Annotated in this window: 60 protein-coding genes (1 of these 60 running past the window's edge); 22 read left to right on the forward strand and 38 right to left on the reverse strand. The window is 67.4% G+C overall.

Features of this window, described 5'->3' with window-relative positions; translation table 11 throughout:
- The 7 genes from ASE66_RS08995 to rimP all read right to left on the reverse strand — a co-directional run.
- Positions 1-1,113 (reverse strand): methyl-accepting chemotaxis protein (locus ASE66_RS08995; protein ID WP_156412083.1); only part of this gene is annotated, 1,113 nt, incomplete at its 3' end.
- A 172-nt stretch (positions 1,114-1,285) separates the two neighbouring features.
- Positions 1,286-2,230, reverse strand: coding sequence for a tRNA pseudouridine(55) synthase TruB (gene truB, locus ASE66_RS09000; protein WP_057189295.1), 945 nt, complete (start codon positions 2,228-2,230; stop codon positions 1,286-1,288).
- Positions 2,217-2,681, reverse strand: a complete 465-nt coding sequence (gene rbfA / locus ASE66_RS09005) for a 30S ribosome-binding factor RbfA (RefSeq protein ID WP_057189296.1) — start codon at positions 2,679-2,681, stop codon at positions 2,217-2,219. The genes truB and rbfA overlap by 14 nt, the downstream gene beginning before the upstream one ends.
- A 101-nt stretch (positions 2,682-2,782) precedes the next feature.
- Positions 2,783-5,611 (reverse strand): translation initiation factor IF-2, encoded by a 2,829-nt coding sequence (gene infB, locus ASE66_RS09010; protein ID WP_057189297.1) that lies wholly within the window; start codon positions 5,609-5,611, stop codon positions 2,783-2,785.
- Entirely contained in the window at positions 5,608-6,297 is a 690-nt protein-coding gene (locus ASE66_RS09015) for an RNA-binding protein (protein ID WP_057189298.1), read from the reverse strand. Before ASE66_RS09015 ends, infB begins: the two co-directional genes overlap by 4 nt.
- Positions 6,298-6,313: 16 nt before the next feature.
- Positions 6,314-7,915 carry a transcription termination factor NusA gene (nusA, locus tag ASE66_RS09020; protein WP_057189299.1) on the reverse strand — a complete coding sequence of 534 codons (1,602 nt, stop codon included), beginning with the start codon at positions 7,913-7,915 and terminating at the stop codon, positions 6,314-6,316.
- Between the two features lie 5 nt (positions 7,916-7,920).
- The gene (rimP, locus tag ASE66_RS09025; protein ID WP_057189300.1) at positions 7,921-8,619 is read right to left on the reverse strand and encodes a ribosome maturation factor RimP; all 699 of its coding nucleotides are present in this window, start codon (positions 8,617-8,619) and stop codon (positions 7,921-7,923) included.
- A gap of 239 nt (positions 8,620-8,858) precedes the next feature.
- Between rimP and ASE66_RS09030 the strand changes: the two genes are divergently transcribed.
- Complete coding sequence (locus tag ASE66_RS09030) at positions 8,859-9,974, forward strand: DUF2336 domain-containing protein (protein WP_057189301.1); 1,116 nt, start codon at positions 8,859-8,861, stop codon at positions 9,972-9,974.
- Here ASE66_RS09030 and trmB read toward each other — a convergent pair.
- The 3 genes from trmB to ASE66_RS09045 form a co-directional block, all read right to left on the reverse strand.
- Positions 9,922-10,614 carry a tRNA (guanine(46)-N(7))-methyltransferase TrmB gene (gene trmB, locus ASE66_RS09035; protein ID WP_057189435.1) on the reverse strand — a complete coding sequence of 231 codons (693 nt, stop codon included), beginning with the start codon at positions 10,612-10,614 and terminating at the stop codon, positions 9,922-9,924. The genes ASE66_RS09030 and trmB overlap by 53 nt on opposite strands.
- Before the next feature lie 83 nt (positions 10,615-10,697).
- Positions 10,698-11,903, reverse strand: coding sequence for a methionine adenosyltransferase (gene metK / locus ASE66_RS09040; protein WP_057189302.1), 1,206 nt, complete (start codon positions 11,901-11,903; stop codon positions 10,698-10,700).
- A 155-nt stretch (positions 11,904-12,058) separates the two neighbouring features.
- Positions 12,059-12,472: a helix-turn-helix domain-containing protein gene (locus ASE66_RS09045; RefSeq protein WP_057189303.1), complete on the reverse strand. Its 414-nt coding sequence runs from the start codon at positions 12,470-12,472 to the stop codon at positions 12,059-12,061.
- A gap of 145 nt (positions 12,473-12,617) precedes the next feature.
- On the opposite strand from ASE66_RS09045, the gene ASE66_RS09050 reads away from it, so the two are divergent.
- From ASE66_RS09050 to ASE66_RS09060, 3 genes are all read left to right on the forward strand, one after another.
- Positions 12,618-13,349 carry a LuxR family transcriptional regulator gene (locus ASE66_RS09050; protein WP_057189304.1) on the forward strand — a complete coding sequence of 244 codons (732 nt, stop codon included), beginning with the start codon at positions 12,618-12,620 and terminating at the stop codon, positions 13,347-13,349.
- A 93-nt stretch (positions 13,350-13,442) separates the two neighbouring features.
- A complete protein-coding gene (locus ASE66_RS09055) occupies positions 13,443-14,087 on the forward strand; it encodes an acyl-homoserine-lactone synthase (RefSeq protein ID WP_057189305.1) in 645 nt (214 codons plus the stop codon).
- Positions 14,080-14,367 carry a hypothetical protein gene (locus ASE66_RS09060; RefSeq protein ID WP_057189306.1) on the forward strand — a complete coding sequence of 96 codons (288 nt, stop codon included), beginning with the start codon at positions 14,080-14,082 and terminating at the stop codon, positions 14,365-14,367. The genes ASE66_RS09055 and ASE66_RS09060 overlap by 8 nt, the downstream gene beginning before the upstream one ends.
- Before the next feature lie 96 nt (positions 14,368-14,463).
- Here ASE66_RS09060 and ASE66_RS09065 read toward each other — a convergent pair whose 3' ends face one another.
- The 18 genes from ASE66_RS09065 to hslV form a co-directional block, all read right to left on the reverse strand.
- On the reverse strand, positions 14,464-14,880 hold the full coding sequence (locus tag ASE66_RS09065) for a helix-turn-helix domain-containing protein (RefSeq protein WP_082613327.1): 417 nt from the start codon (positions 14,878-14,880) through the stop codon (positions 14,464-14,466).
- A gap of 114 nt (positions 14,881-14,994) precedes the next feature.
- Positions 14,995-16,593, reverse strand: coding sequence for an apolipoprotein N-acyltransferase (lnt, locus tag ASE66_RS09070; RefSeq protein WP_057189308.1), 1,599 nt, complete (start codon positions 16,591-16,593; stop codon positions 14,995-14,997).
- Positions 16,590-17,585, reverse strand: coding sequence for a hemolysin family protein (locus ASE66_RS09075; protein WP_057189309.1), 996 nt, complete (start codon positions 17,583-17,585; stop codon positions 16,590-16,592). The genes lnt and ASE66_RS09075 overlap by 4 nt, the downstream gene beginning before the upstream one ends.
- A complete protein-coding gene (gene ybeY / locus ASE66_RS09080) occupies positions 17,582-18,094 on the reverse strand; it encodes an rRNA maturation RNase YbeY (protein ID WP_057189310.1) in 513 nt (170 codons plus the stop codon). The genes ASE66_RS09075 and ybeY overlap by 4 nt, the downstream gene beginning before the upstream one ends.
- An 83-nt stretch (positions 18,095-18,177) precedes the next feature.
- The gene (locus ASE66_RS09085; RefSeq protein WP_057189311.1) at positions 18,178-19,335 is read right to left on the reverse strand and encodes a PhoH family protein; all 1,158 of its coding nucleotides are present in this window, start codon (positions 19,333-19,335) and stop codon (positions 18,178-18,180) included.
- 90 nt (positions 19,336-19,425) lie between these two features.
- The gene (gene miaB, locus ASE66_RS09090; protein WP_057189312.1) at positions 19,426-20,781 is read right to left on the reverse strand and encodes a tRNA (N6-isopentenyl adenosine(37)-C2)-methylthiotransferase MiaB; all 1,356 of its coding nucleotides are present in this window, start codon (positions 20,779-20,781) and stop codon (positions 19,426-19,428) included.
- Positions 20,782-20,905: 124 nt separating this feature from the next.
- Positions 20,906-21,703: a lysophospholipid acyltransferase family protein gene (locus ASE66_RS09095; protein ID WP_057189313.1), complete on the reverse strand. Its 798-nt coding sequence runs from the start codon at positions 21,701-21,703 to the stop codon at positions 20,906-20,908.
- A gap of 94 nt (positions 21,704-21,797) precedes the next feature.
- Positions 21,798-22,295 carry a GNAT family N-acetyltransferase gene (locus tag ASE66_RS09100; protein ID WP_244494845.1) on the reverse strand — a complete coding sequence of 166 codons (498 nt, stop codon included), beginning with the start codon at positions 22,293-22,295 and terminating at the stop codon, positions 21,798-21,800.
- A 117-nt stretch (positions 22,296-22,412) separates the two neighbouring features.
- Entirely contained in the window at positions 22,413-23,096 is a 684-nt protein-coding gene (gene tsaB, locus ASE66_RS09105) for a tRNA (adenosine(37)-N6)-threonylcarbamoyltransferase complex dimerization subunit type 1 TsaB (protein ID WP_057189314.1), read from the reverse strand.
- A 38-nt stretch (positions 23,097-23,134) separates the two neighbouring features.
- Positions 23,135-23,701 carry a NifU family protein gene (locus tag ASE66_RS09110; RefSeq protein WP_057189315.1) on the reverse strand — a complete coding sequence of 189 codons (567 nt, stop codon included), beginning with the start codon at positions 23,699-23,701 and terminating at the stop codon, positions 23,135-23,137.
- 93 nt (positions 23,702-23,794) lie between these two features.
- Positions 23,795-24,289 carry a universal stress protein gene (locus ASE66_RS09115; RefSeq protein WP_057189316.1) on the reverse strand — a complete coding sequence of 165 codons (495 nt, stop codon included), beginning with the start codon at positions 24,287-24,289 and terminating at the stop codon, positions 23,795-23,797.
- 86 nt (positions 24,290-24,375) lie between these two features.
- A complete protein-coding gene (trpS, locus tag ASE66_RS09120; protein WP_057189317.1) occupies positions 24,376-25,437 on the reverse strand; it encodes a tryptophan--tRNA ligase in 1,062 nt (353 codons plus the stop codon).
- A 51-nt stretch (positions 25,438-25,488) separates the two neighbouring features.
- Positions 25,489-27,105, reverse strand: a complete 1,617-nt coding sequence (murJ, locus tag ASE66_RS09125; protein WP_057189318.1) for a murein biosynthesis integral membrane protein MurJ — start codon at positions 27,103-27,105, stop codon at positions 25,489-25,491.
- Positions 27,102-27,416, reverse strand: a complete 315-nt coding sequence (locus ASE66_RS09130) for a type II toxin-antitoxin system RelE/ParE family toxin (protein ID WP_057189319.1) — start codon at positions 27,414-27,416, stop codon at positions 27,102-27,104. Before ASE66_RS09130 ends, murJ begins: the two co-directional genes overlap by 4 nt.
- Before the next feature lie 6 nt (positions 27,417-27,422).
- Entirely contained in the window at positions 27,423-27,677 is a 255-nt protein-coding gene (locus ASE66_RS09135; RefSeq protein WP_057189320.1) for a type II toxin-antitoxin system ParD family antitoxin, read from the reverse strand.
- A gap of 66 nt (positions 27,678-27,743) precedes the next feature.
- A complete protein-coding gene (gene hslU / locus ASE66_RS09140; RefSeq protein WP_057189321.1) occupies positions 27,744-29,051 on the reverse strand; it encodes an ATP-dependent protease ATPase subunit HslU in 1,308 nt (435 codons plus the stop codon).
- The gene (locus ASE66_RS09145) at positions 29,051-29,551 is read right to left on the reverse strand and encodes a GNAT family N-acetyltransferase (RefSeq protein WP_057189322.1); all 501 of its coding nucleotides are present in this window, start codon (positions 29,549-29,551) and stop codon (positions 29,051-29,053) included. The genes hslU and ASE66_RS09145 overlap by 1 nt, the downstream gene beginning before the upstream one ends.
- A complete protein-coding gene (gene hslV, locus ASE66_RS09150) occupies positions 29,548-30,117 on the reverse strand; it encodes an ATP-dependent protease subunit HslV (RefSeq protein WP_200964569.1) in 570 nt (189 codons plus the stop codon). Before hslV ends, ASE66_RS09145 begins: the two co-directional genes overlap by 4 nt.
- 41 nt (positions 30,118-30,158) lie before the next feature.
- On the opposite strand from hslV, the gene ASE66_RS09155 reads away from it, so the two are divergent.
- From ASE66_RS09155 to hisA, 5 genes are all read left to right on the forward strand, one after another.
- Positions 30,159-30,647 carry a hypothetical protein gene (locus ASE66_RS09155; protein ID WP_057189323.1) on the forward strand — a complete coding sequence of 163 codons (489 nt, stop codon included), beginning with the start codon at positions 30,159-30,161 and terminating at the stop codon, positions 30,645-30,647.
- A 193-nt stretch (positions 30,648-30,840) separates the two neighbouring features.
- Positions 30,841-31,428 (forward strand): imidazoleglycerol-phosphate dehydratase HisB, encoded by a 588-nt coding sequence (hisB, locus tag ASE66_RS09160; protein WP_057189324.1) that lies wholly within the window; start codon positions 30,841-30,843, stop codon positions 31,426-31,428.
- 123 nt (positions 31,429-31,551) lie between these two features.
- Complete coding sequence (locus ASE66_RS09165) at positions 31,552-32,037, forward strand: DUF2628 domain-containing protein (RefSeq protein ID WP_057189325.1); 486 nt, start codon at positions 31,552-31,554, stop codon at positions 32,035-32,037.
- On the forward strand, positions 32,034-32,690 hold the full coding sequence (gene hisH / locus ASE66_RS09170; RefSeq protein ID WP_057189326.1) for an imidazole glycerol phosphate synthase subunit HisH: 657 nt from the start codon (positions 32,034-32,036) through the stop codon (positions 32,688-32,690). Before ASE66_RS09165 ends, hisH begins: the two co-directional genes overlap by 4 nt.
- Positions 32,687-33,415: a 1-(5-phosphoribosyl)-5-[(5-phosphoribosylamino)methylideneamino]imidazole-4-carboxamide isomerase gene (gene hisA, locus ASE66_RS09175; RefSeq protein WP_057189438.1), complete on the forward strand. Its 729-nt coding sequence runs from the start codon at positions 32,687-32,689 to the stop codon at positions 33,413-33,415. Before hisH ends, hisA begins: the two co-directional genes overlap by 4 nt.
- A 31-nt stretch (positions 33,416-33,446) precedes the next feature.
- Here the strand turns inward: hisA and ASE66_RS09180 are convergent, their stop codons facing one another.
- The gene (locus tag ASE66_RS09180; protein WP_057189327.1) at positions 33,447-34,157 is read right to left on the reverse strand and encodes a carbonic anhydrase; all 711 of its coding nucleotides are present in this window, start codon (positions 34,155-34,157) and stop codon (positions 33,447-33,449) included.
- Between the two features lie 225 nt (positions 34,158-34,382).
- Positions 34,383-35,165: a transporter substrate-binding domain-containing protein gene (locus ASE66_RS09185; RefSeq protein WP_200964570.1), complete on the reverse strand. Its 783-nt coding sequence runs from the start codon at positions 35,163-35,165 to the stop codon at positions 34,383-34,385.
- A gap of 194 nt (positions 35,166-35,359) precedes the next feature.
- On the opposite strand from ASE66_RS09185, the gene hisF reads away from it, so the two are divergent.
- From hisF to ASE66_RS09220, 7 genes are all read left to right on the forward strand, one after another.
- Positions 35,360-36,124, forward strand: a complete 765-nt coding sequence (gene hisF / locus ASE66_RS09190; RefSeq protein WP_057189329.1) for an imidazole glycerol phosphate synthase subunit HisF — start codon at positions 35,360-35,362, stop codon at positions 36,122-36,124.
- 5 nt (positions 36,125-36,129) lie between these two features.
- Entirely contained in the window at positions 36,130-36,450 is a 321-nt protein-coding gene (locus ASE66_RS09195; protein WP_057189330.1) for a phosphoribosyl-ATP diphosphatase, read from the forward strand.
- Between the two features lie 53 nt (positions 36,451-36,503).
- Positions 36,504-37,478, forward strand: a complete 975-nt coding sequence (coaA, locus tag ASE66_RS09200) for a type I pantothenate kinase (protein WP_057189439.1) — start codon at positions 36,504-36,506, stop codon at positions 37,476-37,478.
- Positions 37,479-37,511: 33 nt separating this feature from the next.
- Positions 37,512-38,039: a DUF1697 domain-containing protein gene (locus tag ASE66_RS09205; protein ID WP_057189331.1), complete on the forward strand. Its 528-nt coding sequence runs from the start codon at positions 37,512-37,514 to the stop codon at positions 38,037-38,039.
- Positions 38,039-38,488, forward strand: a complete 450-nt coding sequence (locus tag ASE66_RS09210) for a YqaA family protein (protein ID WP_057189332.1) — start codon at positions 38,039-38,041, stop codon at positions 38,486-38,488. The genes ASE66_RS09205 and ASE66_RS09210 overlap by 1 nt, the downstream gene beginning before the upstream one ends.
- Before the next feature lie 61 nt (positions 38,489-38,549).
- On the forward strand, positions 38,550-38,900 hold the full coding sequence (locus ASE66_RS09215; RefSeq protein WP_057189333.1) for a RidA family protein: 351 nt from the start codon (positions 38,550-38,552) through the stop codon (positions 38,898-38,900).
- A 143-nt stretch (positions 38,901-39,043) separates the two neighbouring features.
- Positions 39,044-40,432 (forward strand): hypothetical protein, encoded by a 1,389-nt coding sequence (locus ASE66_RS09220; protein WP_057189334.1) that lies wholly within the window; start codon positions 39,044-39,046, stop codon positions 40,430-40,432.
- Here the strand turns inward: ASE66_RS09220 and ASE66_RS09225 are convergent, their stop codons facing one another.
- A complete protein-coding gene (locus tag ASE66_RS09225) occupies positions 40,433-41,584 on the reverse strand; it encodes an aminotransferase (protein ID WP_057189335.1) in 1,152 nt (383 codons plus the stop codon). It lies immediately after the preceding gene.
- Positions 41,585-41,871: 287 nt separating this feature from the next.
- On the opposite strand from ASE66_RS09225, the gene ASE66_RS09230 reads away from it, so the two are divergent.
- The 3 genes from ASE66_RS09230 to ASE66_RS09240 all read left to right on the forward strand — a co-directional run bounded on the left by ASE66_RS09230 (position 41,872) and on the right by ASE66_RS09240 (position 46,127).
- Positions 41,872-43,350, forward strand: coding sequence for a cobyric acid synthase (locus tag ASE66_RS09230; protein WP_057189336.1), 1,479 nt, complete (start codon positions 41,872-41,874; stop codon positions 43,348-43,350).
- A 155-nt stretch (positions 43,351-43,505) separates the two neighbouring features.
- Complete coding sequence (locus ASE66_RS09235) at positions 43,506-44,102, forward strand: TetR/AcrR family transcriptional regulator (protein WP_057189337.1); 597 nt, start codon at positions 43,506-43,508, stop codon at positions 44,100-44,102.
- Between the two features lie 57 nt (positions 44,103-44,159).
- A complete protein-coding gene (locus tag ASE66_RS09240) occupies positions 44,160-46,127 on the forward strand; it encodes an SDR family NAD(P)-dependent oxidoreductase (protein WP_057189338.1) in 1,968 nt (655 codons plus the stop codon).
- Here the strand turns inward: ASE66_RS09240 and ASE66_RS09245 are convergent.
- Positions 46,048-46,980, reverse strand: coding sequence for an NAD-dependent epimerase/dehydratase family protein (locus tag ASE66_RS09245; RefSeq protein WP_057189339.1), 933 nt, complete (start codon positions 46,978-46,980; stop codon positions 46,048-46,050). The two genes, ASE66_RS09240 and ASE66_RS09245, sit on opposite strands and share 80 nt — an antisense overlap.
- Complete coding sequence (locus ASE66_RS09250) at positions 46,977-47,996, reverse strand: glycosyl transferase (RefSeq protein ID WP_057189340.1); 1,020 nt, start codon at positions 47,994-47,996, stop codon at positions 46,977-46,979. The genes ASE66_RS09245 and ASE66_RS09250 overlap by 4 nt, the downstream gene beginning before the upstream one ends.
- Before the next feature lie 80 nt (positions 47,997-48,076).
- Between ASE66_RS09250 and mmcB the strand changes: the two genes are divergently transcribed.
- Positions 48,077-48,538 (forward strand): DNA repair putative endonuclease MmcB, encoded by a 462-nt coding sequence (gene mmcB, locus ASE66_RS09255; protein WP_057189440.1) that lies wholly within the window; start codon positions 48,077-48,079, stop codon positions 48,536-48,538.
- Here the strand turns inward: mmcB and ASE66_RS09260 are convergent.
- The 3 genes from ASE66_RS09260 to ASE66_RS09270 all read right to left on the reverse strand — a co-directional run bounded on the left by ASE66_RS09260 (position 48,535) and on the right by ASE66_RS09270 (position 51,005).
- Positions 48,535-48,981 (reverse strand): group III truncated hemoglobin, encoded by a 447-nt coding sequence (locus ASE66_RS09260; protein WP_082613311.1) that lies wholly within the window; start codon positions 48,979-48,981, stop codon positions 48,535-48,537. The genes mmcB and ASE66_RS09260 overlap by 4 nt on opposite strands.
- Before the next feature lie 17 nt (positions 48,982-48,998).
- Positions 48,999-49,574: an ActR/PrrA/RegA family redox response regulator transcription factor gene (locus ASE66_RS09265; protein WP_057189442.1), complete on the reverse strand. Its 576-nt coding sequence runs from the start codon at positions 49,572-49,574 to the stop codon at positions 48,999-49,001.
- Positions 49,575-49,652: 78 nt separating this feature from the next.
- Positions 49,653-51,005: an ActS/PrrB/RegB family redox-sensitive histidine kinase gene (locus ASE66_RS09270; protein WP_057189341.1), complete on the reverse strand. Its 1,353-nt coding sequence runs from the start codon at positions 51,003-51,005 to the stop codon at positions 49,653-49,655.
- Between the two features lie 179 nt (positions 51,006-51,184).
- Here ASE66_RS09270 and ASE66_RS09275 point away from each other — a divergent pair, with 179 nt between their 5' ends.
- Together ASE66_RS09275 and ASE66_RS09280 are read left to right on the forward strand one after the other, a co-directional pair.
- A complete protein-coding gene (locus tag ASE66_RS09275) occupies positions 51,185-52,486 on the forward strand; it encodes a polyhydroxyalkanoate depolymerase (RefSeq protein ID WP_057189342.1) in 1,302 nt (433 codons plus the stop codon).
- Between the two features lie 49 nt (positions 52,487-52,535).
- Positions 52,536-53,276 (forward strand): M48 family metallopeptidase, encoded by a 741-nt coding sequence (locus ASE66_RS09280; RefSeq protein WP_057189343.1) that lies wholly within the window; start codon positions 52,536-52,538, stop codon positions 53,274-53,276.
- Here ASE66_RS09280 and ASE66_RS09285 read toward each other — a convergent pair.
- Together ASE66_RS09285 and ASE66_RS09290 are read right to left on the reverse strand one after the other, a co-directional pair.
- A complete protein-coding gene (locus tag ASE66_RS09285; RefSeq protein ID WP_162262467.1) occupies positions 53,267-54,277 on the reverse strand; it encodes a DUF4105 domain-containing protein in 1,011 nt (336 codons plus the stop codon). The genes ASE66_RS09280 and ASE66_RS09285 overlap by 10 nt on opposite strands.
- 36 nt (positions 54,278-54,313) lie before the next feature.
- Positions 54,314-54,446 carry the end of a phosphoenolpyruvate carboxykinase gene (locus ASE66_RS09290; RefSeq protein WP_057189345.1) on the reverse strand. Its footprint extends 1,478 nt past the window's final position, so 133 of the gene's 1,611 nt are visible here — the last part of the coding sequence; its start codon lies off the right edge, out of view — the gene reads right to left on this strand; its stop codon occupies positions 54,314-54,316.

Raw genomic sequence — 54,446 nt, forward strand, 5'->3', positions numbered from 1 at the left:
CGCACCCATGTTGATCTCGCGGGCCGCGACCCCGACATCGGCCGCAGTCGCCTGGATCGTCGATACCGTCGATGCCAGTCGATCGACGGCCTCGTTGAAGTCGGCTCGGAGCTGTTCGTACTCGGCGGGGAAAGCGTCCTCGATCCGGCAGGTCAGGTCCGCCTGGGCGAGGCGCTCCAGACCGCCTGCCAGTGCGCGGACGATCGCTTCCTGCTGCCGAGCGTCCTCGCGCTGCTGCTCCGCCGTGCGCTCCCGCTCAGCCTGGTTGCTACGGCGCTCGGCATCGCTGCGCCCCGACTGCTCGGCGGCCTCCGTCTCCAGCCGCGCCTTCTCTATCGCCGACTCCCGCAGGACAGCGACGGCATCGGCCATGGCCGCGACCTCATCGCCGCTGCGCAGCCTTGGCGGTTCGCTCGCAAGATCGCCCGCAGCCAGCTTCAGCATCGTTTCCTTGAGCTGGCCGAGGGGCTTCAGCATCCGGCGCGTCAGCCAGAACAGCAGCGCTCCGCCGATCAAGGCGATCACCAGACCGACGATGATGTTGTTGCGGATCATGTCGTCGATGACGGTTAGGAAATCCGCCTGCTTGATGCCGACATAGAGGATGCCGATCACCGCATTGTTCGACGTCTGGAGGATCGGCTCGTAGATCGTGAAATAGGGGACGCCGAGGATGTCGGCCGCGCCGGAATAGGTCCTGCGTTCCTTGAAGACGGCGTCATGGGCCGGGCCCTGCGCCAGCTTGGTTCCGACCGCGCGCGAGCCGTCCGGCTTCTGCACATTGGTCGAGACGCGGGTGTCGCCCATGAACACGGTGGCGGTGCCGCCGGAGAGCGCCTTGACCTTGTCGACGGCGGCGAAATTGCCATTCACCAGCTCGGAACCAAAATAGAGCTTGTCGCCGTCGAGCCGTGCCTCGCCTTTGGTGGTGAGGATATCGCGCAGCAGGTTGCTGTTGACGATCAGGCTGGCCTGGGCTCGCTCGCGCATCGCGCTATCAGCGGCGCGGATCGACAGGATGACCGACGCCGCGACGGCGGCTGCGAAGATGGCAACCCCGACGATGGCGAGCCGGTTGGAGATCGGTAGCCAGAGGGAAGCAAGCTTCTTCACGGGCGGCTCCTTGAGGCGGCCGAGATCGGCCAGCACTCAAGAACCCGTCCAAACTGGTAAATTTCGGCTTAAAGGGCGTCGAATCTGGCCGAAAGCCGCTTATTTTTGAGTGAGTTCGTCCCATTCAGCACGAAGTTCACGACGATAGGCGTGTGCTTCAAAGGCCGTTCTTCTAGAGGTTGAAGACGCGGTGCGGGACGAATTCGCCCTGCGTGATCGAGCCGGTGGCGATCAGGACGCCGCCGCTGACCGCATAGACCGCCTCCGCTTCGAGCGGCGCGTCGCGACCGCGCAGCAGCACGCTCTGGCCGCGTTTGAGCCTGAGCGCGGCGTCGCGATGCACGACGATCTCGGTGATCAGCGCCAGCGCCGCCGAGACCGGCAGCAGCGCCTGTGTGGCGTTGTCGCCATCGCGCAGCGTCTCGACGGTTGCCGCCTCTGCCACCGAGAACGGTCCGACGCGGGTGCGGCGCAGATGGGCGACATGGCCGAGACAGCCGAGCGCCAGCCCGAGGTCCCTGGCGATGGCGCGGACATAGGTGCCCTTGCCGCATTCGGCCTCGAAGGTCGTGGTCGGCCCGTCATGTCGGACGATGCGCAGCGCGGTGATCTCGACCGGGCGCGCCTGCAGCGTCACCTCCTCGCCGTCGCGGGCGAGGTCGTAGGCGCGCTCGCCGGCGATCTTGATCGCCGAGAATTTCGGCGGCACCTGCTGGATCGTGCCGGTGAAGCGCGGCAGCAATGCTGCGATCGCAGTCTCGTCGGGGCGGTCCTCTGATGTCGCGACGACTTTGCCTTCGGTATCGTCGGTGTCGGTCTGCGAGCCCCAGGCGACGGTGAATTCATAAGCCTTGCGGCCATCCATGACGAAGGGGACGGTCTTGGTGGCTTCGCCGAGCGCGATCGGCAGGAGGCCGGACGCGAGCGGATCGAGCGTGCCGGCATGACCGGCCTTCTTGGCGGCGTAGGCGCGCTTCACCACGGCGACGGCATGGGTCGAGGTCATGCCGACCGGCTTGTCGAGCACGACCCAGCCATGAACATCGCGCTTCTTCGGCCGGGGCGCGAATTCCTTGCGGTCCTCGGCGGCGGCGCCGTTCTCTTCAGTCGTCGTCATTAGACTTGTCTTGGGGGTTGTCTTGATCGAGGTCGTCGCGGTCGATGCGGAGCGGCTGCTTCAGGATGTCCTGCCGCACCTTGTCCGAATAGAGCAGCGCATCGACACGCTCGGCCTCGGCGAAGCTCTCATCCTTCAGGAAGCGGACGTTCGGCGCGTATTTCAGGTTCACGCGATGAGCGATCTCGCCGCGGATATAGCGGGTATGGCCGCTCAGCGCCTTCAGCACGGGCGCGACGTCCTGGCCGCCGAGCGGCATGATGTAGCAGGTCGCGAGCTTGAGATCGGGCGAGAGCCTGACCTCCGGAACCGTGATGACATACTTGGCCAGGACATCATCGTGGATGTCGCCGCGCGAAAGCAGCTCGGCGAGCGCATGCCGGATCAATTCGCCGATGCGCAATTGCCGCTGCGAGGGCCCGGAGCCCTGTGTATTGGGTTTCTTTGCCATGGTTCTCGTTCTCCGGGATCGGACCGGACGGACGGGTTTGAAACGTCATGGCCGGGCGAAAGCCCGGCCATTTGTGAGTATCCGGGGAGGAAGCGGGCCGATCAGAGGGTCCGCTTGATCTCCTCGACGCGGAAGCACTCGATCACATCGCCTGCGCGCATGTCCTGGTAGCTCTCGAAGGACATGCCGCATTCCTGGCCGGCAACCACTTCCTTGGCGTCGTCCTTGAAGCGCTTGAGCTGCGAGAGCTTGCCCTCGTGGACGACGACGCCGTCGCGGATCAGGCGGACATTGGCGCCGCGCTCGATCGTGCCGTCGGTGACGCGGCAGCCGGCGATCTTGCCGACCTTCGAGACGTTGAAGATCTCGAGGATCTGCGCGTTGCCGAGCATGGTCTCGCGCAAAGTCGGCGCCAGCAGGCCCGACATCGCATCCTTCACATCATCCATCAGGTTGTAGATGATGCTGTAGTAGCGGATCTCGACGCCAGCCCGTTCGGCTGCCTCGCGCGCTTCCTTGTGGGCGCGGACGTTGAAGCCGATCACCACCGCGCCCGAAGCCTGGGCCAGCGTGACGTCGGATTCGGTGATCGCGCCGACGCCGGACGAGAGCACGCGGGCGCGAACCTCGTCGTTGCCGACCTTCTCGAGCGAGCCGACGATGGCTTCGACCGAGCCCTGCACGTCGCCCTTGACGACGAGCGGGAACTCCTTGCGGCCAGCGCCTTCCTTGAGCTCGCGCATCATCTCGGCGAGCGAGCGGCCGGCGCCCGAGCCAGCACCGCGGGCAGCGAGACGATCGCGCTTCTGGCGCTCGCGATAATCGGTGATCTCGCGGGCCCGCGCTTCGGACTCGACGACCGCGACGCGATCACCGGCTTCCGGCGTGCCGTTGAAGCCGAGTACCTCGACCGGCAGCGACGGCGCCGCTTCCTTGATCTGAGCACCGGTATCGGAGATCAGCGCCCGGACACGGCCCCATTCGGCGCCGGCGACGATGATGTCACCGGTGCGCAGGGTACCGCGCTGGACCAGGACGGTCGCGACGGGACCGCGGCCGCGGTCGAGCTTGGCCTCGATCACGGTGCCTTCGGCAGCGCGCTCGGGGTTGGCCTTGATGTCGAGCACTTCGGCTTGCAGCGCGATCGCTTCGAGCAGCGTGTCGAGCCCCTGGCCGGTCTTGGCCGAGACTTCGATCTCCAGTGTCTCGCCGCCGAGCGACTCGACCTGGATCTCGTATTGCAGCAGCTCGGAGCGGACCCGGTCCGGATTGGCGTCAGCCTTGTCGATCTTGTTGATCGCCACGATCAGCGGCACCTTGGCCGCCTTGGCGTGGTTGATGGCCTCGACCGTCTGCGGCATGACGCCGTCATCGGCCGCGACCACGAGCACGACCACGTCCGTCACCTTGGCGCCGCGGGCGCGCATCGCCGTGAAGGCGGCGTGGCCGGGCGTGTCGATGAAGGTCACCTTGGCACCGGCCGGCGTCGTCACCTGATAGGCGCCGATATGCTGGGTGATGCCGCCGGCTTCGCCGGAGACGACATGGGTCTTGCGGATCGCGTCGAGCAGCGAGGTCTTGCCGTGGTCGACATGGCCCATGATCGTCACGACCGCAGGACGCGAGACCAGCGTCTCGTCGGTATCGGGCGTGTCGAACAGGCCCTCCTCGACGTCGGATTCGGCGACGCGCTTGACGGTGTGGCCCATTTCTTCGGCCACGAGCTGGGCGGTATCGGCGTCGACCACATCGGTGATCTTGTGCATCGCGCCCTGCTTCATCAGCAGGCGGATGACGTCGACGCCGCGCTCCGACATGCGGTTCGCGAGTTCCTGGATGGTGATCGTCTCGGGGATGATCACCTCGCGCATCACGCGCTCCTTGGCGACGTCCGAAGCGCGGTGGCCGGTCATGCGCTGCACGCGACGGCGGAAGGAGGCGAGCGAACGGGTCCGCTCGTCGTCTCCGCCCGTCGCAGTCGAGAGCGTCAGGCGGCCGCGCGGCTTCTCGCCGACCTTGGGGGTCTTCGGAGCCGGAGCCGGGGCGCCGCGGGGCGCGCCGGGCGCACCACCGGGACGGCGGAAGGCGGGACGCGCCTCGCCGTCATCGGGGCGGCTGCGCGGGGCGCCAGCTGAAGAGGGCGCCTGCCGAGCGGGCCGCGCGACGAGCGGCTCGGCCGGTGCATTGGCATCGGGGCGCGGCGGCCGCGGCGTGTCGGCGCGCGGACGGCGGACATCGAGGCTCGGCGGCCTTGCGCCGACATCGCGCATCGGCGGACGCGGCCCACCGAATTCGCGCGACTCCCGTGGTCCCGAAGGAGCGGGGCGCGGCGTCTGCGCGTAGGTGGGGGTAGAGGGAGCGGCGGTCTGCGCAGCGTCGCGCACCGGCGCGGGCCGCGGCGGCGCAGCCTCCTCGCTCATGCGCTGGCGGGCGGCACTCTCGGCCCGGCGCTTGTGCTCGTCCTCCTGCCGGCGGCGATCCTCTTCCTCGCGCTGGCGGGCCTGGGCGGCTTCGCGCTCGGCACGCTCACGCTGATCACGGGCGGCGCGCTGGCGCGCTTCCTCCTCGGCGTGGGAGCGGGCTTCGGCTTCGCTGGCGCGCGCATCGGAGAGGGCGCGCTGGCGCGCATCCTTTTCGTCGTCCGAGAGCGTGCGCAGCAGCATGCCACTGGCCTGCCGGCTGACCTGCGGCGCCGCCTGAGGCGGCCGCGGTGGCGTCGGAGCCGGAGGCGGCTGGGGCGCGCGCGCGATTGGCGCCGGAGCCGGCTCGTGGCCGGCGACGCGGCGCTTGACCTCGACGACAACCTGCTTCGAGCGCCCATGCGAGAAGCTCTGTCGGACAGTGCTCTGTTCGACAGGCCGCTTCAGCGACAACGTCTTGGGAGGCGTCACGCTCAAGGTCTTGTCGCCGGGGGTCTTGGTATCACTCATTCCGCTTTCGGTCCTGCCGGTTCGGTCTTCGTCTGGTCACGCGCGTCGGATTCAGTCGGGTCGATAAACGCCGTTTCGCCAGCATCGTTCGTCCGAAAACGGACGAGCCGACGCCAGCGCGCGAGGAAACCCTCAGTCGCCGGACCCGGAGCAAGCGCAGCATGTATCACATGCTCACGCCCGAGCGCCAGTTCCAGTTCAGCCGAGGCGAAAATCGCCACGACCGGTATGTCTTTCGGCGTCGACGCCCGCCGGAGCGCCTGGCCGATCTTGCGCCTGCCATCCTCGGCGCCGTCGCTGGCGGCGATCACTGCGGCAGGCCGTCCGGCCCCCGCCTGCGCCTCGACCTTGGCGAAGCCGGTCGAGACCAGCCCCGCCTTGTTCGCCATGGCAAGCGCCTGGATCGCGTCCCTGGTCAGCAGGGCATCGACCTCGGCGGCGAGATCAGGCGACACCGTCACCTTTGTCTTCAGCGAGCGCTCGAAGGCGCGCCGCTTCACCGCTTCGCCAACCGCGGCCGCGCTGAGCGAGACCCAGACGCCGCGTCCCGGCAGCTTGCGCCTGATGTCCGGCACCAGCACCTCGCCGGGGCCGACCACGAAGCGGATCAGATCCTCCGGTGCCCGGCCCTGGCGCGTCACCGCGCAGGTGCGCTCCGAACCCTCGCCTTCGGCGCGCCGGCTCATCGTGCGCGGTTCCGGCTCAGGCCTGCGACTCCTCGGCTTCAACCTCGGCCTCGACCTCGGCTTCCGGCTCCGGCGCCTCGATCCAGCCCGCCTTGACGCGGGCCGCCATCACGATCGCCTCGGCATCCTGGCGCGACAGGTCGAACCCGTCGAGATAACCGGAATGACGGGTGGTCTCGCCATCCTTGCGCTCGGTCCAGCCGACCAGGTCGTCGGTGGCGCAGCCGGCGAGGTCCTCGACGCTCTTCACGTCGTTCTCGCCGAGCGCGACCATCATCGCGGTGGTGACGCCCTCGACCTCGCGCAGCTCGTCTTCGACGCCGAGCGCCTTGCGCTTGTCGTCGAACTCGGCCTCGATCGCCGCGAGATACTCCTGGGCGCGGTTCTGGATTTCGCCAGCGGTGTCCTCGTCGAAACCCTCGATCGAGGACAGCTCGGTCGGCTCGACATAGGCGACCTCCTCGACCGAGCGGAAGCCTTCCGAGGCGAGGAGCTGGCCGACCGTCTCGTCGACGTTGAGGGCGTTCATGAACAGCTCGGTGCGGGTCAGGAATTCCTTCTGACGGCGCTCCGATTCCTCGGCCTCGGTCAGGATGTCGATGTCCCAGCCGGTGAGCTGCGAGGCGAGGCGGACATTCTGGCCGCGCCGGCCGATGGCGAGCGAAAGCTGCTCGTCCGGCACCACGACCTCGATCTTGTCGGCTTCCTCGTCGAGAACGACCTTGGCGACCTCAGCCGGCTGCAGCGCGTTGACGACGAAGGTCGCGACATCGGGCGACCACGGGATGATGTCGATCTTCTCACCCTGGAGCTCGCCGACCACGGCCTGCACGCGCGAGCCGCGCATGCCGACGCAGGCGCCGACCGGGTCGATCGAGGAATCACGGCTGATCACCGCGATCTTGGCGCGCGAGCCCGGATCGCGGGCGACGGCCTTGACCTCGACGATGCCGTCATAGATCTCCGGCACTTCCTGGCCGAACAGCTTGGCCATGAACTGCGGGTGGGTGCGCGACAGGAAGATCTGCGGCCCACGCGGCTCGCGGCGCACGTCGTAGACATAGGCGCGGGCGCGGTCGCCGACCTTGAAGGTCTCGCGCGGGATCATCTCGTCGCGGCGGATGATCGCCTCGCCGCGGCCGAGATCGACGAAGACATTGCCGTACTCGACACGCTTGACCGCGCCGTTGACGATCTCGCCGATGCGGTCCTTGTATTCGTCATACTGCCGGTCGCGCTCGGCCTCGCGCACCTTCTGCACGATGACCTGCTTGGCCGACTGGGCCGCGATGCGGCCGAAATCGAAGGGCGGCAGCGGATCGGAGATCACGTCGCCGACCTGGGCGGCCGGGTTGTGGCGCTTGGCCTCGTCGACGGTGATCTCGACGGCGCCGTTTTCGACGAGGTCGACGACCTGGAGATGGCGCGCCAGCCGGAGCTCGCCCGATTTCGCGTTGATCTCGGCATGGACGTCGGTCTCGGCGCCGTAGCGCGAGCGCGCCGCTTTGGCGATCGCATCCTGCATCGCGTCGATCACGATCTGCCGGTCGATCGACTTCTCGCGGGCGACGGCGTCGGCGATCTGCAACAGCTCGAGCCGGTTGGCGCTAACTGCCATGGCGCTCACTCCTCTTCTTCTGTGTTCTGCACCGGCCCCTTGGGATCCTTGCCCGACTTGCGGGCCTTGGGATCGCGGGGGCCGAGCGACTTGCCGCGCCCGGGCACGGGCTGGGCGATCTCGTCGGCAGGCGGCATGTGCGGCGCCAAGCCGGATTTGCCGCGCCGGAGCGATTCGGTGACCAGCGCGTCGGTCAGCACCAGCCGCGCCTCGGTGATCAGCCGCATCGGGATCGCGACGTCGCGTTCCTCGTCGGCCTTGGCATCGTCGCGGCTCAGCAAGGCATCGGTGCCATCGGCACCCCGCAAGATGCCGCGGAAACGCTTGCGCCCGGCATGGATCTCGCTGGTCTCGATCTTGGTCAGGTGACCGGCCCAGCGCTCGAAATCGCCCGGCCGGACCAGCGGTCGGTCGATGCCCGGCGACGACACTTCCAGATGGTACGCCGCCTGGATCGGATCGTCGACATCGAGCGCCGGCGAAACCGCCTGGCTCACCGCCTCGCAGCCCTCGACGGTCATGGTGCCGTCGGGGAGCTCGGCCATGATCTGGACAGTACAGCCGTTCTGGCTGGAGACGCGGACCCGCACCAGCCGGTAGCCGAGATCCATGATCGCCGGCTCGATGATCGTCGCCACGCGTGCAGCGACGCCGCTCTCGACAACGATGCGGTCTTCCTGGTCCTGCGTGTTTTGCTCGCCCATGGCTATGGCTGCCGGTCTCCTGGCGGCTGCGGGCTCTGGAGGGGTTCGGCCAACAAAAAAGAGCGGGCCGGTGGGCCCGCTCTTGATCGCCGGCTTACACCGAAACCAGAGCTGTTGGCCGCTATCTAGTCCTGTTTCGACGATCTTGCAAGCCTCTCCGCGATTGCGGTGATCCCGCTAACCCGCTGGTCATTCTTCATTGCTAGGACGGGGGGATGGTTGTGTGGTGAGGTTGCGTGATGAGTCCTGTCGGTGCGCTGCTGCGCGATCTCGAGACGACGATGGCGCGCGGCTCGACCGACGAGCGCGCCGTCATCCTGTCGCGGCTGACCGATCTCTTCCTCGCCACGGCCACGGACATGGGCGAGGACCAGGTCGGCGTCTTCGACGTGGTCATCGGCCGCCTTGCCCGCGCGATCGAGATGAGAGCGCGCATCGAGCTGGCCGAGCGGCTGGCCCCCGTTCCCAATGCACCGAGCGGTGTCGTGCGCCAGCTCGCCCTCGACGAGATCGCGGTCGCGCGGCCGGTCCTCGTCGCCTCGGCCCGGCTCAGCGACCATGATCTCGTCGCCATCGCTGCCGCCAAGGGGCGCGATCACATGCTCGCCATCACCGAGCGGCCGGATCTCGGCGAGCCGGTCACCGATTTTCTGATCCTGCGCGGCGGCCGCGTCGTGACCCATGCCGTCGCCGCCAACCAGACCGCCCGCTTCTCCCGCCATGGCATGGGCGTCCTCGTCATGCGCGCCGCCCAGGACGACGCCCTGCAGGCGACGCTCGGCTCGCGCGCCGACATCCCGGCCGATCTCGCCGAGCAGCTGATGGCGGCCGCCAAGAGCTCGGCCCGCCGCCGGCTCGAAGCCTCGCTCGAGCCGTCTCTGGCCGGGGCCGTCGCCGGCGCGGTCGAGCGTGGCGCCGAGGCCGTCTCGATCCAGGCCGCGGTCGGCGATGAGTTGGGTCGGTTCGGCAAGGCGCTGGCGGACGTCAAGGCGCTGGACGACGCCGGCAAGCTCGATGAATCCGTGGTGGCGCAATATGCGACCTCCGGCGCGGTGGAGCATGCCGTCTGCGGCGTCGCCACGCTGGCCCGGCTGACCTTGCCCGCGACCGAGCAGATCGTCTTCGGTCCCGATCGCGACGCGGTCCTGCTGGTGGCGCGCGGCATGGGCTGGTCCTGGGAGACGACCAAGGCGCTGATCGGCCTGCGCAAGGGCGACGGCAAGTCCGCTTCGGTGCTGGAGCGGGCGAGGCAGAGCTTCCGCAACCTGACGCCGATGACGGCCCAGCGCGTGCTCGGCTTCCTCAGGATGCGCGACGGCGCGCAGTCAGATAGCTCGGCACCCGTCCGGCCTTGATCGCCTTGGCCTCGTAGCGGGTGCGCACCCAGCCCGGATAGGGCTGGCGCCATTCTTCGGCACTCTCGTCGACCCAGTCGAAATCGGGCGAGGCCATGAGCCGCGCCAGCGTCCAGCCGACATAGTCGTCGATATCGCTGGCAAAGCGGAAGCGGCCATCCGGCCGCAATACCCTGGCGAGCAGCTTGAGCGTCCGCTCCGAGACGAAGCGGCGCTTGCGCTGCCGGCGCTTCGGCCACGGGTCCGGATAGAGCAGATCGGCGGCGTCGATGCTGCCTTCCGGCAGCAGCGGCAGGAGCAATGCAGCATCGCCGTCCCAGAGGCGGATATTGCGCAGGCCCTCCTGTTCGATCACGGCCAGGAACTTGGCCATGCCGTTGATGAAGGGCTCGACGCCGATGAAGCCGATCTGCGGGCTCTCGCGCATGCGCGCCAGGAGGTGCTCGCCGCCGCCGAAACCGATCTCGAGCCTGATCGCTTCGACCGGAATGGGGAAGAGCGCCTTCAGGTCCGCGATCGGCCCCTCGGGCAGGCGCAGCGCCGGCAGGGTCTCTGTGATGCGCTCGGCCTGGCCCTGGCGCAGTCCCTTGCCCTTGCGCCGGCCGAAGAAGGCTCGGTCTGGATCATGCTGCTCTGTCATGCGCTTCGCTCTATGCGGGTTCGAGCAAAAGAAAAAGGCCGGGGCAGCCGCCCCGGCCTTCATTCAGATGATGGTGACGTGGATCAGGCGACGGCCTTCTTCAGCGCGTCGACCAGATCGGTCTTCTCCCAGGAGAAGCTGCCGTCCCGGCCGGCCTTGCGGCCGAAATGGCCGTAAGCCGCCGACTTGGCGTAGATCGGCTTGTTGAGGCCGAGATGCGTGCGGATGCCGCGCGGCGTCAGGTCCATGACCTCGCCGAGCACGCCCTCGAGCTTGGCCTCGTCGACCTTGCCGGTGCCATGCAGGTCGACATAGATCGACAGCGGCTTGGCGACGCCGATAGCGTAAGCGAGCTGGATCGTGCAGCGGTCGGCGAGCTTGGCCGCGACCACGTTCTTGGCGAGGTAGCGCGCCGCATAGGCGGCCGAGCGGTCGACCTTGGTCGGGTCCTTGCCCGAGAAGGCGCCGCCGCCATGCGGAGCCGCGCCGCCATAGGTATCGACGATGATCTTGCGGCCGGTCAGGCCGGCGTCGCCATCGGGGCCGCCGATCACGAACTTGCCGGTCGGGTTGACGTGCCAGACGGTCTCCTTCGAGATCCAGCCATCGGGCAGGGTCTGGCGGATATAGGGCTCGACGATCTTGCGGACATCGGCCGAGGTCAGCGTCTCGTCGAGATGCTGGGTCGAGAGCACGATCTGGGTGACGCCGACCGGCTTGCCGTTCTCGTACTTGACCGTGACCTGGCTCTTGGCGTCGGGGCCGAGCTTGGCGGCGGCGCCCTCGCCGGCATGACGGGCCTTGGCGAGGACCTCGAGGATCTTGTGGGCGTAATAGATTGGCGCCGCCATCAGCTCCGGGGTCTCGCGGCAGGCATAGCCGAACATGATGCCCTGGTCGCCGGCGCCGACATCCTTGTTGCTGCCTTCGTCGACGCCCTGGGCGATGTCGGCCGACTGCGGATGCAGCAGCACGTCGATCTTGGCCTTCTTCCAGTGGAAGCCGTCCTGCTCGTAGCCGATCGCACGGACCGCCTTGCGCGCGGCAGACTTCACCTTCGACTTGATCTGCTTCTCGTTGAGATGGGTGCGGACCTCGCCGGCGACGATGATGCGGTTGGTGGTCGCGAGCGTCTCGGCGGCGACGCGCACCTGCGCCGGGTCATGGCCTGCCTTGATCGCTTCCTTGAAGAAGAGATCCACGATCTCATCGGAGATCCGGTCACAGACCTTGTCGGGATGGCCTTCGGAGACGGATTCGCTGGTGAAGAGATAATTCTGGCGGGACACGGTCGGGGGATCCTTCCCAGGCTGCGAGCGGCGCCGGCGGTCACCTGCGCGCGGAAAAAGGCGCAGCGTCTTTTGCAGCGGAAAGGTTTGCCGTCAAGGCAGGAAATTCTTTTGATCGACGCTTTGTTCGTCGAGCCGAACAAAAAAAAGCGGAATCAGGCCGTTTCGCTCGGTTCATCCGCCAGCGCCTCGACGAGATCGATGACGCGCCGGCGTACACGCGGGTTCTTGATGCGCACGAACGCCTTGGAAAGTTGCACACCCTCGCTGGTGGAGAGAAAGTCGGCGACATAGCTCGTGCTCGCCGCATCGGCGAAGCCGATTCCAGTCGCCTCGCCGGCCGGCGCGCCCTCGAAGAAGAAGGCGACAGGCACGCCCAGCATCTTGGCAATCTGCTGCAGGCGGCTCGCGCTGATCCGGTTGGTACCCTTCTCGTATTTCTGCACCTGCTGGAAGGTCAGGCCGAGGGCCTCGCCCAATTTCTCCTGGCTGACACCCGCCAGCATGCGCTGCATGCGCACCCGGCTGCCGACGTGACGGTCGATCGGATTCGGGAGTTTCTTCAGCATGGGCCGCTCACCTCACGTCATACTCAACCGCAGTTCCGGCCTCGCGTCTACCGCTGGCCAGGGGCGGCGCGGATCGGTATGCATTGGTATGCGTTGATTCTTGGCCGTTCTGGGGCGAAACTAGAATGGTCAGGGAAGGCGGGACATGTCGGGACGGCATTTCAACGCGGGACGGGACGCGCTCGACTTCATCGATCGGCTGAGCACCCTCACCGATCCGATCACGGTCGTCTCGGCCTTGCGCGACAAGCTCGCGAGCTACGGTTTCCATGCTTTCCTGGTCACCGGGCTGCCGGAGATCGGAGACAGGATCGACCCGCTCGTACTCCTGAACGGCTGGCCACCGGGCTGGTTCGAGCTCTATCTGGAGAAGTCCTTCTCGGATTGGGACCCGATCGCGGCCCATTGCAAGACGACGGTCGACCCTTTCGCCTGGAGCGACGTCTATCATGACGAGGGCGCGTTGACGCGCCAGCGCGAGGTGATGCACCGGGCCCGCGACTTCGACATGATCGAGGGCTTCTGCGTGCCGATTCACGGCGAGGCCGGCTTCCAGGCCGTGGTCACCATGGCCGGCGACCGGCCGGACCTGTCGCGTCAGGCCCGCTCGGCGATCCACCTGATGTCGATCTATGCGCATGGCAAGGCGACCGATTGCCTGCGGCCGGCCCGCCGCGAGCATGTCCTGACCGTTCGTGAACGCGAAGTACTGACCTGGTTCGCGATCGGCAAGACGACCGAAGGCGTTGCGGAGCGCCTGGGGGTTTCGGCCGGAACGGCGGAGGCCCATTTCGAGAACGCCGCCAGGAAGCTCGGCGTCAGGGGCCGCACGCGCACGGTGATCGAGGCCTATCGTCGCGGCGAGATCAGTATTTGAACCGCGGTTAGAATCCGTTTCTTCCGGAATTCCGGAATACCCACGCAGCCGGAAAGGCGGCAGCCTGTCTTCCTCGAACAGGGGGAAGCGGCGATGATCCACGTTATCGATGCCGGGAACCGGCACCTCTATGGTGCCGAACTCGAGCAGCATTTCAGGATTCGGCACCAGATCTATGTCGGCGAGCGCAAATGGATGGCGCTCGAACGGCCCGATGGCCGGGAGGTCGACCAGTTCGACAATGCGGACGCGACTTATCTGCTGGCGATCGAGAACGGGCGCGTGATCGGCGGCACGCGGCTCGTTCCGACGGAGGGCCCGCATCTGATGGCGGATGTCTTCCCGTTCCTGGCCGATGTGCGCGGGCTCCAGCGCGGCAGCGACATCGTCGAATGGACCCGCATCTTCGTCGTGCCGGAGCGGCGCGGCGGCGACAGCAAGGTCCTGCATACCGTCATGGCCGCGATGTTCGAGCATTGCCTGGCCAACGATATCTCGGCGATCACGGTGGTGATGGAGACCTGGTGGATGCCACGTTTCCTGGAACTGGGCTGGGAGGTCCGGCCGCTCGGCCTGCCGACGATGATCGACGGCATGAATTGCGTCGGCACGATCATCACGGTGAGCGAGGAAGCCTATCGCCGCACCCTCGCCTTCAGGGACATCGAAGCGCCGGTCATCCTGTCGCGCCGCGGCGCGAAGCGGGCTCCGGGCGAACGGAGGATTCAGCATGGCTAATCAGCACGATGCGAGCAGCAGCCGCGCCAAGATCGAATACGCGCTGGGATTGCTCACCACGCTCCTGCGCAGCCATCCTGTGCATCAGGAGCTGGTGGATGTCGCCTACCGCATGGATCTGCCGGACGAGCTCTGGCTTGCAGTCCAGATCCTGTCGATGTCGGAGCCGGATCAGGTGAAGCTCAGGGATTTCCTGCTGGTGAATCCCAGCCCGCAGCTGCAGCGGCTCAACCGGAGCACGCTCGTCCTGACCCAGGACGCCGCGCCGGCCCTGCACTGAAGCGCAGTCCGATCAGCTCACGCCGCGAGCTCATCGGTCAGGCGCTCTCGAACGAGAAACAGGAAATGGCTTCCGCCCACGCCGCGGGCGGAAGCATCACTGCTCGAGGGTTTCGATCGGCGTGTCGCCGAGCGATTCGACGAGATCGACGATGCGCCGGCGCACGCGTGGGTTCTTGATGCGCACGAAGGCCTTGGTCAGCTGCACGCCCTCGCTGGTGGCGAGGAAGTCGGCGACATAGGTCGTGTTCGATGCCTCGGCGAAGCCGTTTCCGATGGTGTCGTCGGACGGAGCGCCGTCGAAGAAGAAGGCGACGGGCACGCCGAGCATCTTGGAGATCTGCTGCAGGCGGCTGGCGCTGATCCGGTTTGTGCCCTTCTCGTATTTCTGCACCTGCTGGAAGGTCAGGCCGAGGGCCTCGCCGAGCCTTTCCTGGCTGACGCCGGCGAGCATGCGCCGCATCCGGACGCGGCTGCCGACATGGCGGTCGATCGGGTTCGGTACTTTCTTCATCAACATGGCTGCCGGTCCCCTTTGTTTTATCCGTCCAGACCTGTCGGTGGCCCGCTGAAGGGCCCGGTCCGGCCGGCCATTGGCGGCCTTCCCGGAAGAAAGTTCCAAATGGGATCACCGTCTCCGCACTAATACTCCAGCGAGCAAGAAGCTGGCAACTACACCTGTAAAGAAAAGGTCGCCAAAGCGGGAATAGGCCGTCGCCGCGCCGGCGCGAGGCAGCGTCGTGTCGAGGACCCCGGTCTCGCCGAGCGGCAGCGCGGCGCGGATGCGGCCGTAATGGTCGGCCACCGCCGAGATGCCGGTATTGGCGACGCGAACCAGCGGCAGGCCTTCCTCGATGGCGCGTAAGCGGGCCTGGGCGAGATGCTGATAGGGCCCGCTGGTCTGCCCGAACCAGCCGTCATTGGTGAGATTGAGGATGAAGCCCGGCCGCGGGCCGCTCGGCATCGCCGCGCCGGGAAAGATCACCTCATAGCAGATCAGCGCCGCCGCCGGCGGCAGGCCACGGATCGAGAGCGGTGTGCGCCGGCTGCCGGAGGCGAAGCCGCCGGGAACCGAGACGAATTCCGACAACCCCACGACACGGATCAACCGCTCGAGGACAGCAGGCAGATATTCCCCGAAGGGGACGAGATGGACCTTGTCGTAGCTGCCGGTGATCACGCCCTCGTCGTTGACGACCTGGATCGAATTGTAGATCGGCGGCCGGCTCTCGCCCGGCAGCGTCTCGCCGGCGCGGGCCGCGCCGGTGATCAGGGTCGTGTTCGGCGGCAACAGGGCAGCGATCCGCGCCAGCGCCTGCGGTGTGCGCCCGAGCAGGAAGGGGAAGGCCGATTCGGGCCAGATCAGATGCGTCACGTCCAGCACGCCCGAGGTCGCCGGGCCGGTGGCGCGGTCGCTCAGCGAAAGATACTGCGACAGGATCATCTCGCTGTTGCGCGGACTGAACTTGGCATCCTGCGGCAGGTTCGGCTGCATCAGGCGCAGTTTGACCCCGTTCACCGCCGCGACCGGCTCGGCCGGAATCCGCCAGGCGCCGAACCCGGCCATGGTCGCCAGCACGAGGCCTGCCAGCACCGGTGCACGCCAGCGCCCCTCGCCGCCCTCAGCCGTGCCGAGTACGGCCGGCGCCGCACCGATGGCGACCGCTAGCGCCGTCAGCCCGTAGAGCCCGACTATGCTGGCGCTCTGGGCGAGCCAGGCCGGTCCGGCCAGCATCATGCCGTAGACGTTCCAGGGGAAGCCGGTGAGAACATGGCCACGCAGCCACTCACTCAGCGCCAGCGCCGCCGCCAGCACCAGGATGCGGCCGGCGCCATTCGGCCAGAGCGCCCGCGCCAGCGCGAAGCCGGCAGCCGGGAACAGCGCCAGGAAGGCTGGCAGGGCGATGACGCCGAGCGGCATCGCCCAGGCGAACTTGTCGGCCTCGACCAGGAAGGCGGCGCCGAGCCACCACAGCCCGGCGAGATGATAGCCGAAGCCCCACCACCAGCCGGCGCTGGCGGCGGCCCAGAGGCGTCCGCGCCGGGTTTCGGCGACCGAGCCGTCGATCAGCCAGACCGCGGCGGTCATCGGCACGACCATCAGCGGCCAGAGGTCGAGCGGGGCGAGCGCCAGCGCGCCGCAGGCGCCGCAGATGAGCGCGATCAGCCGGCGCGGCCAGCCCCAGGCGAGGATGACGCGGTCGGCCAGCGCCGAGAGCTTGGTCATGCGGCGTCCGGAGCGGCTGGCGGCTGCTCGGCGGTGACCTGGTCACGGCGATGGATGCGCAGGCGCTTCACCCGGCGCGGATCGGCGTCGAGCACCTCGAATTCGAGCTCCTCCGGGCCCTTGATCAATTCGCCGCGCACCGGCACGCGGCCGGCCAGCGTCACGATCAGGCCGCCGAGCGTGTCGACCTCCTCGGCCACCTCGGCGCTCGACAGATCGATCCCCGTTGCCTGCTTCAGCTCGTCGAGCGTGGCGCGGGCATCGGCGATGTAGCGGTTCTCGCCGGCGGGCGCGATCGCCGGCGCCTCGTCGAGATCGTGCTCGTCCTCGATGTCGCCGACGACGATCTCGACCAGGTCCTCGATCGAGATCAGCCCGTCGGTGCCGCCATATTCGTCGATCACCAAAGCGATATGGGTGCGCGTCGCCTGCATCCGAACCAGCAGGTCCACCGCCGGCATCGAGGGCGGCACGTAAAGCACGGGCCGCAGGATCTTGGCCTGGGCCAGCGTCATCGAGAGGTCGATGGCGCCCAGACTCGGCCCGGCGCCGGCTTCTACCTCGCCGCGCGCGCGGCGGCCCGGCTTGGCGCGGGCGGCGATGAAGTCGAGGAAATCGCGGATGTGGATCATCCCGCGGGGATCGTCGAGCGACTCGCCATAAACAGGTAGGCGCGAATGGCCGGCGGTACGGAACAGCGCCAGGAGGTCGCCGAGCGTCGCTTCCGAGGAGACCGCGATGACGTCGGCGCGCGGCACCATCACGTCGGCGACGCGGCGCTCGCGCAGGCTCAGCACGTTCGAGAGCATCGCCCGCTCTTGCGGCGAGAGATCGGTGACCCCGCCGCTATCCTGCGCCAGCGCCTCGGTGATGTCCTCGCGGATCGAGCCGCCATGGCGTAGGCCGAGCCGGTCGAGGAACTGGCCGAGCCAGTGCGACAGGCCGCGGCCTGATGGTTCCGACGATGATGAAGATCGGGGGTCGTCGCTCATGACGCAGGTTGGGACTTCTGGTTCTTGGCCGTTTGGCGGGGCTGCATGGGTTCCGGCTCCGAGCCGGCATAGGGATCGGCGATGCCGAGCCGGGCGAGTGCCGCGGTCTCCAGCGCTTCCATGCGCTGCGCCTGCTCCTCGGTCTCGTGGTCTTCGCCCACGAGGTGCAGCAGGCCGTGGATCACGAGATGGCTGAGATGGTCGCCGAAGGATTTCTCCTCGACTTCGGCCTCGCGGACGATCGTCTCGAAGGCGAGCACGATGTCGCCGATCACCGGGCTCGATGCGATCCGCTCGGGCGGCGCTGCCGGGAAGGAGAGGACGTTGGTCGCCTTGTCGAAGCCGCGCCAGTCGCGGTTGACGATGCGGATGCGCTTGTCGTCGGTGAGCAGCAGGCTGAGCTCCGCTCCCGGCGATGGCTTGACCGGAGCGAGCGCCAGCGCCGCGTCGATAGCCGCGCCGATGCGTGGCTTCAAGTCCTCGACCGCGTGCCAGCGCCGCGACTGCATGCGGACGGCCAGTGTGGGCCCGCCAGGGGGAGGCTCCGCAGGATCGGTTCGCGGCGCTGCGCGCCGCGAACGAGGTCGGTCGGTCATCGCGGCCGCTCCCGCGACAGCGTGCGCTTCAGCCCGTCGGTGTCGCCTTCGATCGGCGCGTCAGGCGCCGGCAGGGCGGCGAGCCGCGCCTCGCGCTCGTCGCGCTCCCTCCGGGAAGCGTCCTCATAGGCCATGACGATGCGGCGCACGAGCTGATGGCGCACCACGTCGCCCTCCTCGAAGCGGGCATGGCCGACACCTTCGACGCCGGACAGAAGCCGGACTGCCTCGACCAGGCCGGAGCGCTGGCCCGGTGGCAGGTCGATCTGAGAGGGGTCGCCGGTGATGATCATGCGCGAGCCCTCGCCCAGGCGGGTGAGGAACATCTTCATCTGCACCGAGGTGGCGTTCTGCGCCTCGTCGAGCAGCACCACGGCGTTGCTCAGCGTGCGCCCGCGCATGAAGGCGAGCGGGGCGATCTCGATCATGCCGGTCTGCAGCGCGCGCTCGACATGGCGCGCCTCCATGAAGTCGTTGAGCGCATCGTAGATCGGCCGCAGATAGGGATCGACCTTCTCGCGCATGTCGCCGGGCAGGAAGCCGAGACGCTCGCCGGCCTCGACCGCCGGGCGCGACAGCACCATGCGCTCGACCACACCCTGCTCGATCAGCGAGACGGCATGGCCGACGGCGAGCCAGGTCTTGCCGGTGCCGGCCGGGCCTTCGGCGAGGACGAGCTCATGGCGCTTGAGCTGGCGCAGATAGGCGTCCTGCGCCGCGTTGCGGGCCCGCACGGGGCCGCGCTTGCGCGTCACCACCGCGTCGAAGGCGGCCTTTCCGGCATTGTCGGCGGGGAAGAGCGAGCGCTGTGAATTGCTCTCCTCGATCGCGCCGTCGACCTCGCCGAGATTGACGGCGGCGCCGGTCTTGGCCCGGGCATAGAGCGTGCGCAGCACGCGGCTCGCCTGCTCGGCGGTTTCGCGCGGACCCTTGATGGTGACGTGGTTGCCGTTCGGGCTGACGACGACGCCGAGGCGCCGCTCCAGATGCGCCAGGTTCTGGTCGTAATGGCCGAAGACCAGGCCGGCGGTCTGGTTGTTGTCGAAGGTGAGTTCGACCTCTGCGCCGGGCAAGCCCTCGCGCGTCAGCGCCTCGTCGCGGCGACCGCCGCGCTCGGCTTTCGGGGTGAATTGATCGGCCTGGGCCAATGCCATTGTCTCCATTCGAGAATGAGTCGGACAGGCGCAGTCAGAATCCGTCACCGCAACGCCGACGCCACCGCACGCTACGCACTCGAACCCTCTTCAGGCAGCCAGGTCGGGCCGCTCCACCGCCCGGCCGAACAGTGAATTCGACCCGGCACGTTCGATTTCGACCAGGATGCGATCGCCGATCCGGTGCGTCGCGCTCTCGATCTGGACCGCCTGCATATAGGGTGTCTTGCCGGCGAGCTGGCCGGGATGCCGGCCGGTCCGCTCGATCAGGATCTCGACGGTGCGCCCGACCATGGCGTGGTTGAACTCCTGCCGGTGCTGCTCGACCAGGCCCTGCAGCCGCTGCAGCCGCTCGTCCATCACGGCGAGCGGGACCTGCTCGGAGAGCTCCGCCGCGGGCGTGCCCGGGCGCGGCGAATACTTGAACGAATAGACCGAGGCGAAGCGCACATCGGCGATCAGCCGCAGCGTGTCCTCGAAATCGGCATCGCTCTCGCCGGGGAAGCCGACGATGAAGTCGGAGGAGAGGGCAATGTCGGGCCGCGCGTCACGAATCCTGTCGATCAGTCTGCGGTACTCGTCGGCGGTATGCTTGCGGTTCATTGCGGCAAGGATCCGGTCGGACCCCGCCTGCACCGGCAGATGCAGGAACGGCATCACCTGCGGCAGGTCGCGATGGGCGGCGATCAATTCGTCGTCCATGTCGCGCGGATGGCTCGTCGTGTAGCGGATGCGAGCGATGCCCGGCACCTCGGCGATGCGGGCCATCAATCGCGCCAGGGTCCAGATGGCGCCGTCCGGTCCCTCGCCATGATAGGCGTTGACGTTCTGGCCGAGCAGCGAGACGTCCTGCACGCCGGCCTGCGCCAGCCGCTCGACCTCGGCGAGTACCTGCGCGACCGGGCGCGAGAATTCGGCGCCGCGGGTGTAGGGCACGACGCAGAAGGCGCAGAACTTGTCGCAGCCTTCCTGCACGGTGACGAAGGCCGAGATGCCGCGGGCCACGATCGCGGCCGGCTTCGGCGCCGGCAGGTGGCCGAACTTGTCCTCGGGCGGCAATTCGGTGTCGACGACGCGGCCGCGCTTCGCCTGGGCGAGCAGTTCGGGCAGGCGGTGATAGGTCTGCGGCCCGATGACGAGGTCGACGGCCGGCTGCCGGCGCTGGATCTCCGCGCCTTCCGCCTGCGCGACGCAGCCGGCGACGACCAGCGTGGTCTCGCGCCCTTGCGCCTTTCGCTCGCGCTTCAGGTCGCGCAGCTTGCCGAGCTCGGTATAGACCTTGTGCGCTGCCCGCTCGCGGATATGGCAGGTGTTGAGCAGGATGAGGTCGGCGTCGTCAGGCGTCGCAGTCTCGACATAGCCCTGCTCGCCGAGGACGTCGGCCATGCGCTGGCCATCATAGACGTTCATCTGGCAGCCATAGGACTTGATGTGGACTTTCTTCATCAACGCTGATCCGGCCTCAACCGCGTCTCCTTATCCCAATCGCCCCGACGATGGGAATCATATCGCCGTCGCTGGTCGCCACGCAATATCCGGGCCGCAACAGTCCAAGCTGTTCGAATCTGGCTCAGGCGCGTGACCGGCCGGTGACGGCCTCTTGCCGCGCCCGCCGGATCGAAATCTCGGCGAGGCGCGTCGCCTCCTTGCGCGAAAGCTTGCGGCCCATCCGGATCGGCTCGCCCCAGGCGAGCTCGACGTCGATGGCACCGGAATTGATCATCGCCTGCAAATGCGGCGCGAGTTCGGTATCGCCATACCAGGCAAGCGCCGAGCGTTCGGCCCGCCCGCCGCGCAGGCCGTGGAAGCCGGTATAGGTGATGCAGAGCGGATAGACCGTGGTCTCGGCCTCGTCCGCCCCGCGCACGGCTTCGTGAGCGGCGCCGAGCAGCGAGGAACGGAGCGGCACGATACGCGTGCCGTCGCCGGTCGTACCCTCCGCAAACAGCACCACCGACTGCCCGTTCTGCAGCCGCCGTCCCATCTCGCTGGCGACGCCGACGGTGGCGCCGCGGCGCATCCTGTCGATGAAGACGGTGCGCTGTAGCGTCGAGAGCCAGCCGACCACCGGCCAGGTCGCGACCTCGGCCTTGGCGACGAAGGAGAGCGGCCCCGTCGTGCCGACGACGGGGATATCGAGCCATGAGATGTGGTTGGCGACGATCAGCCCGCCCTCTCCTGGCCGGGGAGCCTCTCCGTGCGCGGTGATTCGCACGCCGAAGCTGCGGCAGACCAGCTTCTGGAACAGCCGGGTGAAATAGAACGGCCGCCCGAATCGCATCGCGACGAGCTGGGGCGGGATCAGGATGAGCGTGCCAAGGACGAGCAGCGCGAGTCGCGCCATGGCGCCGGGACGGAGGCCTTTCATGCTGAGCCGTTCATTCTCTGCGTTGGCGCTCCGCGGGTGCGGCACCGGCTATAATTGGGCTTTCCCGGGCCGTCTATGGCAGGTGCCGTGCCCTTCAGCCGAGATCGCGCCGCATCACCAGCGCTGCAACGCGGCTGCCGTCGAGCTTGGGGTAATAGCCCTCGCGTCGGCCGACGATCTCGAAACCGAGCCGATTGTAGAGAGCGATCGCCGGCGCGTTGCCCTCCTCGACCTCGAGGAAGAGCCGCGCCACCCTGCGCGCTGCCAGTTGCGCCAGATGGGCGCAGAGCAGCGTCTGCCCGAGCCCGGACCGCCGCCGCCCGCCGGCAACCACGATGCTGAGGATCTCCGCCTCGTCGGAGGCGATTCGCGACATCACGAAGCCGCAGGGTTCACTGGTGCTGCCGATGAACACGCCCTCGGCCACGACAGCCGGATCGGTGAGCAGCGCCGCGCATTCGCCGGGCTCCCAGAGGCGCGCGAAGCCGCCCTGGTGATGCAGAGCCGCGACCCGCCTGGCATGGCGGACGTCGAGCAGGCCGGTCCGGCCCATCTTCGGCCGGCGCCTGAACAGGGATCGGAACCAGTCCATCGCCTGCTAGATCACGATGATCTTGGATCGAATCGATCCAAGATCATCGTGATCGGTTCCAAGAGTTCAGAGCAGGATTCCTGCGAAAAACCGGTTCCCACTTTTTCGCATCCTGCTCTAGCGCCGCGGCAGCCGGGCGCGATCCTGCGGCGTCGTTTCCGGCGGCTTGAGGTAGAGCGGGCGCGGCGGCGCGCTCTCGGGATCGGCGATCAGCCCGAGCCGGGCCACCCAGGTCACGTCCGGCGCCTTGGCGTCGTCGACCACGAGCGCGTCGAGGCCGATCGCCCAGGCCTCGTTGGCGACGGCGAGCGCGGCCGAGCCGACCAGCGAGACCGGGCCGGCGCCGATGGCGCGAGCGGCATCGCGATGGTTGACCTGGCGCACCGAGACGAGCTGCTTGCCCTGCGCGTTCATCGCCTGGAACCAGACCTGGCCGTGCCTGGCGTCGACGGCAGCGGCGACGACACGTCCGCCCTCCCGGCCGATGAAGGGCGCGGCGCTGGCGGCCAGTGTCGAGATCCCGATCGCGGGGATGCCGGCGGCGAGCGCGATCGCGCGGGCCGCGCTGATACCGACGCGCAGGCCGGTATAGCTGCCGGGACCGATGGTCACGGCGACGCGGTCGAGCGAAGAGAAGCCGCCCTCAATCTTGCCCATCACCCGCTCGATCATCGGCATCAGCGCTTCGGCATGGCCGCGCTCCATCGCGATCTGCTCGATCGCGATGGGAGCGGGGTCGCTGGTGTCCAGCACGCAGGCCGAGCAGGCGCCGAGCGCGGTGTCTATCGCGAGGATGCGCATCAGGGCTTAGGTCCAGTCGAGTGCGATGCGGGGGGTGATCAAACCGCCTCGACCTCGCGCACCTGCGGCAGGAAATGCCGCAGCAGGTTCTGGATGCCGTGCTTCAGCGTCGCGGTCGAGGAGGGGCAGCCCGAGCAGGAGCCCTTCATGACGAGGTAGACCGTGCCGTCTTTGAAACCGCGGAAGGTGATGTCGCCGCCATCGCCGGCGACGGCCGGGCGGATGCGGGTCTCGAGCAGTTCCTTGATCGTCTCGACGGTCGCGGCGTCCTCGTCGGCGAAGAATTCTTCCTCGCTCTCGGCGAGCGCGTCGGTCGGGGCGCCGTCGCTCATCAGCGGCGCGCCCGACATGTAATGTTCCATGATCGCGCCGAGGATGGCGGGCTTGAGATGCGGCCACTCGCCCTCGGCCTTGGTCACGGTGATGAAATCCGAGCCGAAGAACACGGCGGAGACACCCTTGACGCCGAACAGGCGGATGGCGAGCGGCGAACGCTCGGCCAGGGCGGGATCACGCAATTCGATCGGCCCTTCCGGCGAGACGCTGCGGCCGGGCAGGAACTTCAAGGTGGCGGGGTTGGGCGTGGCTTCGGTCTGGATGAACATGGCTTTGTCTCCGGCGCCGGCGGGTCAAGGCCGCCGTTCCTGTTCCCGATATAGGCCGGACGCTGGAATCATTCCAGCAGCTGTGACCGCGGATCAGGCCAGCGCGTCGATTTCCTCGTCGGCGAGATGGCCGGGAACGATCGCGACCGGGATCGGAAAGCTGCCGGCGCCCTTGCCGGCGAGCGCGCTGACCAGCGGGCCCGGCCCATCGCGGCCGGTGCCGGCGGCGAGCACCAGCAGCGAGATGTCCTCGTCGGCCTCGATCAGCTTGACCATCTCGTCGGCCTTGATGCCGGTGCGCACGACTTTCTCGGGCTCCAGCCCGGCCAGCGAGCGCACGGCGGCGGCGGCGGCGTCGATCAGCTCCTGCGCTTCGGCTTCAGCGTCGGCTTGCACCATGTCGCCGACGCCGAGCCAGGTCTCGTCCGGCGGCGGGGTCACCACGCCGAGCAGCACGATCGACGCGCCCAGGCGGGCGCAGCGCCGCGCCGCAAAGCGCACCGCCTTGGAGCATTCCTCGCTGTCGTCGACGACAGCGAGGAATTTCGGGCGATGGCCCGTCTCATAGGATCGCCGTCTCTTGACCATTGCTATCGCCTGCCACCGATTTCAGGACATGTCATGGTGACAGGCGTCGCAAGGTCAGCGCAAGCCTCCCTGCGGCGCCTGCCGGATCAGCGCCGGCGCACGAAGCCGGTGATGTCCTTGACGTCGAGCATGATCGGGGCGGCGATCGTCGCGGCCCGGTCGGCGCCGTCGCTGAGGATGTCGTCGATATGGCCGGGATCGGCCAAAAGACGGCGCATCTCGTCGGCGATCGGCGCGAGCTTGCCGACGGCGAGCTCAACCAGCGCCGCCTTGAAGCCGGAGAACTGGCTGCCGCCGAACTGTCCGAGCACCTGAGTCTTGGTCTCGCCGGAGAGGCCGGCATAGATACCGACCAGGTTCTCGGCCTCCGGCCGGCCTTCCAGCCCCTTCTCCTCGGAGGGCAGTGCCTCCGGATCGGTCTTCGCCTTGCGGATCTTCTGGGCGATCATGTCGGCATCGTCGGTCAGGTTGATGCGCGAATAATCTGACGGGTCCGACTTCGACATCTTCTTGGTGCCGTCGCGCAGGCTCATCACCCGCGGCGCCGGACCCTGGATCATCGGCTCGGGCAGCGGGAAATAGCCGAGTTCGCCGGTGCCGACGCCGAGTTCGGCGATGCGCTCGGCGAAGTCGTTGTTGAACTTCTGGGCGATGTCGCGGGTCAGCTCGAGATGCTGCTTCTGGTCCTCGCCAACCGGGACATGCGTCGCCTTGTAGAGCAGGATGTCGGCCGCCATCAGCACGGGGTAATCGTAAAGCCCGACCGAGGCGTTCTCGCGATCCTTGCCGGCCTTCTCCTTGAACTGCGTCATGCGGTTGAGCCAGCCGAGCCGGGCGATCGTGTTGAACACCCAGGCGAGCTCGGCGTGGCCGGAGACCTGGCTCTGGTTGAAGATGATGCTCTTCTTCGGATCGACGCCGGCTGCGATATAAGCGGCCGCCACCTCGCGCGTGGCGCGGGTCAACTCCGTCGGACCGCCCCAGACGTCGAGCCCCTGCGTGATCGCGTGCATGTCGACGACGCAATAGATGCAGTCATGGGTCTTCTGCATCGCGACCCAGTTCACTAGCGCGCCGAGATAATTGCCGAGATGGAGCGTCGAGGTCGGCTGCATGCCGGAGAAGACGCGGGGAGAGAAAGCGGCCATGGGGCGCTCCGTCGTCAGGGCGGAAAAAGTCTTGAGTCGGGGTCGATCGGCTCAGGAACGCGGCGTTCTGACGGATGCGCCGCGAAGGCGCAAGAGCCAGGGCGGCAGCACAGCGTCGAAGGCGCCGAGCAGGAAGCCGGCGACGGCGTAGGTCGCGGCGCCCGCGCAGCACAGGAGCGCCAGTGCGCCGGCCCGTCGCAACACCGGTTCGCCCGGATTCAGGGCGGAGAGGAGCGGCCTGATCGTGGCCTCGAGCGCCGGCACCATGATCGCGGCGGCGATGAGGATGGCGAGGATCGCCCCGGCATCGGCCCAGCGCGGCCGCCACAGGCCGGCCCATAGCAGATGAACGCCGAGCAGCCCCGCCTGGACGATGAAGGCGAGGCTCGCCGCCAGTGCCCCGATCATCGCCGCATCGCGCCAGCCGAGCAGGAGATAGCCGCTGAGCGCCGCGACGGCGACCGCGGCAAAGCCGGCGATCACCGGCAAACGCGGTTGCCTGCGCACGAAATAAACCTGTCCGAAGACCTTGGCTGCAAGCGCGAAGGGCAGGCCGCAGGCGAAAGCGGCGAGCGCGGCGGCCGTACGCTCGCGATCGGCGGCGTTGAACTGCCCGTTCTCGAACAATACCGAGACGATCGGCTCCGCCAGTACGAACAGGGCCGCGGTGGCCGGGATCGCCAGCGCCAGTCCGAGCGCCAGTGCCCGGCCGAGCAGCGCGTCGTGGTCTGCCTGCGATATGTCGCCCGCCATGGCCGAGAGCACGACCGTGCCCATGGCGACGCCGAAGAAGGAGAGCGGGAGCTGGAAGACGCGGTCGGCGTAATACAGCGCCGAGACCGACCCAGCCTCCGTCGAGGCGATCTGGGTCGAAATCAGCAGCACGAGCTGGCCGGCCGAAGCGGCGAGCAGTGTCGCTCCGCCGGTCCTGACCAATCGCGTCATGTCCGGCGACCAGCGCAGGCCGGGCCGCGGCAGGCCGATGCCGCGCAGGCGCAGCAGGATCATGGCGAGATGGGCGAGGCCGGTCAGGCTGAGGCAGCCGGCGAGCAAGGTCGCGCTGGCATGGCTGTCGCCGCCGCGGAACGATTCGAACAGCAGCGCGGCGAGCAGGATCGCGTTCATCAAGGCTGGCGCCAGCGCCGCCACGGTGAAACGCCCTTCGGCATTGAGCAGCGCCGCGAGCAGGGCGGCGAGCGTGGTCAGCAGCACGAAGGGCAGCATCAGCCGGGTGTAGAAGGCAGCGAGCGCCAGCGTCTGCGGCTCATCCGCAAAGCCGCCGGCCAGCCCGAGCACGACCCAGGGCGCGAAAATCTCCGCCAGAACGACGAAACCGATCAGTAGCAGGCCAAGCTGGCTCGCGGCCGCGCCGGCGAAGCGCTTTGCCTCCTTGTCGCCGCGCTCGGCTTTGATGGCGAGATAGAGCGGCACGAAGGGCGCGTTCAACCCGCCCTCACCGAGTACCCGCCGGACCAGATTGGGCAGTCTTAGTGCCGCGAGAAAGGCGTCCGCCACCGGACCTGTGCCGAGCAGGCGCGCGATCAGCACGTCGCGGGCAAAACCAAGCAGACGCGACAGGATCGTCGCCGCTCCGACGATGGCGGAATCGCGGGCGAGGCGAGAGGATGGCTGTGGCGATCTGCCGTTCGCGACCGGCTCCTCGGTCACAGCCCGAGGTCCTCACGCAGGCGGGTGATCTGGTGCATGCGCTGATGCAGGATCGTGACGATACCGATGTCGCCATTCGCTAGGCGGCGCCAAGAGATGACATGGCGTTCGTAGCGCACCATGAAGCCATCGACGCCGAACTCGGCCGGAACCGGACGCGACATCGCGGCATGCGTATCGATGCGGCCGAACGTCTCGAACAGCCCCTCGATATAGCGCCGTGCCTGATCCTCACCCCAGCGCTCACGCGTGTAGTGGTAGATCTCGTCGAGGCGGTGCGAGGCCGTTTCCTGGATACGAACCGCAGCCATCGACCATCAGGCCTGGTTGCGCGCGATCACCTCGGCGGCTGTGAGCGGTCGATAGGCGGAATCAGGAGCGGCGAACGCCTGCTGCAACTCGGCCTTCAGCCGCTCGAAAGCCGCCTGCTCTGTCTGCTCCTTGTCGCGACGGATCAGGTCGCGAACATACTCGCTGACATTCTCGTAATCGCCGTCCGGGCCGACATTCTCGGCAACGAAATCGCTCAGGGGGCCGCTGATCCGGACGGTCATGGTGGTCGTGCGCGGCATTGGCTCGCTCCTTGTCTTCAATATGCACAAAGATGAAGACAAGTGCCAGCCAAACGGCCTCTCCCGCTAAAGAATGAACCGGCTCAGATCGGCATTCCTGGCGAGGTCGCCGATGCGCGCTTCGACATAGGCGGCATCGATCGTCACGCTCTCGCCGCCACGGTCGGTCGCGGTGAACGAGATCTCGTCGAGGATGCGCTCGATCACGGTCTGAAGCCTTCGTGCGCCGATGTTCTCGACGCTCGAATTGACCTCGACCGCGATGCGCGCGATCGCCGCAATCGCATCCGGCGTGAACTCGATCGTGACCTGCTCGGTCGCCAGCATCGCCACCGACTGCTTGATCAGGCTCGCTTCGGTCTCGGTCAGGATGCGCTTGAAGTCCTCGACGTCGAGCGGCGAGAGCTCGACCCGGATCGGCAGGCGCCCCTGCAGTTCCGGCAGGAGGTCGGAGGGCTTCGAGACGTGGAAGGCTCCGGAGGCGATGAACAGGATGTGGTCGCTCTTCACCGGCCCGTGCTTGGTCGCGACCGTCGTGCCCTCGATCAGCGGCAGGAGGTCGCGCTGCACGCCCTCGCGCGAGACGTCGGCGCCGCCGCGGCCCTCGCGGGCGCAGATCTTGTCGATCTCGTCGAGGAAGACGATGCCGCTGTTCTCGACCTCGCGGATCGCGGCCTGGATGATCGCGTCCTGGTCGATCAGCTTGTCGCTCTCCTCGGCGAGCAGCGGGCCATAGGCGTCCTTGACCTGGACGCGCCGGGGCTTGCCCTTCTGGCCGAAGGCCTTGCCGAACATGTCGGAGAGGTTGATCGCGCCGATCGAGGCGCCGGGCATGCCGGGCACTTCGAACATCGGCTGGGTGGAGCCGCCCGAGGCGACCTCGATCTCGATCTCCTTGTCGTCGAGCTCGTTGGCGCGCAGCTTGCGGCGGAAGGCGTCGCGGGTGGTCGCGCTTGCGGTGGCGCCGACCAGCGCGTCGAGCACGCGCTCCTCGGCGGCGACATGGGCCTTGGCCTCGACATCCTTGCGCCGGCTCTCGCGGACGAGACCGATCGCGACCTCGACCAGGTCGCGCACGATCGATTCGACGTCGCGGCCGACATAGCCGACCTCGGTGAACTTGGTCGCCTCGACCTTGAGGAAGGGCGCGTTCGCCAGCTTGGCGAGGCGGCGCGCGATCTCGGTCTTGCCGCAGCCGGTCGGCCCGATCATCAGGATGTTCTTGGGCGCGACCTCCTCGCGCAGCGGCCCTTCGAGCTGCTGCCGCCGCCAGCGATTGCGCAGCGCGATCGCGACGGCGCGCTTGGCGTCATTCTGGCCGACAATGAAGCGGTCGAGCTCGGAGACGATCTCGCGGGGGGAAAACGACGTCATCAAACAGGTTCCTGGATCATGATCAGCGCGGGGCCGTCGCCGGTCTCGCGAATATCGAGGGCCGTGAAGCCCGCCTTCTCATAGGCGCGGATCGCGGCGAGATTCTCCGGATCGGGGTCGATCACCACCCGCGGCGCACCCTGCGCGAGCAGATGCCGGGTAAACGCGCCGATGAAGCGCGTGCCATGGCCGTGGCCGAGCATGTCGGCTTCGCCGATGAACTGGTCGATGCCGCGCGTGCCGGCCGGCTGGTCCTGCAGCGGGTAGTCTGGCCAGAGCGCCGGATCCCAGCTCTGCTGATGGGCGAAGGGGCGCCCGTCATGGCTGACGATCAGCGCTTCCATGCTCGGATCGCCGAAGATGCGCGCGATCTCGGCGAGCTCCTCGTCGGGGTCGCCCCACCAGCGCCGGACATGGTCCTGTTCGAGCCAGCGCGCCAGCAGCGGGAAATCGTCTGTTGTCGCGGGCGCGAAGGCGTAGCCGTCGGCGACGAAATTCATGCGCTCTCCAGGGTCTCGATGACGAGCGAGTGATTGGTGTAGACGCAGATGTCGCCGGCGATCTTCATTGCCTTGCGCACGATCGTCTCTGCATCGGCCTCGACATCGACCAAAGCGCGGGCCGCGGCGAGCGCGTAATTGCCGCCTGAGCCGATCGCCATCACCGAGCCATGCTCGGAAGCTTCCGGCTCGAGCACGTCGCCGGTGCCGGAGATCAGCAGCGAGACCTCCTTGTCGGCGACGAGCAGCATCGCTTCGAGCCGGCGCAGATAGCGGTCGGTGCGCCAGTCCTTGGCGAGCTCGACGCAGGCGCGCAGCAATTGCGTCGGGAATTGCTCCAGCTTTGCCTCCAGCCGCTCGAACAGGGTGAAGGCGTCGGCGGTGGCGCCGGCGAAACCGGCGATCACCGCACCCTTGGCGAGGCGGCGCACCTTTTTGGCATTGCCCTTCATGATCGTCGGGCCGAGCGAGACCTGGCCGTCGCCGCCGATCACGACACGGCCGCCCTTGCGCACCATCAGGATGGTGGTCGCGTGCATCAGCGGGGCATTGCTAGTCTCGGACATCGCGATTCGATCTCGGTCAATGGCACTCAGGAACCGCCAACATGTTCAGGCTGAAGCCCGGTATCAAGAGCGATCCGGTCAAACGCTGGAATCTGTCCGAGCGCGTCTTCTTCGCCTGCGGCGCCTGCCACATCCTCGCCTATGCCTTTCTGGAGGCCTATCCGGAGCATGGTTTCCAGGCCGTCTGGATCAGGCCGGTCGAGGGTTTCACCGGCAACCACGTCTTCGTCAGCGATGGCAAGACGGCCTTCGATTTTCACGGTTATCGCTGCAAGGAGGCCCTGATCGCGCACCACTGGGCCAAGGGTCGGCTCTGGTGGCCGGGCTGGGACGGGACGCTCGTGCCGCTGCCGCAGGATGTGCTGATCAGCGAGGCGAAATCGAAGACCTATGACGGCCTCTGGCTGCGCGAGCCCGGCCAGTTCCTGCATGATGCGCTGCCAAGGGCGCGCGCCTTCCTTCGCCGCTTTGCGGCACCGCCGGATGCGCGACGCGAACCCCTCTCCCGGATGGGAGAGGGGCAGGGGTGAGGGACCACCGCTGATTATTTGGGCGCAGCGGACTCGTTGAGCCCTCTGCGGAAAGGGCAGGCCTTCATCCCGCCCCTCTCCCACACGGGAGAAGGGTTCCCCGCGCCCTTTGTCACGTTCTGTGCCGAGACGGTTGGCCATCCGGCCGCCCGCCTGCTAAAGCGGCGACGAACAGAGCAGCAAAGGGTTTCCCATGCGTTCGGGCGAAGTGAAGCGCCGCACCAACGAGACCGATATCGCGGTCAAGCTCGTGCTCGACGGCACGGGCAAGGCCGAGATTTCGACCGGCGTTGGGTTCTTCGACCATATGCTCGACCTCTTCGCCCGCCATTCGCTGATCGACACCACGGTCACGGTGAAGGGCGACACCCATATCGACGACCATCACTCGGTCGAGGATGCCGGCATCGCGCTCGGCGAGGCCCTGAAGCAGGCGCTCGGCGACAAGAAGGGCATCCGCCGCTATGCCGATGTCCACCTGCCGATGGACGAGACGCTGACCCGCGTCGCGGTCGATGTCTCCGGCCGGCCCTTCCTGGTCTTCCGGACGGAGTTCAAGGCGCAGAAGATCGGCACCTTCGACACCGAGCTGGTGCGCGAGTTCTTCCAGGCCATCGCCATGAATGCGGGCATCACGCTGCATGTCGAGACGCTCTATGGCGACAATGCCCACCATATCGCCGAGAGCTGCTTCAAGGGCCTGGCGCGGGCGCTGCGCACGGCAATCGAGGTCGATCCGCGCGAGGGCGGCCGCGTGCCCTCGACCAAGGGCGCCCTCTAGAGCATTGCGCGAAAAAGTGGGAACCGGTTTTTTGCTTGAGCAATGCTCAAAACTTTTGGAATTGATCACGTCGCATTCGGGTGATTTCCACCCGAATGCGACGTGATCAAAGGGATCGCTGCGATGGCGTTCTATCAGGCTTTGATCCCGCCCCCGGGCGCCGGTGGTCTGCGCGATGAGGTCGAGCAGGCCCGTCTCCTGCCCGAGAGCTTCACCTTTTCGGCCCTGGTCTTCGGCGGCTTCTGGCTGCTGTTCAAGCGGCTCTGGCTCGCCTTCATCCTCTACGCGCTGGTCTGGGGCGGGCTGATCTACCTTCAGCGCCAGATCGGCTTCTCCTTTCTCGCGGTGATGCTGTCGCATACCGCCCTCGCGGTCTTCCTCGGCTTCGAGGGCCAGAACCTGATCGCGCGCAAATTGCTGCGGAAGGGCTGGCGGCTCGTCGACGTGGTCGAGGCTCCGGATCTTTCCAGCGCCGAGCGCCGCTTCTTCGAACGGGCCCTGCCGGCCGGCGCGTCGCCGCGGATGGTCGAGACCGCGCCGGCTCCCGCCCGCTTCGCGCCGAGCTCCGCGCCGGTGATCGGCCTCTTCCCCGAGGCGAACGGACGATGAGCCAGACCGTCGCCATCGTCGACTACGGTTCGGGCAATCTGCACTCGGCCGCCAAGGCCTTCGAGCGCGCCGCCACCGAGGCCGGCATCGCCGCAACCATCCGCGTCACCAGCGATCCCGCCGAGGTTCGCACCGCCGACCGCATCGTGCTGCCCGGTGTCGGCGCCTTTGCCGATTGCCGGCGCGGCCTCGATGCCGTCTCCGGCATGGTCGAGGCGCTGGAAGAAACCGTGCAGGGCAAGGGCCGGCCTTTCCTCGGTATCTGCGTCGGCATGCAGCTGATGGCGAGCCGCGGCCTCGAATATGTCACCACCGATGGCCTCGGCTGGATTGCCGGCGATGTCGCGCTGATCCATCCGCAGGACGATGCCTTGAAGATCCCGCATATGGGCTGGAACACGCTGCACCCGCAGGACGAGCACAAACTGCTAGAAGGCATCGAAACCGGTCCGTCCGGCTGGCACGCCTATTTTGTGCACTCCTACGCGCTCACCGCCGAAAACCCGCAGGAGGTTCTGGCGCTGACCGATTATGGCGGCCCGGTCACCGCGATCGTGGCCAAGGGCAACATTGCCGGCACGCAGTTCCACCCCGAGAAGAGCCAGAAGCTCGGCCTCAAGCTGATCGGCAATTTCCTGAGGTGGGCGCCGTGATCCTCTTCCCCGCCATCGACCTCAAGGAAGGCCAATGCGTTCGCCTGAAGCAGGGCGATATGGGCCAGGCGACGGTTTTCAACGACGATCCCGCCGCCCAGGCCGCGACCTTCGAGCGCCAGGGCTTCCAATGGCTGCACGTCGTCGATCTCGACGGCGCCTTCGCCGGCAAGCCGATGAATGCCGCTGCCGTCGAGGCGATCCTGGCGCGTGTCTCGTTTCCGGTGCAGCTCGGAGGCGGCATCCGCGACCTCAGGACGGTCGAAGGCTGGCTCGCCAAGGGCGTCGCCCGCGTCATCATCGGAACGGCGGCGGTGCGCGATCCCGGCTTCGTGCGCGAGGCGGCCAAGGCCTTTCCGGGCAAGGTCGCGGTCGGCATCGATGCGCGCGACGGCTTCGTGGCTGTCGAAGGCTGGGCGGAGACCTCGGCGCTGGCCGCCGACGATCTCGGCCGCCGCTTCGAGGACGCCGGCGTGGCCGCGATCGTCTACACCGACATCGCCCGCGACGGCATGCTGGAGGGCATCAACTGGGACGGCACGATCGCGCTGGCCCATGCGCTGACGATTCCGGTCATTGCCTCCGGCGGCCTTGCCTCCATGGCCGACATCGAGCGGCTCTGTGCGCCCGATGCCGCGATCCTAGAAGGCGCGATCACCGGCCGCGCCCTCTATGACGGCCGGATCGACCCTGCGGCGGCGCTGGCGCGGCTCGCGGCGGCCTGAGAAGGCCGCCGGCCGGGGCAGCTCTGGACGCTCAAACCAGCTCGACCTTGCCGGTCGCCAGATCGTAGACCCCGCCGACCACGGAAAGCTGCTTCTGCGCGAGGCGCTGCGACAGGATCGGCGTCGCCTTCTTCAGCTTGGCGACGTTGAGCCTGACATTGGCGATGGTGGCCGCCTTCAACAGATCGGCCGCTCCCTCCTTCTGCGCCGCGAGCACGGCCGGCCTGATCGCGTTGATCAGCGAGGGCAGCTGCCCCGGCAGCTTGGTCTTCTCCTTGACGACGTTGATCGTGGCCGAGACGGCGCCGCAATTGCTGTGGCCGAGCACCAGGATGAACTGCGAGCCCAGCACCTGAGCGCCATATTCGAGGCTCGCCAGCACGTCGGCATTGACGAAATTGCCGGCGACGCGGGTGACGAAGAGCTGGCCCGGCCCCTGGTCGAAGGCGAGTTCCGGCGCGATTCGTGAATCGGCGCAGCTCAGGATCGAGGCGAAGGGTGCCTGCGAGGCGGCTCGCGCCGCCCGCCCGACCGAGAAATCGCGCTCGTTCAGATTGCCCGCGGCATAGCGGGCATTGCCGTCCACCAGTCGCTTCAGCGCTTCGTCGGGGCCGACGGCGGCCGTTTGCGCCCGCAGGGGCGCGGGCAGCACGCCGGCCAAAGCGAGGCTGGCGCCGGCTGCAAACAGTCCGCGGCGCGAGAGCCCGGTCTTGCCGGTGGCCGAGACACAATAATCGCACATCGTCGCAATCCTCGTATGGGCAGAGCGCGCTCCGACGCAGTCGGAAACGGCTGCGTCGCATGCTTCGTTGGCGCGGTCGATGCTAGGCTTCCCAAACGGAAGGCGACAGTGCAAATCGTGCAGCGATCGCTCCGGCTGGGACGAGCGTAAACGACGAGTGAACGGGCCGGTTCGCAATCTTTCGAGAACGCGGCAAAGGTGCCTCCACCCTGCGCGGTGCGAGCCTCAGCGCAGATGCTGCTCGTAATAGCGATGGTACTCGCCGGTCGCCTTGGCGATGTGCAGCCACTGGTCGACGAAGGCCTTGAAGATCACGTCGCCGCGCGGCAGCAGATAGCCGATCTCGATGAAGGTCAGCGGCTTGTCGGGATTGACCGCGCAGAGGCCCGGCTTGAGCTTCTGCTGCACGGTCGCCTCGATCGCCTCGGTGACGAACACGTCGGCGCGCCCGGCCAGGATCTCGTCGAAGATGGTGACGTTGTCGCTGTGCAGCGTGATCTTGGCCTGCTTGAAGTTGCTCTTGGCGAAACGCTCATTGGTGCCGCCGGGATTGGCGATCGCGGTCACGCCCGGCTTGTCGATGTCGGCGACGCTCTGGAATTTGTCCTTGTCGGCGCAGCGCGCCAGCGGGATCTTGCCGGTCCGCAGCGCCGGATCCGAATAGAAGACGCGCTTCTGCCGTTCCAGCGTCACGCCGATGCCGCCCATGGCGATGTCGCATTTGCCGCCGGTGAAATCGGCCATCAGCTCGGCCCATTTCGTCCGCACGAATTTGGGCTCGACGCCGATCGCCTTGGCGAGCGACTTCGCCATCTCGATGTCGATGCCCTCATAGCCGTCGCCGACGGCGTAGGTGAACGGCTTGTAGTCGCCGGTGGTGCAGATCCGCAGCGTACCGGCGCTCTGGATCGCATCGAGCGCATTTGCGGGCGCCTGCGCCTGGGCGGCGCCGATGCAGAACAGCCCGGCACAGGCGGCGAACGCGCCGCGCATGATCGTCGACAGCATGAAAGCCCTCATCCCCTCTCTTATCGTTGCCGCAAGGAGAGCAGCGCTCAAAGGCAGGTTCAACCGCCATCGGGGCGAGGGCGCCCGTGTCCGGCACGCATTGCTTGCCTACCCGGCGCTGCATTTCCACTTTGCCGGAACATGCTCTAGGTTGCGCCGCCTTGCGGCCCGGGCCGCTCTCAAGACTTGCGCTGATGACCCTGAAGACCCGCATCATCCCCTGCCTCGACGTCAAGGACGGCCGTGTCGTCAAGGGCGTGAAATTCGTCGATCTCGTCGATGCCGGCGATCCCGTCGAGGCGGCCAAGGCCTATGACGCCGCCGGGGCCGACGAGCTCTGCTTCCTCGACATCACGGCGAGCCATGAGGCGCGCGGCACCCTGCTCGATGTCGTCACCCGCACGGCGGAGGCCTGCTTCATGCCGCTGACCGTCGGCGGCGGTGTGCGCAAGGTCGAGGACATCCGCGCGCTGCTGCTGGCCGGCGCAGACAAGGTCGCGATCAACACCGCGGCGGTGACCAATCGCCCCTTCGTCAAGGAAGCGGCGGAGAAATTCGGCGACCAGTGCATCGTCGTCGCGATCGACGCCAAGCAGGTCACCCCCGGCCGCTGGGAGATCTTCACCCATGGCGGGCGCAACGCCACCGGGCTCGACGCGATCGCCTTCGCCCGCGAGGTCGTCTCGCTCGGCGCCGGTGAATTGCTGGTGACCTCGATGGATCGCGACGGCACCAAGTCGGGCTATGATATCGGCCTGACCCAGCGCATCGCCGATGCGGTCTCCGTGCCGGTGATCGCCTCGGGCGGCGTCGGTGACCTCGACGACCTCGTCGCCGGCGTGCGCGATGGCCACGCCTCGGCGGTGCTCGCCGCCTCGATCTTCCATTTCGGCACCTACAGCATTCCGCAGGCCAAGGCGCACATGGCCGCCGCCGGCCTCGCGATGCGGCTGGATTGACGAAGATGACCGCTTTCACCCTCGCCGATCTCGAACGCATCGTCGCCGAGCGGGCGAGCGCTTCGCCGGAAGAATCCTGGACGGCGAAGCTCCTCGCCGCCGGCCCCGAGCGCGCCGCCAAGAAGTTCGGCGAGGAGGCGGTCGAGGCCGTGATCGCCGCCGTGAAGGGTGATCGCGACGAGCTGATCGCCGAGAGCGCCGATGTGCTCTATCATCTTTTGGTCGTGCTGAAGTCCCGCGATGTTGCATTGCGGGACGTCTTGAGCCAGCTTGAGGCCCGTACCGCGCGCTCCGGCCTGGCCGAGAAGGCGGCGCGGCCCCGCTAGAAGTCGAGGCGAGTGTCGCGTTGAACCTCGAAGCCTGGAAGACGGGGGGCATCATGGACCAGCGTCCGATTGCGGCGCCATCCGCCCCCGATCTGGTCTCGCCCTATCGCACGTTCTCGCGTGACGAGTGGGCGCATCTGCGCGCCGATGCGCCGCTGACGCTCTCGGTCGACGACCTCACCAAGCTGCAATCGATCAACGACCCGATCTCGCTCGACGAGATCGTCGCGATCTATCTGCCGCTCTCGCGCCTGCTCTCGCTCTACGTCGCCGCGACGCAGGGGCTGTTCAAGGCGACGCAGCGCTTCCTGATGGCCGAGGCCGAGGTCAAGGTCCCCTATGTCATCGGCGTCGCCGGCTCGGTCGCTGTCGGCAAGTCGACCACGGCGCGCGTGCTGAAGGCGCTGCTCTCGCGCTGGCCCAACACGCCGAAGGTCGAGCTCGTCACCACCGACGGCTTCCTCCTGCCCAATGCCGAGCTCGAGCGCCGCGGCCTGATGCAGCGCAAGGGCTTCCCCGAGAGCTATGACAGCGCTGCGATCCTGCGTTTCCTCTCCGAGGTGAAGGCCGGCAAGCGCGCCGTCAGCGCGCCCGTCTATTCGCATCTGGTCTATGACGTGGTGCCGGGCGAGCAGGTCACGGTCGAGCGGCCGGACATCCTGATCCTCGAAGGGCTGAACGTGCTGCAGGCGAGCCGCCTGCCCAGGGACGGCACCATCATCCCCTTCGTCTCCGACTTCTTCGACTTTTCGGTCTATCTCGACGCCGACGAGAACGATCTGCACCGCTGGTACGTCAACCGCTTCATGACCCTGCGCCAGACCGCCTTCCGCGACCCGCGCTCCTTCTTCCGCAAATATGCGGAGATCGGCGAGGAGGAGGCGCTCTCGATCGCCGAGAACCTCTGGACCGGGATCAACCTGCCGAACCTGCGCGAGAACATCGTGCCGACCCGCCAGCGCGCCGGCCTGATCCTGACCAAGGGCGCCAGCCACCGCATCCAGCAGGTCTCGCTCCGGCGGTTGTAGCGCGGCCTGAAACCGCCGGGTCTGAAAACCGCCATGACGACCTATGTCGCTCTCCTGCACTCGATCGTGCTCGGCCCTGGCAGGCGCGTGGTGATGGCGGATCTGAAGGCCATGGCGACAAAGCTCGGCTTTCGCGATCCGCGCACCTGGGTCGCCACCGGCAATCTCATCTTCGAGGCGGATGATGAGCCCCTCGCCGTGGTCGAGAGCCAGTTGGAAGCGGCCTTCAGCACGTGTTTCGGCAAGCATGTCGATATCATCCTGCGCAAGGCCGAGGGCTGGCGACGGCTCGCCGCCCAAAACCCTTTCTCCGAAAGGAACGGCACAGATATCGGCATCCGCATCATGCGAAAGCCGCTCGGGGCGGACGCCTTGTCCATGCTCGGCGGGATCGCTACGCCCGGCATCGCGCTCGCCCTCGCTGACGGCGATCTGTGGATCGATTTCGGCGGCAAGCCGGAGGAGACGAAGCTTCTCTCGCACCTCACGACCAAGAAACTCGGCATCGGCACATTGCGCAACGCCAACACCGTCAAGGCGCTCGCCGCGATGCTGGACTGATGCCGCTTGATCTTTCTGCCCTCGGCCTGATGGCCGGCGCCGCCTTCGTCGCCGCGACGCTGCTGCCTGCCCAGTCGGAGGTCGTCTTCGTTGGGCTGCTGGCGGCGAAAACCGTCGATCCGACGCTCCTCTTCATCGTCGCCTCGCTCGCCAACACGGCGGGCTCGGTCGTCAACTGGTGGCTCGGCCGGCTGATCGCGACTGATGGGGTCGAGCGATTGCCGGCACGGCTGAGGCCCGATCCCGCCCGCTTCGCCAAGGCGCAGGGCTGGTTCGCCCGTTTCGGCTGGCCCTCGCTGCTCTTCGCCTGGCTGCCGATCGGCGGCGATCCGCTGACCTTCGTCGCGGGCTCGCTGAACTATCCGCTCATACGCTTCATCGCGCTGGTGTTCATCGGCAAGGCGGCACGCTATGCCTTGCTCTGGGCGGGCTGGGCGGCCGCTGCATAAGCATTTGCGCGTATTCCGGTCTCGGGCTACCAGCGAGGCCCCTTCTGATGGAGACCAGATCATGAGCATCAAGCGCATCGCCCCCGGCCCGCGCATGTCGAAGGCCGTCGTGCATGGCAACACGGTCTATCTCGCCGGTCAGGTTGCCGACAAGGCGGCCGGCAAGAGCGTCGGCGACCAGACCAAGGACATCCTCTCGATCATCGACGGGCTCCTCGCCGAGGCCGGCACCGACAAGTCGAAGCTGCTGATGGTCAATATCTGGCTCTCGGACATGTCGACCTTCGCCGAGATGAACGCTGTCTGGGACGGCTGGGTCTCGGCCGGCAACACGCCGGGCCGCGCCACCGTCGAGGCCAAGCTCGCCGGCCCGCAATACACCGTCGAGATCGCGGTCATCGCCGCGATCTGATCGCGCTCGCACTAGAGCAGGATGCGAAAAAGTGGGAACCGGTTTTTCGCAAGAATCCTGCTCTAGACTCTCTGAATCGATCACGTTTTATGATTTTGAATCGATAAGATCCAAAATCATCATGATCTAGGGCGGCGGGAAACGTGAATCCGGAACTCGCCACCATCCTGGCACGGGTCTCGCAGCGCGAGGGTGTTCCCCCCGCGCTGCTGCTCGGCGTGCTCGCCTCGATGGGCGAGGCCTCGGGTAAGCCCGATTTCACCCGAATCGAGAACAACCTGGCGCGCCGCGCCGGAGATTTCCGCAGCCTGCAGGGGCGGCTCGCCACGCCGTCCGCGGCCGATCCGGAGCGTGACAGGCTGCAGGGGCAAGCGATCCAGGCCCTGGCGGAGGGCAAGCTCGCCGAAGCCGACCGGCTGCTCGCCCAGGCCGAGCAGCGCAACCTCGATGGCGCGGCCGCTCCCGATGCGCTGTCGCGCGACCGTTTGCTCGCGGCTGCCGCTGGTCGCGCCGATCGCGGTGCGGTGGCGATGCTGCACCTCAATGCCAAAGCCTATGGCGAAGCCGCCGAGCGCTATGCCGAGGCGGCGTTGATCGCCGACTCGGCCGAACCCGGCAGCGGGCTTGCCTATTCCTGGATGCAGGCCGATGCGCTGGCGCGGCGGGGCGCCGATTTCGCCGACAAGACGGCTTTCGTCGCGTCGATCGGCCAATTGCGGGCCATGCTCGGCAAGCTCGACAATTTCGACCAGACCGTGCCCTGGGCCGAGACCCAGCTCCGGCTGGCGCGCTCGCTCACCGGCCTGTCGCATTTCGACGGTGGCGGCACCCTGCTTCGCCAGGCCGTCGAGATTTACCGCACCATCCTGGAGGATCTGACCCGCGCCAAGGCGCCGCGCCTCTGGACCGCGGTGCAGACCAGGCTCGGCGAGGCGCTGGCCCGTCTCGGAGAGGTTGAGGACGATGCCGGCCTGCTCGAGGACGGCGTCGCCGCTTTCCGTGCCGGGCTTTCCGGGATGACGCGGGCCGACATGCCGCGCGAATGGGGCCGGCTGCAATGGGAGCTTGGCAAGGCGCATGTCGCGCTCGGCCTGCGCGCCAGCGGCGTGGCGGCGTTCGAGGCGGCGGTGAACTGCTTCAAGCTGGTGCTCGACGACCGGCCGCGCGAGAGCGTCCCGCTCGACTGGGCCGAGGTGCAGGACCGCATCGGGGCCGCGCTCGTCGGCCTCGCCAGCTATTACAGCGAACCTGTCGTGCTGGAGGAGGCGATCGCTGCCTTCGACACGGCGCTGGAGGTCCGGCGCCGCGAGATCGTACCCTCGCTCTGGGCTGAAAGCGCCGCGAACCGGGCGGAAGCACGGCTGGCGCTGGCCGAACGCATCCGCGACCGTGCCGAGGCCGAGAAGGCGACCACGGAACTCGTCATGGCGATCGAGACGCTGCGTGGCCTTGGTCTCGCAAACGAAGCCAAGCGTCGCGAGCCGAAACTGCGGCGAGCTGCAGTCCTGGTCGAGACCCTCCGGAAGGGTTGATCAGGCCTTGATGCGAAGCGCGGCGAGCCGCTCCAGCGCCTTGTCCAGCGTCGCATCGTGCTTGGCGAAGCAGAAGCGCACGACATTGCGCACCGCCCCTTCGGCATAGAAAGCGCTGACCGGGATCGCGGCGACGCCGTGCTCGGCGACCAGACGCTGGCAGAAGGCGACATCGTCGCTCTCGCCGAGCGGGCCGATGTCGACATTGAGGAAATAGGTGCCGGCGCTCGGCAGCACGCTGAAGCCGAGATCGCTGAGGCCACCGGCGAAGCGATCGCGAGAGCGCTGGAAATCGGCGCGCATGCCCTCGAAATAGGCGTCGTCCTTGCCGAGGCCGTAGGCGACGGCCGCCTGCAGGTTCGGCGGCGTGGTGAAGGTGATGTACTGGTGCGCCTTCGCCAGCACGCGCATCAGCTCCGGCGCGGCCATCACCATCCCGACTTTCCAGCCGGTCAGCGAGAAGATCTTGCCGGCCGAGGAGATCTTGACCGTGCGCTCGCGCATGCCGGGCCGGCTCATCAGCGGCTGATGGCGGTGCCCGTCGAACACGACATGCTCCCAGACATCGTCGCAGATCGCGACCGCATCGTGCCGGACGCAGAACGAGGCCAGCAGGTCGAGATCGGCCTCGCTGAAATTGGTCGCGGTCGGGTTGAGCGGATTGTTGAACAGCACCGCCTTGGTCTTCGGCGAGAAGGCTTTCGCCAGCGCTTCCTCGCTCAGCCCGAAGGCCGGCGGGGTCAGTGTCACGAATTTCGGGATGGCGCCGGCGCGCCGCACCAGCGGCAGGTAGGCGTCGTACATCGGCTCGAACAGCACGACCTCGTCGCCGGGCGACACGATCGCCATCAGCGCGCCGGCGATCGCCTCGGTCGCGCCGGAAGTCACCATCACCTCGGCTTCCGGATCGAGTTCGAGGCCTTGCCAATGACGGAAATGCGTGGCGCTCGCCTGGCGCAGCTCCGGCAGCCCCATCATCGGCGGATACTGGTTCCAGCCGTCGATCACCGCCTCGGCCGCCTTGCGCCGGACGTCCTCGGGGCCGGGATCGTCGGGAAAGCCCTGGCCGAGATTGACGGCCTGGTGCTCGCGCGCGAGCCGCGACATGGTTTCGAAGATCGTCGTCGGGAGAGCGGAGAAGATCGGATTCATCGCGGCTTGTTTCGGTCGGAAGGCTGGCGGGAAGGCTCGAATATCGCCCATAGCACGCGCAACGTCGGTGTGCATCGCCCCGGAAAAGCGGCAGATTATGCGGAGTGATGAATATTGACATTCGTCAGCAGTCAGTATTCTCTATGCCCAGCCGGTTCACGCCAGCAATTCCGCGGTTTCTTCGCCCCTTTGGAACCGTGGGACGCTGACGTGGATCGGTGAACTTTTTCTGGGGCTGAAAGCATCCGCCGTTTCCGGCCCGCCCCGAAGCGCGCTAGGCAGGGCCTATGCGCTCCTCCAGCCAAACCCCCGCGCTGATGCTGCTCGGCACCGGCTCCAATGTCGGCAAGTCCCTGCTCGTCGCCGGCCTCTGCCGCCTCTTCGCCGATCGCGGGCTGAAAGTGCGCCCGTTCAAGCCGCAGAACATGTCGAACAACGCGGCTGCCACGGCGCAGGGCGAGATCGGCCGGGCCCAGGCGCTGCAGGCGCGCGCCGCCCGGATCGCTCCTCATGTCGACATGAACCCGGTGCTGCTCAAGCCCGAGAGCGAGCGCGGCAGCCAGATCATCCTGCAGGGACGCGTCGCCGGCCATCTGTCCTCCGGCGACTTCAGCCGCCGCGGCGATTTCCTGCCCAAGGTGCTGGAGAGCTTCGAACGGCTGAGCGACGGCGCCGATCTCATCCTGGTCGAGGGGGCGGGCTCGCCGGCCGAGACCAATCTGCGCGCCCGCGATATCGCCAATCTCGGCTTCGCCCGCGCGGCAGGCGTTCCCGCCATGCTGATCGGCGACATCGACCGCGGCGGCGTCATCGCCAGCCTGGTCGGCACCCATGCCGTACTCGACGCCGACGACCGGGCGATGATCCGCGGCTTCGCGATCAACCGCTTCCATGGCGATGTCGGCCTGTTCACGCCGGCGCTGGACACGATCGCGCGGGCGACGGGCTGGCCGAGCTTCGGCGTCGTGCCCTGGTTCGCGGATGCCGCGCGCCTGCCGGCCGAAGATGCGCTTGATCTGGCGCGCGGCGTGCCGGCTCGTGCGGGTGCGCTGAAGGTCGCCGTTCCGGTGTTGCCCGGCATCGCCAATTTCGACGATCTCGACCCGCTCAAGCTCGAGCCCGGCGTCGAGCTCGTCTTCGTCGGTCCCGGTATGCCGCTGCCGGGCGATGCCGCCCTGGTGATCCTGCCGGGCTCGAAGACGACGCTCCGCGACCTTGCCAAGCTGCGCGAGGAAGGCTGGGACATCGACATCCTCGCCCATCGCCGCCGCGGCGGCCATGTGCTCGGCCTTTGCGGCGGCTATCAGATGCTCGGCAAGGTCGTGCGCGACCCGCTTGGCCTGGAAGGCCCTGCCGGCGCGGCCCCCGGCCTCGGCCTGCTCGATATCGAGACCGAGCTCACGCCGGACAAGACCGTCCGGGAGGTTGCCGCGGAACATCCCGAAAGCGGCACGGCCGGCCGCGCCTATGAGATCCATCTCGGCGTCAGCGATGGGCCGGATAGGGCGCGCGCGCCTTTTCGTGTCGACGGCCAGCCGGAAGGCGCCCGCAGCGCCGACGGAAGGGTCATCGGGACCTATCTCCATGGTGTCCTGACCTCGGACCCGCTGCGCCGCGCCTTTCTGGCCAATCTCGCCGAAGGACTGCTCGCGATCGGGGAGGCCTACGAACCGGCGGTCGAAGCGACACTCGACCGTCTGGCCGGGCATCTGGAGCGTCATCTCGACATTGCCGGGCTCCTGAAGCTGGCGCGGTCGCGCTCCTGATATCGGAAGCTCATTGGGCGAAAAACTGTCAGGAGCGCGCAAATAAAGCTTTTCGGATCAATTTGTTGACGACTGACGAAATTCGTCATACTCAACGATGGCGTCCGCAGACGGCCTATGGGAACAAGTCACCAGACCGGGAAGTTGCCCCTGGCATGAGCACAATAGAGCGCGATACACGGCACGAGATCATCGACGTCGCCGAGCGGTTCTTCCGCCAGATCGGCTACCAGAAGACCACTGTCGCCGACATCGCCAAGTCGCTGCGCATGAGCCCGGCGAATGTCTATCGTTTCTTCGACTCCAAGAAGGCGATCAACGAGGCTGTCGCCGAGCGCTCGATGACCGAGCTCGAAGCGACCGTCGCCGCGATCGCCGCTGAAAAGCGCCCCGCAGCCGAGCGCCTGCGCGACATCCTGGCCGCGACCTGTCGTATCAACGCGGCCCGTTATCTCGACAATCACCGCCTGCACGAGATGGTCGCCTGCGCCATGGAGGAGAGCTGGGACGTCATTCGTGGCCATATCGAGCGCTATGATGCGATCCTGCGCGCCGTCGTCGCCGACGGCATCGCCAAGGGCGAGTTCAGCGCCCGCGATCCGATCACGGCGACCCATTGCGTGCGCATGGCGATGTTGCGCTTCTGTCACCCGCTTCTGCTCGGCCAGTGCGCCGAATTACCGGGCCCGAGCATCGATGAGATGATCGACTTCATTCTCACAGGACTTGGTGCCAAGCGCCTCGCGGCCTGATCCACCGGCTCCGCCTGCGTTGACAAGGCGGCGAGGGAGCGGGATACCCCGCCGCACATGCTGACCCTCACCAAACAGAGTGCCAAGAAGCTCGCCGTCATCGTCCATGACCTGGCGATGACCGCGCTCGCGATCGTCTTCGTCTTTGCCGTGCGCTTCGAGGGCTGGCTGTTCGACGAGCGGATGCGGCAACTGCCGTCGATCCTACCGTTCTTCGTCGCCTATGCCGGTGTGGTCTACTGGTTCTTCCAGCTCTATCGCTCGAAATGGCGCTTCGCCTCGCTGCCGGACCTGTCCAATATCGTCCGTGCGGTCACGGTTCTGACCTTGACCCTGCTGGTCGTCGACTACGTCCTCGTCGCTCCGAACCTCTACGGCTATTTCTTCTTCGGCAAGATCACCATCGTCCTCTATTGGCTGGTGCAGATCGCGCTGCTCGGCGGTCCGCGCCTCGCCTATCGCTACTTCAAATATTCGCGCTCCAAGCACCAGGCGGCGCGCGAGGCGACCTTGCCGGCCCTGCTGCTCGGCCGCGGCGTCGACATCGAGGTGGTGATCCGCGCCATGGAATCGGGCGCGATGGGCAAGATGCGACCGGCGGGCATCCTGACCCCGCGTCCGGACGATCTCGGCCAGTCCATCCGGGGCGTGCCGGTGCTCGGCCTGCTCTCGGAGATGGAGACGGTCGCGGCCGATGCCAGCGAGCGCAGTGAGCCGTTCCGCCGCATCGTCGCGACGCCGAGCGCTCTCGCACCCGAGGCCGAGCCGGACAAATGGCTCGCCAAGACGCGCAAGCTCGCCATCCCGATCTCGCGGCTCGATTCGCTCGGCGAAGGCATGCGCGGCAATGAGCTGGCGCCGCTGGAGATCGAGGACCTGCTGGTGCGCCCCTCGGTCAAGATCGACCGCGAGCGGCTCGAAGGCTTCCTCAAGGGCAAGCGCGTCATCGTCACCGGCGGTGGCGGCTCGATCGGCTCCGAGATCTGCCTGCGCTGCGCCGTCTTCGGCGCGGCGGAATTGCTCGTCGTCGAGAATTCCGAGCCGGCGCTGTTCCACGTCACCGAGGCGCTGTTGGCGCAGGACCTGCCGATGCGGGTCACCGGCGCGCTCGCCGATGTCCGCGACGAAGCCCGCCTTGGCCCGCTGTTCAAGGCCTTCGCGCCCGACATCGTCATCCATGCCGCCGCGCTGAAGCATGTGCCCTATCTCGAAGCCGATTGGGGCGAGGGCATCAAGACCAACATCTTCGGCTCGGTCGTCGCCATCGAGGCGGCGATCGCCGCCGGTGCCGGCATCTTCGTGATGATCTCGACCGACAAGGCGATCGAGCCGGTCTCGATGCTCGGCGCGACCAAGCGCTTCGCCGAGATGTATGCCCAGGCATGCGATGCCGAGTTCGCTGCCGGCAATCGCGGCACGCGCCTCGTCGCCGTCCGTTTCGGCAATGTGCTCGGCTCGGTCGGCTCGGTGGTGCCCAAGTTCAAGGCGCAGATCGAGCGCGGCGGGCCGGTCACCGTGACCAGCCCGGAGATGATCCGCTATTTCATGACCATCCGCGAGGCCTGCGATCTCGTGCTGACTTCAGCCTCGCACGCGCCCGAGCACGAGGCGCAGGAGGAGCGCGCCGCCGTCTACGTGCTGAAGATGGGCCAGCCACTCAAGATCATCGACCTCGCCGAGCGGATGATCCGCCTCGCCGGCTACGAGCCGGGCGTCGACATCGAGATCGCCGTCACCGGCGTCAGGCCGGGCGAGCGCCTGAACGAGATCCTTTTCGCCAAGGACGAGCCGATGGCCGAAACCGGGCTCGACGGCGTCATGGCGGCCAAGCCGATCTTCGCCGGCCGCGCCCGGCTGCAGGGTTGGCTCGACGAGCTCGAGCGGGCGTTGGCGGCGCAGGACAGGCTCGGCGCCGAGGCGGTACTCGAAGCGGCGATCCCCGATTTCAGCCGGCGCCAGTCTGCTGCGCCGCCAGCCGTGCCAGCGCAGCCTTCGTCTCCGCAGGCGGTCGCCAGCCCGCACTGATCAGCGCGGCAGGCGAGGCGACGAGACCGTTCGCGAGGCGCTCATAGGCGTCTCCGCGTCGGGTGAGCCGTGCCGCGAGGGCCAGCAGGACGGAGGGAACCGGGATCAGTCCCGGCCCGCGTCCGAGACCAGCCCGCATTGCGGCCAGCATCTGCGCGACCGACAGAGGCTCCGGGTCGGCAAGGATGTAGCTGCGCCTCGCGGGACAGGATTCGCTCAGCGCGAAGGCGACCGCTTCGGCGAGGTTCTCGATCGCGAGCAGCGAGCGCCTGGCCGAAAGCGCGCCTAGCGGCAATGGCACGGGAAGGCGTGCCAGTTTCAGCAGCGCCGCCATGTTCGCTTTCACGCCCGGCCCGTAGATCAGCACCGGCCGTAGCGCGACCCAGTCGAGATCGAGCCTTGCGAGCCCCTGTTCGGCAGCGAGTTTGGAGCGGCCATAGGCATCGGTCGGCGTCGGCGTGTCGGCTTCCGTCAGAGGCTGCGAGGCGATCGGTCCGCTCTGCGCCCGGATCGAGGACAGGAAGACGAAGCGCCGGATGCCTGCCGCCTGCGCAGCCCGCGCCAGCGCCAATGTCGCTTCGGTATTGACGGCCCGGTAGCGCTCTTCGGCGATCGCGCCGTCGGCATGGGCGAGGCCGGCGCTGTGGACGACGTGATCGACGCCGTCGAGCAGCGGCTGCCAGTCGATCGGCGTGCCGAGATCGCCGATCGCGACATGTTCGGCGCCAGTGATTTCCTGCGCCGTGCCGCGGCTGGCCACCCGCACGCGATAGCCACGCGCGGTGAGGTCGCGCAGCAAATGCCGGCCGACGAAGCCGCTCGCACCGGTGAGCAGGACGCGCTCGCCGCTCACGGCCGCGCCTGCTTGCGCGAGAAGCGGCGGAGCAGAAGCCCTGTCAGCATCAGCGCCGCCAGCAGGCAGGCGAGCTGGGCCCAGAGCCCGGGCAGGGCGATGCTGATCGTGGCGAGCCCGATCAGGCAAAGATTGAGCAGGGCGACCTGCGCGACGATCTCGACGATCTCAAAACCGTTATCGGTCGCCTGCTGGTAGAAATGCGAGCGGTGCGCCTGCCAGACCTTTTCGCCGCGTCCGAGCCGGCGGAAGAGCGTGATGGTCGAGTCCATGACGTGATAGAGCGGCAGGATCAGCGCTGCGGTCAGCGCGCCGCTACCGGCGAGACGATAGAGCAGATAGGCGCCGAGCAATCCAAGCGGCAGCGCCCCGACATCGCCGAGGAAGATGCGCGCCACCGGTTTGTTGAACGGCGCGAAGCCGATGAGACCACCGAGCAGCGCCGCGGCGAGAAGGCCGGTGGCAGGATCGACGATGCCGTAGCCGGCGGCGAGCGCGATCGCGCCGGAGAGCGGCACCAGCCCGGCGAGCGTGATCCAGTCGATCCCGTCCATGAAATTGACGAGATTGACGAACCAGACGCCGGCGATCAGGGCGAGACCGCGCTCGGCCCAGAGCGGCAGCGTCTCCGGCAGCAGCCTCACCTCCGGTGCGGCGTAGAAGACGACGATGCCGACGCAGAGGACTTGCAGCGGCAGGCGCAGGGCGGGCGAGAGCGGCCGGATGTCGTCCCAGGCACCGACGAGCGCCAGCAGCGCAGCCGCAGCCATCACCAGAATGAGCCCTTGCCTGGCGCTTGCTTCCATCGGGATCAGGGCCAGCGCGAGCCCCAGCGCCAGGAAGGCACCGGCGAGCACGGCGATGCCGCCGCCCTGCGGTGTCGGCGTGCGATGGCTGGAGCGTGCATTCGGCCGCGCCAGCGCATAGCGCATCATCAAGGGGCGCAAGGCCAGGCACAGCGCGAAGGCGAGGCCGGCGGCGAGCGCGATCAGCAGGAGGGGGGCGAAGCGTTCCAAGGCGGGCGGACCATAGCCATCCCGGTCTTCATCGCAAGCAGCTCTTGCATCGGCGAGCACAAAAACAGAACATGCCGGGCATGGCCGCCGCCGATTCCGTCCTCAATCCGCCGCCTGCCCGGCCGGAGATCACCCGTGCCGTCTGCCGCGGCGCCTCTCGCCATCTGCGTGAGCGCGGCTATGCCATCGTCAAGGAGATGACTTTCGCCAATGGGCGGCGTGGCGACATCGTCGCGCTCTCGCCATCGGGGGAATTGCTGGTGGTCGAGGTCAAGTCGGGGGTCGAGGACTACCGCGTCGACGGCAAATGGCCTGACTATCGCGATTATTGCGACGGCTTCCTCTTCGCCGTCGCGCCTGAATTCCCGCGGGAAATCCTGCCCGAGGATGTCGGCCTGATCGTCGCCGACGCCTTCGGCGGCGAATTGCTGCGCGAGCCGCCGCGGCACCCGCTGGCGCCGGCGCGCAGGAAGATGCTGACCATCGCCTTCGCCAGGCTGGCGGCCGGGCGGCTGGCGCTGCTGGAAGACCCTGGAACCTAGCCGACCGCGCGTTGCGGCAGGATGAGCGCCTTCGGGCCGATATTCAGGCTGATCTGCAGGCTCTCGGCGATACGGTGGGCGCGGTCGATGAACAGGAACTTGGCCGGACCTGTGCAGAGCTCGGCGACCGTCGCCTCGAACAGCGAAAGCCAGCGCTCGAAATGCTGCATCTCGAGCGGGAGCGGCATGTGGACCTGCTGCGGCTTGCCGCGATAGCGCCCGCTCATCAGCGTCACCGACGACCAGAAGTCGCGCAGCTTGGAAAGGTGCGGCCCCCAGTCGTCGCCGAGCTTGGCGAGGAAGATCGGGCCGATCAGCTGGTCCTGGCGGACGCGGTCATAGAAGGTATCGACCAGCTCGGCGATCAGCTCTTCGGTGATCCGCTCGGGGAGCGGAGCAGAGCCTTGCCCAGAAAAGTGGTCACCGGTTTTCTGAGTAGGCAAGGCTCAAAACCTCAGACTCATCGCGGCGCGCGCTTGGCGAGGATGCGCTGCAGGGTGCGCCGGTGCATGCCGAGCCGGCGTGCCGTCTCCGAGACATTGCGGCTGCACAATTCGTAGACGCGCTGGATATGCTCCCAGCGGACACGGTCGGCCGACATGGGGTTTTCCGGCGGCACCGGGCGCGCATTCGGGCCAGCGGCCAGCGCCGAATGGATCTCGTCGGCATCGGCAGGCTTCGCCAGGAAGTCGAAAGCGCCGAGCTTCACCGCGCTTACAGCCGTCGCGATATTGCCGTAGCCGGTCAGGACGACGCCGCGCGCATCGGGGCGCTTCTCCTTCAGCCGCGCGATGACGTCGAGCCCGTTGCCGTCGCCGAGACGCAGGTCGATCACCGCGAAGGCCGGCGCAGCTTCCTCGACCGCCGCCAGTCCGGCCTCGACGGATTCGGCTATCCGTACCGAATAGCCCCGTCCTTCCATGGCACGGGCCAGGCGGTTCAGAAACGGCTTGTCGTCGTCGACGAGCAGAAGGGACATGTCCCTGCCGGCATTGTCGGTGAGTTCGCCTGTCGTCGGCGCCGTGTCCATCGCCATCTTCTCCTGCCGGGCGGTCGCTGCCGGGCTCAACATCCACTGTATCGATTGCGCGACGCGCTGAAACGCCGCAACGCCTCATTCTGTCGCATATGGGGCCAAAAGCTCCGGGTTTGAAGGTGCGGCGGTTCGATCGTCGCGCTCGAAGACGGCGCGCAGCCAAGCGATCCGGATGCTCGCGCCGGTCGCCGGCAGCGGCAGGTTGGAGAATTCGAGCGTCGCACCGCTGCGCTCCAGCAGCGTCTTGGCGATAAACAGGCCTAGTCCGAGGCCGCCCCCGGCACGCGATTCCTTGGCATGCGAGCGCGAGAGATAAGGGTCGCCCGCCCGCATCAGAACCTCGGGCGTGAAGCCTGGCCCGTCATCGGCAATGGTCAGGATGACCGTGCTTTCCGTCCACAGCGCGGTGATCGTCACCTTGGAGCGGGCGAAGTCGACGGCGTTGTCGACGATGTTGCCGAGCCCGTAATTCATGCCGGGATTGCGTCGGCAGACTGGCTCGGGCTTGTCACCGATGAGCGTGATCTCGAAGGGCACGCCGAAGGGCCGCTGCGGCCCCGCCGCTTCCTCGATGAGCAGGCTGAGCGAGAGCTGGTCGAGCGGCCCGGCATCGTCATCCTGGAGCGAGGTGAGCTTGCCGAGGATGCCGCGGCAGCGCTGGACCTGTTCGCGCAGCAAGGTGATGTCCTCTGCCATCTCGCCTTCGGCCGGGGCGAGGCGTGAGAGTTCGCGGGCGACCAGCGCAATCGTCGCGAGCGGGGTGCCGAGCTCGTGCGCGGCCGCGGCCGCGAGGCCGTCGAGCTGCGAGAGGTGCTGCTCGCGCGCCAGCACCAGCTCGGTCGCTGCCAGCGCCTCTGAGAGATCACGCGCTTCCTTGGCGACGCGCCAGGCATAGATGCCGGTGAAGCCGAGTCCGAGCAGCAGGGCGATCCAGTTGCCGAGCTGGTATTGCGGCGGCAACACCGGGCGCTCCGTCCCGGCCCAGGGCAGGGGCCAGTGCAGGAACACCAGCAGCGTGGCGAGCCCGGCGGCGAGCAGGCCCAGCGCCAGCGTATGCCGCGGCGGCAGCGCCGTCGCCGAGATCATCACCGGCGCCAGGAACAGGATCGCGAACGGGTTCTGCAGCCCGCCGGTGAGATAGAGCAGCGCCGCGAGCTGCAGGATGTCGAAGCCGAGCAGGGCGGTCGCCGCGCCCTCGCCCAGGCGGTGGCTGAGCGGGAAGCGGATGCGCAGCGCGATGTTGAGCCAGGCCGACACCGCGATGGCCAGGAAGCACCAGCCGAAGGGCAGGGAGAAGCCGAGCCCGAAATGCACGCCGGCGACGGCGATGCTCTGGCCGGCGATCGCCAGCCAGCGCAGGCGCACCAGCGTATCGAGCCGCAAATGGCGCGGCGTGCCTCTGGGCGCGGATGGAACGAGGTCTGTAATCATCACGGCGCGCAATCTTCGCAATGCAGCGGGCGGCCGGGAAGGATGAAACTGTGGCTAAACGGCATCACAGGGAAATCTTAGCCCTTTGGACGATTGAATGAGAACAAATTGTACTTAGGCTGCGTTTTGTGTTGCGGTGCATCGTGAATGCGGCGCTGCGAAAGAGCGAAAGGGCCACCATGTCGTTCGCCTACCACGCCTATGAGGCGGTTCATATGATGGTCAGCCCGGCGCGGGCCATGTCCGACGCCATGCAGCTCGCCTTCAAGAACCCGGCGAACCCGCTGACCTATACCCCGTTTGGCCGCTCGGTCGCCGCCTCCTGCGAATTGTTCGAGCGCACCACGCGCCGCTATGGCAAGCCCGCCTTCGGCCTCGACGAGACGACGATGAACGGCGTCAAGGTCGCGGTCGAGGAGCGTGTCGTCTGGCAGCGTCCCTTCTGCAACCTGGTCTATTTCGACCGGCAGGTCGGCGCGCGTCGCAAGCCGCAGCCCAAGGTGCTGCTGGTCGCGCCGATGTCCGGCCACTACGCGACGCTGCTGCGCGGCACGGTCGAGACCCTGCTGCCCGACCATGAAATTTACATCACCGACTGGGTCGACGCCCGCCTCGTGCCGCTCGCAGCCGGCAACTTCGGTCTCGACGACTATATCGACTACGTCATCGCCATGCTGCAGAAGCTCGGCCCCGACACCCATGTCATGGCCGTCTGCCAGCCTTCCGTGCCCGTCCTCGCCGCGATCGCGCGCATGGAGGCCGAGGGCGACCCCTCTTCGCCGCGCTCGATGACGCTGATGGGCGGACCGATCGATACCCGCCGCTCGCCGACTGCGGTCAACCAGCTCGCCATGGAGCGCGGTACCGACTGGTTCCGCCGCAACTGCATCACGCGCGTGCCCTTCCCGCATCTCGGCGCCTTCCGCGAGGTCTATCCCGGCTTCCTGCAGCTTTCGGGCTTCATGGCGATGAACTTCGACAAGCACCTGACCGCCCATTACGACATGTACAAGCACCTCGTCGCCGGTGACGGCGATTCCGCCGAGAAGCACCGCGACTTCTACGACGAGTACATGGCGGTGATGGACCTGACGGCCGAGTTCTACCTGGAGACGGTCGACGCCGTGTTCGTCAAGCACGCCTTGCCGAAGGGCGAGATGATGCATCGCGGCGAGCCGGTCGACCTCAAGGCGATCCGCGGCGTCGCGCTGATGACGGTCGAGGGCGAGAACGACGACATCTCCGGCGTCGGCCAGACCAAGGCGGCGCATGATCTGTGCGTCAACATCCCCGACGAGATGCGGGTCGAGTACCTGCAGAAGGGCGTCGGCCATTACGGCGTCTTCAACGGCTCGCGCTTCCGCTCGGAGATCGCGCCGCGCATCGCCGATTTCATGCTCACCCTCGACATGAAGGCAGCCAGCGAGCGCCGCAGCGAGACCGCAGCGACCGCGCGCAAGGCGTTGAAGGTCGCGAGCTGAACTAGCTCGCCTCTTCCGCTCCGGCTGCGAATCCCGCACAATCGCCGGGATGCGGTTCTCCCTGTTCAGGCGCAAGCCCGATCCCGACCGGATTGAGGTTGCACATGCCGGCACGCTCTATCCGGTCGCCGTTAAGCGGCGCTCGACGGCGCGCCGGCTGACGCTGCGCGTCTCGCAGGCGACCGGCGAGATCACGCTGACCCTGCCCGAGCGCGTCGACTTCATCACCGGCCGCATCTTCGCCGAGAAGCATGGCGGCTGGATCGCGGCGCGCCTCGCCAAGCGGCCGCAGGGCGTGCCCTTCGAGCCCGGCGCCATCGTGCCATTGCGCGGCGTCCCGCACCGCATCGTGCACTGGACCAAGGTGCGCGGGTTGACCCGCGCCGCGGTGTCGGCCGAGGGCGAGCCGATCATCGCGGTCTCCGGTGAGGCCGGCCATGTCGCCCGCCGGGTCAAGGACTTCCTGCGCCGCGAGGCCCTCGCCGATCTCGAAAAGTCGGTGCGCACGCACACCGCCGTGCTCGGCATCCCTGCCCGCAAGCTCACGCTGCGCGACACCACCAGCCGCTGGGGCTCATGCTCCTCGAAAGGGCATCTCAGCTTCTCCTGGCGCCTGATCCTCGCGCCGGCGCTGGTGCTCGATTATCTCGCGGCCCATGAGGTCGCGCATCTCAAGGAGATGAACCATTCGCACCGCTTCTGGGCGCTGACGCATAAGCTCTGCCCACGCACCGAAGAGGCCGAGGCCTGGCTGAAGCGCCATGGCGCCTCGCTGCACGGCTATGGCTGAGCACTCGGCACGCCCTCGCGGATCAGCCGTGAGAAGTCCGGGTCGTCGAGGGATATCGTCCTCGCCCTCTCGCTGATCCGGCCGAGCCGGATGAGCTCTCCCAGCGGCAGATCCTGCCTGACAGCGCCGATGTCCTTGAGATAGCCCGGCAGATAGCCGGACAACACGACGCGTGGATCGAGAGGCAGCGTGAAGCTCCAGCCGGGCGCGACCGAGCCGACGAGCCGGTAGACGACCGTGGTGCAGTTGGTGAAGATGGTATTGTACCAGCGCGGCTGCGCAGCCAGCCGGTTCACATCCGCGACATAGGCGAGCAGCACCTCGCGCGACTGCTCGGGCGAGATGCGCAGGCGGAACATCCGGACGTCCTCGCCGCGCGCATGCGTCCGCAAGCCGACGATATCGCGCTCGTCGGCGGCGACATAGGCCATCTCGTAGACCCGGAAGAAACCGGCGAGCGACGACCATTCCTCGCCCTTCTCGCGTCGGACCTCGATCGAGAAGGTGAGCGGCGGCGATTCCTTGAAGGTGAAGCTGACGAGCAGATGGGCGATCGCCTCGCCCGACCAGTAGGACAGGAAGAGGTCGGCGCCCTCGATCTTCGTCAGGTCGTAGCTGCGCGTTTCCCAGCGCTGGTCGTAGTCGGCCTCGGTGCGCCAGCGGAAATTACGCAGATTGGCGACGGTGAGCCGGTCGCCCTCTCGCGCGATCTGCGGAAGCCGGGCGAGTTCGGGAATCCAGTCGCGGTCATGCGAGGGCAGCAGGCTGCTCCACCAGCCGAGCAGGCCGACGAACAGCACCGCAAAGGACAGAGGCAGCCGCGGCGCGCCGCTCCAGAGCCCGATAGCGCCCGCGATGCCGGCAATGCCGAAACCGATCGCGGCGGCGATGCCGATCGTCCCCGACAGCCGGAATATGAGTAGCCCGGCACCCCACGCGGTGGCGCCGAGAACAACGATGGTCAGCAGAAGCTGAAGCAAAACGAGAAGGAGGCGGTTCATCACCGCCTCCATAGCACGCTTAGGCGTCGATTGCGTTCAAGCCGCGAGCGAGCTCGTCGGCGCCGCCGCCTTCACGGCGTCGTCGACATGGGCTTCGAACTTCTTGAAATTCTCCGCGAACATGCCGACCAGCTTCTTCGCCGTCTCGGCGAAGGCAGCTTTGTCCTGC

It is taken from the genome of Allobosea sp. Root483D1, from assembly GCF_001429505.1.
Taxonomy (GTDB): domain Bacteria; phylum Pseudomonadota; class Alphaproteobacteria; order Rhizobiales; family Beijerinckiaceae; genus Allobosea.

Bases quoted from the DNA above. Each gene is read 5' to 3' on its own strand.
- truB (WP_057189295.1), bottom strand. From the start codon at position 2,230: ATGACGACGACTGAAGAGAACGGCGCCGCCGCCGAGGACCGCAAGGAA.
- rbfA (WP_057189296.1), bottom strand. From the start codon at position 2,681: ATGGCAAAGAAACCCAATACACAGGGCTCCGGGCCCTCGCAGCGGCAA.
- infB (WP_057189297.1), bottom strand. From the start codon at position 5,611: ATGAGTGATACCAAGACCCCCGGCGACAAGACCTTGAGCGTGACGCCT.
- ASE66_RS09015 (WP_057189298.1), bottom strand. From the start codon at position 6,297: ATGAGCCGGCGCGCCGAAGGCGAGGGTTCGGAGCGCACCTGCGCGGTG.
- nusA (WP_057189299.1), bottom strand. From the start codon at position 7,915: ATGGCAGTTAGCGCCAACCGGCTCGAGCTGTTGCAGATCGCCGACGCC.
- rimP (WP_057189300.1), bottom strand. From the start codon at position 8,619: ATGGGCGAGCAAAACACGCAGGACCAGGAAGACCGCATCGTTGTCGAG.
- ASE66_RS09030 (WP_057189301.1), top strand. From the start codon at position 8,859: ATGAGTCCTGTCGGTGCGCTGCTGCGCGATCTCGAGACGACGATGGCG.
- trmB (WP_057189435.1), bottom strand. From the start codon at position 10,614: ATGACAGAGCAGCATGATCCAGACCGAGCCTTCTTCGGCCGGCGCAAG.
- ASE66_RS09045 (WP_057189303.1), bottom strand. From the start codon at position 12,472: ATGCTGAAGAAACTCCCGAATCCGATCGACCGTCACGTCGGCAGCCGG.
- ASE66_RS09050 (WP_057189304.1), top strand. From the start codon at position 12,618: ATGTCGGGACGGCATTTCAACGCGGGACGGGACGCGCTCGACTTCATC.
- ASE66_RS09055 (WP_057189305.1), top strand. From the start codon at position 13,443: ATGATCCACGTTATCGATGCCGGGAACCGGCACCTCTATGGTGCCGAA.
- ASE66_RS09060 (WP_057189306.1), top strand. From the start codon at position 14,080: ATGGCTAATCAGCACGATGCGAGCAGCAGCCGCGCCAAGATCGAATAC.
- ASE66_RS09065 (WP_082613327.1), bottom strand. From the start codon at position 14,880: ATGAAGAAAGTACCGAACCCGATCGACCGCCATGTCGGCAGCCGCGTC.
- lnt (WP_057189308.1), bottom strand. From the start codon at position 16,593: ATGACCAAGCTCTCGGCGCTGGCCGACCGCGTCATCCTCGCCTGGGGC.
- ASE66_RS09075 (WP_057189309.1), bottom strand. From the start codon at position 17,585: ATGAGCGACGACCCCCGATCTTCATCATCGTCGGAACCATCAGGCCGC.
- ybeY (WP_057189310.1), bottom strand. From the start codon at position 18,094: ATGCAGTCGCGGCGCTGGCACGCGGTCGAGGACTTGAAGCCACGCATC.
- ASE66_RS09085 (WP_057189311.1), bottom strand. From the start codon at position 19,335: ATGGCATTGGCCCAGGCCGATCAATTCACCCCGAAAGCCGAGCGCGGC.
- miaB (WP_057189312.1), bottom strand. From the start codon at position 20,781: ATGAAGAAAGTCCACATCAAGTCCTATGGCTGCCAGATGAACGTCTAT.
- ASE66_RS09095 (WP_057189313.1), bottom strand. From the start codon at position 21,703: ATGAAAGGCCTCCGTCCCGGCGCCATGGCGCGACTCGCGCTGCTCGTC.
- ASE66_RS09100 (WP_244494845.1), bottom strand. From the start codon at position 22,295: ATGGACTGGTTCCGATCCCTGTTCAGGCGCCGGCCGAAGATGGGCCGG.
- tsaB (WP_057189314.1), bottom strand. From the start codon at position 23,096: ATGCGCATCCTCGCGATAGACACCGCGCTCGGCGCCTGCTCGGCCTGC.
- ASE66_RS09110 (WP_057189315.1), bottom strand. From the start codon at position 23,701: ATGTTCATCCAGACCGAAGCCACGCCCAACCCCGCCACCTTGAAGTTC.
- ASE66_RS09115 (WP_057189316.1), bottom strand. From the start codon at position 24,289: ATGGTCAAGAGACGGCGATCCTATGAGACGGGCCATCGCCCGAAATTC.
- trpS (WP_057189317.1), bottom strand. From the start codon at position 25,437: ATGGCCGCTTTCTCTCCCCGCGTCTTCTCCGGCATGCAGCCGACCTCG.
- ASE66_RS09130 (WP_057189319.1), bottom strand. From the start codon at position 27,416: ATGGCTGCGGTTCGTATCCAGGAAACGGCCTCGCACCGCCTCGACGAG.
- ASE66_RS09135 (WP_057189320.1), bottom strand. From the start codon at position 27,677: ATGCCGCGCACGACCACCATGACCGTCCGGATCAGCGGCCCCCTGAGC.
- hslU (WP_057189321.1), bottom strand. From the start codon at position 29,051: ATGACGTCGTTTTCCCCCCGCGAGATCGTCTCCGAGCTCGACCGCTTC.
- ASE66_RS09145 (WP_057189322.1), bottom strand. From the start codon at position 29,551: ATGAATTTCGTCGCCGACGGCTACGCCTTCGCGCCCGCGACAACAGAC.
- hslV (WP_200964569.1), bottom strand. From the start codon at position 30,117: ATGTCCGAGACTAGCAATGCCCCGCTGATGCACGCGACCACCATCCTG.
- ASE66_RS09155 (WP_057189323.1), top strand. From the start codon at position 30,159: ATGTTCAGGCTGAAGCCCGGTATCAAGAGCGATCCGGTCAAACGCTGG.
- hisB (WP_057189324.1), top strand. From the start codon at position 30,841: ATGCGTTCGGGCGAAGTGAAGCGCCGCACCAACGAGACCGATATCGCG.
- ASE66_RS09165 (WP_057189325.1), top strand. From the start codon at position 31,552: ATGGCGTTCTATCAGGCTTTGATCCCGCCCCCGGGCGCCGGTGGTCTG.
- hisH (WP_057189326.1), top strand. From the start codon at position 32,034: ATGAGCCAGACCGTCGCCATCGTCGACTACGGTTCGGGCAATCTGCAC.
- ASE66_RS09180 (WP_057189327.1), bottom strand. From the start codon at position 34,157: ATGTGCGATTATTGTGTCTCGGCCACCGGCAAGACCGGGCTCTCGCGC.
- ASE66_RS09185 (WP_200964570.1), bottom strand. From the start codon at position 35,165: ATGCTGTCGACGATCATGCGCGGCGCGTTCGCCGCCTGTGCCGGGCTG.
- hisF (WP_057189329.1), top strand. From the start codon at position 35,360: ATGACCCTGAAGACCCGCATCATCCCCTGCCTCGACGTCAAGGACGGC.
- ASE66_RS09195 (WP_057189330.1), top strand. From the start codon at position 36,130: ATGACCGCTTTCACCCTCGCCGATCTCGAACGCATCGTCGCCGAGCGG.
- coaA (WP_057189439.1), top strand. From the start codon at position 36,504: ATGGACCAGCGTCCGATTGCGGCGCCATCCGCCCCCGATCTGGTCTCG.
- ASE66_RS09205 (WP_057189331.1), top strand. From the start codon at position 37,512: ATGACGACCTATGTCGCTCTCCTGCACTCGATCGTGCTCGGCCCTGGC.
- ASE66_RS09210 (WP_057189332.1), top strand. From the start codon at position 38,039: ATGCCGCTTGATCTTTCTGCCCTCGGCCTGATGGCCGGCGCCGCCTTC.
- ASE66_RS09215 (WP_057189333.1), top strand. From the start codon at position 38,550: ATGAGCATCAAGCGCATCGCCCCCGGCCCGCGCATGTCGAAGGCCGTC.
- ASE66_RS09225 (WP_057189335.1), bottom strand. From the start codon at position 41,584: ATGAATCCGATCTTCTCCGCTCTCCCGACGACGATCTTCGAAACCATG.
- ASE66_RS09230 (WP_057189336.1), top strand. From the start codon at position 41,872: ATGCGCTCCTCCAGCCAAACCCCCGCGCTGATGCTGCTCGGCACCGGC.
- ASE66_RS09235 (WP_057189337.1), top strand. From the start codon at position 43,506: ATGAGCACAATAGAGCGCGATACACGGCACGAGATCATCGACGTCGCC.
- ASE66_RS09240 (WP_057189338.1), top strand. From the start codon at position 44,160: ATGCTGACCCTCACCAAACAGAGTGCCAAGAAGCTCGCCGTCATCGTC.
- mmcB (WP_057189440.1), top strand. From the start codon at position 48,077: ATGGCCGCCGCCGATTCCGTCCTCAATCCGCCGCCTGCCCGGCCGGAG.
- ASE66_RS09265 (WP_057189442.1), bottom strand. From the start codon at position 49,574: ATGGCGATGGACACGGCGCCGACGACAGGCGAACTCACCGACAATGCC.
- ASE66_RS09270 (WP_057189341.1), bottom strand. From the start codon at position 51,005: ATGATTACAGACCTCGTTCCATCCGCGCCCAGAGGCACGCCGCGCCAT.
- ASE66_RS09275 (WP_057189342.1), top strand. From the start codon at position 51,185: ATGTCGTTCGCCTACCACGCCTATGAGGCGGTTCATATGATGGTCAGC.
- ASE66_RS09280 (WP_057189343.1), top strand. From the start codon at position 52,536: ATGCGGTTCTCCCTGTTCAGGCGCAAGCCCGATCCCGACCGGATTGAG.
- ASE66_RS09285 (WP_162262467.1), bottom strand. From the start codon at position 54,277: ATGAACCGCCTCCTTCTCGTTTTGCTTCAGCTTCTGCTGACCATCGTT.